General features: G+C 39.2%; 34 protein-coding genes. 15 read left to right on the plus strand and 19 right to left on the minus strand.

Translation table 11 applies throughout. The features are described 5' to 3' along the window. The 7 genes from Q8P68_01400 to Q8P68_01430 all read left to right on the plus strand — a co-directional run. The coding region (locus Q8P68_01400; GenBank protein ID MDP4007824.1) for a hypothetical protein at positions 1 to 293 on the plus strand (293 nt) is incomplete at its 5' end. Further along, complete coding sequence (locus Q8P68_01405) at positions 293 to 502, plus strand: hypothetical protein (protein ID MDP4007825.1); 210 nt, start codon at positions 293 to 295, stop codon at positions 500 to 502. The genes Q8P68_01400 and Q8P68_01405, both read left to right, overlap by 1 nt. 29 nt (positions 503 to 531) lie before the next feature. Further along, on the plus strand, positions 532 to 864 hold the full coding sequence (locus tag Q8P68_01410) for a hypothetical protein (protein MDP4007826.1): 333 nt from the start codon (positions 532 to 534) through the stop codon (positions 862 to 864). Positions 865 to 921: 57 nt separating this feature from the next. Continuing rightward, positions 922 to 2655: a DUF3352 domain-containing protein gene (locus Q8P68_01415; GenBank protein MDP4007827.1), complete on the plus strand. Its 1734-nt coding sequence runs from the start codon at positions 922 to 924 to the stop codon at positions 2653 to 2655. Positions 2656 to 2674: 19 nt separating this feature from the next. Then, positions 2675 to 4654: a DUF4012 domain-containing protein gene (locus Q8P68_01420; GenBank protein MDP4007828.1), complete on the plus strand. Its 1980-nt coding sequence runs from the start codon at positions 2675 to 2677 to the stop codon at positions 4652 to 4654. Between the two features lie 11 nt (positions 4655 to 4665). After that, on the plus strand, positions 4666 to 5469 hold the full coding sequence (locus Q8P68_01425) for a 3D domain-containing protein (protein ID MDP4007829.1): 804 nt from the start codon (positions 4666 to 4668) through the stop codon (positions 5467 to 5469). 248 nt (positions 5470 to 5717) lie between these two features. Further along, positions 5718 to 5882, plus strand: a complete 165-nt coding sequence (locus Q8P68_01430) for a helix-turn-helix domain-containing protein (protein MDP4007830.1) — start codon at positions 5718 to 5720, stop codon at positions 5880 to 5882. Positions 5883 to 6241: 359 nt separating this feature from the next. Here Q8P68_01430 and Q8P68_01435 read toward each other — a convergent pair whose 3' ends face one another. Together Q8P68_01435 and Q8P68_01440 are read right to left on the minus strand one after the other, a co-directional pair. Further along, a complete protein-coding gene (locus Q8P68_01435; protein ID MDP4007831.1) occupies positions 6242 to 7918 on the minus strand; it encodes a hypothetical protein in 1677 nt (558 codons plus the stop codon). An 11-nt stretch (positions 7919 to 7929) separates the two neighbouring features. Beyond that, positions 7930 to 9042 (minus strand): pyridoxal-phosphate dependent enzyme, encoded by a 1113-nt coding sequence (locus Q8P68_01440; GenBank protein MDP4007832.1) that lies wholly within the window; start codon positions 9040 to 9042, stop codon positions 7930 to 7932. 165 nt (positions 9043 to 9207) lie between these two features. Between Q8P68_01440 and Q8P68_01445 the strand changes: the two genes are divergently transcribed. After that, a complete protein-coding gene (locus Q8P68_01445; protein MDP4007833.1) occupies positions 9208 to 9975 on the plus strand; it encodes a helix-turn-helix domain-containing protein in 768 nt (255 codons plus the stop codon). A gap of 1 nt (position 9976) precedes the next feature. On the opposite strand, the gene Q8P68_01450 is transcribed toward Q8P68_01445, so the two are convergent. The 16 genes from Q8P68_01450 to rplJ form a co-directional block, all read right to left on the minus strand. Further along, complete coding sequence (locus Q8P68_01450; GenBank protein MDP4007834.1) at positions 9977 to 11086, minus strand: hypothetical protein; 1110 nt, start codon at positions 11084 to 11086, stop codon at positions 9977 to 9979. Between the two features lie 40 nt (positions 11087 to 11126). After that, the gene (locus Q8P68_01455; GenBank protein ID MDP4007835.1) at positions 11127 to 12926 is read right to left on the minus strand and encodes a hypothetical protein; all 1800 of its coding nucleotides are present in this window, start codon (positions 12924 to 12926) and stop codon (positions 11127 to 11129) included. A 17-nt stretch (positions 12927 to 12943) separates the two neighbouring features. After that, a complete protein-coding gene (locus Q8P68_01460) occupies positions 12944 to 13642 on the minus strand; it encodes a hypothetical protein (protein MDP4007836.1) in 699 nt (232 codons plus the stop codon). After that, entirely contained in the window at positions 13605 to 14204 is a 600-nt protein-coding gene (locus Q8P68_01465; GenBank protein MDP4007837.1) for a hypothetical protein, read from the minus strand. Before Q8P68_01465 ends, Q8P68_01460 begins: the two co-directional genes overlap by 38 nt. 3 nt (positions 14205 to 14207) lie before the next feature. Continuing rightward, complete coding sequence (locus Q8P68_01470) at positions 14208 to 30587, minus strand: S-layer homology domain-containing protein (protein MDP4007838.1); 16380 nt, start codon at positions 30585 to 30587, stop codon at positions 14208 to 14210. A gap of 192 nt (positions 30588 to 30779) precedes the next feature. Further along, a complete protein-coding gene (locus tag Q8P68_01475) occupies positions 30780 to 32030 on the minus strand; it encodes an HNH endonuclease signature motif containing protein (protein MDP4007839.1) in 1251 nt (416 codons plus the stop codon). A 619-nt stretch (positions 32031 to 32649) separates the two neighbouring features. Beyond that, positions 32650 to 33141 carry a prepilin-type N-terminal cleavage/methylation domain-containing protein gene (locus tag Q8P68_01480; protein ID MDP4007840.1) on the minus strand — a complete coding sequence of 164 codons (492 nt, stop codon included), beginning with the start codon at positions 33139 to 33141 and terminating at the stop codon, positions 32650 to 32652. A gap of 23 nt (positions 33142 to 33164) precedes the next feature. Beyond that, complete coding sequence (locus Q8P68_01485) at positions 33165 to 33728, minus strand: prepilin-type N-terminal cleavage/methylation domain-containing protein (GenBank protein ID MDP4007841.1); 564 nt, start codon at positions 33726 to 33728, stop codon at positions 33165 to 33167. An 80-nt stretch (positions 33729 to 33808) separates the two neighbouring features. Beyond that, positions 33809 to 34081: a type II toxin-antitoxin system RelE/ParE family toxin gene (locus tag Q8P68_01490; GenBank protein ID MDP4007842.1), complete on the minus strand. Its 273-nt coding sequence runs from the start codon at positions 34079 to 34081 to the stop codon at positions 33809 to 33811. A 7-nt stretch (positions 34082 to 34088) separates the two neighbouring features. Next, complete coding sequence (locus Q8P68_01495; GenBank protein MDP4007843.1) at positions 34089 to 34313, minus strand: hypothetical protein; 225 nt, start codon at positions 34311 to 34313, stop codon at positions 34089 to 34091. A 65-nt stretch (positions 34314 to 34378) separates the two neighbouring features. After that, on the minus strand, positions 34379 to 35596 hold the full coding sequence (locus tag Q8P68_01500; protein MDP4007844.1) for a type II secretion system F family protein: 1218 nt from the start codon (positions 35594 to 35596) through the stop codon (positions 34379 to 34381). A gap of 15 nt (positions 35597 to 35611) precedes the next feature. Further along, a complete protein-coding gene (locus Q8P68_01505; protein MDP4007845.1) occupies positions 35612 to 36913 on the minus strand; it encodes a GspE/PulE family protein in 1302 nt (433 codons plus the stop codon). A 66-nt stretch (positions 36914 to 36979) separates the two neighbouring features. Beyond that, positions 36980 to 37612, minus strand: a complete 633-nt coding sequence (locus Q8P68_01510; protein ID MDP4007846.1) for a hypothetical protein — start codon at positions 37610 to 37612, stop codon at positions 36980 to 36982. Then, a complete protein-coding gene (locus Q8P68_01515; protein MDP4007847.1) occupies positions 37612 to 38970 on the minus strand; it encodes a hypothetical protein in 1359 nt (452 codons plus the stop codon). The genes Q8P68_01510 and Q8P68_01515 overlap by 1 nt, the downstream gene beginning before the upstream one ends. Positions 38971 to 39102: 132 nt before the next feature. After that, entirely contained in the window at positions 39103 to 39516 is a 414-nt protein-coding gene (rplL, locus tag Q8P68_01520; GenBank protein MDP4007848.1) for a 50S ribosomal protein L7/L12, read from the minus strand. A 42-nt stretch (positions 39517 to 39558) separates the two neighbouring features. Then, positions 39559 to 40092 carry a 50S ribosomal protein L10 gene (gene rplJ / locus Q8P68_01525; GenBank protein ID MDP4007849.1) on the minus strand — a complete coding sequence of 178 codons (534 nt, stop codon included), beginning with the start codon at positions 40090 to 40092 and terminating at the stop codon, positions 39559 to 39561. A gap of 314 nt (positions 40093 to 40406) precedes the next feature. Here rplJ and miaA point away from each other — a divergent pair, with 314 nt between their 5' ends. The 6 genes from miaA to Q8P68_01555 all read left to right on the plus strand — a co-directional run bounded on the left by miaA (position 40407) and on the right by Q8P68_01555 (position 45840). After that, complete coding sequence (gene miaA, locus Q8P68_01530) at positions 40407 to 41414, plus strand: tRNA (adenosine(37)-N6)-dimethylallyltransferase MiaA (GenBank protein ID MDP4007850.1); 1008 nt, start codon at positions 40407 to 40409, stop codon at positions 41412 to 41414. Between the two features lie 11 nt (positions 41415 to 41425). Continuing rightward, on the plus strand, positions 41426 to 41797 hold the full coding sequence (locus Q8P68_01535; GenBank protein MDP4007851.1) for a MazG nucleotide pyrophosphohydrolase domain-containing protein: 372 nt from the start codon (positions 41426 to 41428) through the stop codon (positions 41795 to 41797). 97 nt (positions 41798 to 41894) lie between these two features. Then, positions 41895 to 43589 carry a single-stranded-DNA-specific exonuclease RecJ gene (gene recJ / locus Q8P68_01540; GenBank protein ID MDP4007852.1) on the plus strand — a complete coding sequence of 565 codons (1695 nt, stop codon included), beginning with the start codon at positions 41895 to 41897 and terminating at the stop codon, positions 43587 to 43589. A gap of 153 nt (positions 43590 to 43742) precedes the next feature. Next, positions 43743 to 43964: a ribbon-helix-helix domain-containing protein gene (locus Q8P68_01545; protein ID MDP4007853.1), complete on the plus strand. Its 222-nt coding sequence runs from the start codon at positions 43743 to 43745 to the stop codon at positions 43962 to 43964. Further along, complete coding sequence (locus tag Q8P68_01550) at positions 43965 to 44222, plus strand: type II toxin-antitoxin system mRNA interferase toxin, RelE/StbE family (protein ID MDP4007854.1); 258 nt, start codon at positions 43965 to 43967, stop codon at positions 44220 to 44222. Positions 44223 to 44343: 121 nt separating this feature from the next. Continuing rightward, positions 44344 to 45840 (plus strand): DHH family phosphoesterase, encoded by a 1497-nt coding sequence (locus Q8P68_01555; GenBank protein MDP4007855.1) that lies wholly within the window; start codon positions 44344 to 44346, stop codon positions 45838 to 45840. On the opposite strand, the gene Q8P68_01560 is transcribed toward Q8P68_01555, so the two are convergent. Next, positions 45837 to 46589 (minus strand): YebC/PmpR family DNA-binding transcriptional regulator, encoded by a 753-nt coding sequence (locus Q8P68_01560; protein ID MDP4007856.1) that lies wholly within the window; start codon positions 46587 to 46589, stop codon positions 45837 to 45839. The genes Q8P68_01555 and Q8P68_01560 overlap by 4 nt on opposite strands. A 384-nt stretch (positions 46590 to 46973) precedes the next feature. Here Q8P68_01560 and Q8P68_01565 point away from each other — a divergent pair. Continuing rightward, the coding region (locus Q8P68_01565) for a hypothetical protein (protein ID MDP4007857.1) at positions 46974 to 47190 on the plus strand (217 nt) is incomplete at its 3' end.

The raw sequence follows: 47190 nt of genomic DNA on the forward strand, positions 1-47190 counted from the left end.
ACAAAGGTGAAGTGCGGAATATTCCTGTAGAATCAGCTCTGGGGCAAACCGTGGGGTCGCTCGATGCAAATCGAAAATTAGAAAATGAACCATTCCAAAAATCTTGTACTAGTACGAGTCAGAGTCCCGAAAACCGCATAACAAAGTCAATTTATATGAAATTAAATGTGAAAACGATTGAAAGATTGAAAAAAAATAAAGGCGATAGAGATTGGGATGCGCTAAGCCATATGAGATCTTGCATCATATCTCGCGCTTCGCGCTCGATTCAACACACGCCCCAGACACTTTAGTGCCACTTTGCAAATCACACGAACGGCTTGCGCATGCAGGTCTAATTGAAAATGAGGAGGGCTCACCTGTGAAGCTTGGGCACGGGGTGGCCTTGGCAAAAGGCACTGCCGCAAATGTAGTAATCAACTGGGCGATAAAAGAAGAGGCAGACAAAGCTCATCCCAAATACCAAATCGACAAAAAAGTGGGGGCATTTTACGTCCACTGAACAATATTTCACCTGAACGGTGAGCTGGCATGACTCGCAAAGGCTCAGAACGTCATGCGACTGGAAGGGTTGTAGAGGAAATGTTAGTAGGTGAAATGCCAGGTCCAGCTAGAGATCCATTCGAGGTGATGATTGCTATAGCACAACGTAATACAAATTATTCTAAAGCCCAGAAGTTAGCTTTGCTGTCACTTCATGCAATTCCTGAGCTTGCCCCAGTGGAAAAGGCTGCTCGAAATATGCCAGGTATTCTTGATGCTTTGCAGAGCATGAATTTAGCAGGGCGCTTGCAACATATAAGCAGTGTAAGTGAATTGATGGATGAGCTTTTCACTGGTGGTAATTTGCTGGCTGTATACTAGTTGCAAAGAACTGAGTTCTTGAGTAGTATTCGGGTACTTAAAAATCCTATACATACTATGGCAAAATCAAAAAACAAAAAGGCGAAGCGAAGCGGAGCCTCTAAGGGTGAAAATAAAGCTCCAAATAAAGTAAAAAAACATGTGGAGCACAAAGTGCATAAAAAGCACGATGAAAAGCATGTGGCCGAGGCGAAGCCGAAGGCCAAACGAAGTTTGCTTGGAAATTTGAAGAATAAATTTGCGGCTTTGCTTTTGATATTACTTGGACTTATGTCAGTTGTTTTTATAGGAGCATTTTTTGTAAAAAAAGCGTTTGAGCCACTCGATATAGCGAACGTACTTCCTTTTGATGAGACTGTTGCAATGGCGAGCTTGGATGGATTGAGCTTGGTTAAAGATAGAAGTGCGATTGACTCTTTGGCGGATGGATCGTCATTTGGAATAAATGATTTAACATCGGTAATAGAGGAAGCGCTCGATGCGAATTTTGAAACTGACATCAAACCTTGGCTTGGATTTAAGCATGGGTATGCACTTTTGCAAATGACGGATGAGAACGGTGTGGATAAATACGAGCATGTGCTTTTCATACAATCGATAAATAAAAAAGCGACATTGGATTTTCTTGGAAAATTCCAACTCGAAAGTCTCAAGGATGGATTAACTTCTGAAAAATATAATAATTATTCTATATATAGTTTTGCAGTTGGACAGAATGTAAGTTTTCTTCTGCTTGATAAATATTTTGTATTTGCCAGAGATGCGCAAGCTTTGAAAAAAATTGTAGATGTGAGAATTGGCGAAGCGGATGCTTTGATTTCACATGATGAATTCCTTGCCGTCAGAAATAATTTGAAAAAAGATATTGGGTTTGTATATTACATTCCGGTGAAGTTGTTTGATTATTATATGGGTGAGGAGCTCAGTTCCGGGAGTGCCTTGATTCGGCCGATTTTGTCGTTATTTCAAAGTCAGGGGCATAGCATGATCTTGAATGATAAGGCGTTGATAGTTCAAACTTATATGAATTTTGATACAGCTCAGAGCGAGGAGAGATTGCCAAAATTGACCAGTCATTATGATGGAGATTTATTGCGAGTTATGCCTCCGCATTTCGAATATTTCTGGGGGTCACGTGATCTTTCGAGGGTAATTGCTGAGTTTGGAGTTGTACTAAATCAGCTGCATCCATCGAGCTTCAATGTTTTGGAAGGAGTGCTAAATGCAAAAAAAGAACAATACTTCGGATACGAAGTTGATTTGAGGGAAGATATATATAAAGTGTTTGAAAATGAATTTGCACTTGGGTTATATGCAGGTCCTGACCACATAGATTATTTGTTCGTTGCAGATGAGCAGGATCCTGATCGTATAGCAAAACTTCAGGCTTACTATATGGCGGCTATGCAGGAAAATGGTTACAGAATCCTCGAAGAAGGAGCTCCATTGAATGAGGGTAACTCAAAGAGTGATCAGATATCTGTATTCCCTTTTGATGGCAGAACGAACATGTATGCAACGATGCACAAAGATATTTTTGTTATGGGTACAAGTAGAGAACTCATCGAGGAAACTTTGACGCACATCGATGAGGGCGGACTACCTTCAAGTGATTTTACGATAAGTTCATATTTGAAGGATTTTGATGAAATAAATATAGCATCTCCTGCATTGATGGGAGAATTGCTCGGTGAAAAATGGAGCAAATACTTGAATAATTTTACGCGAATCAAGGCTGCTAAATCTATTTTCCCAAGTGGTATGGCTCTCGTACATGTGTTTGAGTTTTAGAAAATATATTTGATACACCATGAAAAAAGTTGATACGATTACAAGAATCGGCGAAGATGGGGCGGCAGGCAGTATGCCTGGCGCAAGCACTAAAAACTGGAAATCGTATTATACGATTTTTGCAATAGCTCTATGTTTTGTTTTTTTTGTAAATGCGATCAGCATAGTGCAGAAGCTTTTTAATGTGAAAAGCGACGTAACGTATGCGGTGCAGCAGGGGTATAATGAATTTTTGGCAAATATAAATGAGCGAAATGATTTTTCAAAAGCGAGGCAGTATTTTTTGGATGCAAAAGTTGAAATGGAAACCATAATCGGAGACGGTAAGTTTTTGAATGATAATACATTGCTTGATACGGTAGCGAATATGATTCAAATCGGAGTCGAGCTTACAGATGGAGCCGAGTTAACTCTCAAGGTTGAAGATATGTTGCTTAGTAATTTTAAAAATTTAAGTGGTGAGAAAAAACTTGGAGAAATCGAGGCGACATTGGATGATGCTATTGCGCATGTCGAAAACGCAGTAAATCTTTTTGAAAAAATTTCGTTAAATTCTTTAAAGGTGCAACTTTCAAAAGAAAACTATGCGCATATTTTGACACTCAAAGATCAAGTGACAAAGCTTGATCAAACCCTCAAAGAGATAAAAAACAACATTCATCCATTATTCAAATTCTTGGGAGTTCGTTACCCGAACAAGGTTCTTGTTTTGCTCCAAAATAATAATGAAATTAGGCCAACCGGAGGGTTTATTGGCTCGCTGGGATTTATCGATCTCAACGATGGTCGTATCGAAAATATTCAAGTGAGAGATGTGTATGATTTTGATGGGCAGGCATTCGATAGAATGCCAAACTCAGAGATCTCAATAGTGTCAGGTCAAGATTGGGGGATCCGTGATTCAAATACATCTCCGGATTTTGAAATCTCAGCTCGCCAAGCAAAGCGGTTTTTGGAAGAAGCCAAAGGGCCGGGGGTTGATAGTGTCGTGGCGATCGACCTTGAGTTCATGCGCAGCATTTTGAAAAAAACAGGCCCGATAGAAATAGAAGAATTTGCATTAACTCTCGATGCTGAGAATTTCGATATCATTCTTTCTTACATCATAGAATCAAAAACTTTTGGTAAAAATAGTCCGAAGGAAATTTTGAAATATTTCTTGGCTGATTTGGAGGCGCAAGTATTTGAAAAACTCGATCCACTTGAATTGGTAGCGCTAATTGCAGATGGTGTAAACGAAAGGCATGTGCAGATGTATAGCGATGATTCTGATATTCAGGAGTGGTTCAAGGAACTTGGCGCAGCAGGACATTTGAGCTCCGCCGCTCCATATAATGACTATCTCAATGTGATAGATATTTCAGTTGGAGGTAATAAATCAGATATGTTTATGTGGCAGGCTATCAAGCATGAAAGTTTCATAAAAAAAGATGGTGCGATTACAAACCAACTTACGGTCAAACGTACGCATACATGGAATAATGATGTGGAAAATTTTGTGCACGATCAATTGAGAACGGCCGGTGTGTTTGAACCTCATCCGGAGATGATGCGCATCCTTGGTAAAGATACAAACAAGGTCATGGTTCGTGCTTACATACCATATGGATCGCAGTTAAAAACAGTTATCGGAGTTCCAAAAGAAGAAATTAGAACTATGATGGATGAAGTTATCACTTATGATAATAATGGAAAAACCACTCGTAAATTAACTTACTTTTTGTTCCCAATGGATACGGTGATTGGCGGAACCAAAGAGGTTGTACTTACATATGATTTGCCATTCAAACTTAATTTTGATCCGCTCGATGATTATAGGCTTTTCTTCGATAAGCAAGCGGGGCTCAAGTCGGTAGACTTTGAGAAATACATATACTACGCTAATGGGTTGCGAAGCTACGTTACAAACCCTGAATTTACAGAAAGCGAAGATGGCGAGCTATACCGCGCAGTACTCCGCACCGACCGCATGGTCGGCGCTGCCATCGGAGAAGAGTAATTTACCAATTTATGGGTGCTGAATCTAACAATCAGGATAGAAGCGCGGAGATGAAAGCTCATTTACTTCGAATAGAAGAAGAGGTGGAGTCAGAAGGGGGGATCAAAGATACTCTATTTGAAGAAAACGAAGAGACGGAGAAGGGGATTGAAGACCTTAAACGTTTTTATGAGATAAAGGCCGTGTTTGATGAGTATATGTCACGACATGACAGTGATCCTGTGATTGAGCGTCAGATTGATGTTTTAAATGATCCCATAAAAATCAGGGAAATAATCGAATTAGGATTGATTCCACGTATAGTGACCTTTGATGTGAGCGCATATTATTCACCAATAGAAGGCCAGAGGTCTTATGGAAAGACGAGTAAGGACGAGGGAACTAACGAGACTATGTATGATGAAGACGGTAATAAAATATATAGGCAAATAAAGTTTGGTGAAGCAAAAGCCTTAAATGGAAAAGGTGAGGTCGGTAAAAGTGGGATGTCGGTTTTCCGAGGTATGGTAGCTGCTCCGGACAATGCTAACTATCCATATGGGACTAAAATATACTTACCGGGTATAGGAATGTGTGATGTGCAAGATAGAGGGGGAGCAATAGTAAAAGCAGGTGGAAGAGGTAATGAGTTCGATAGATTGGATGTTTGGATGGGGCTTGGGGACGCTGCCCGTGAAAATGCACGTGATTTTGGTCGTGATAATTTTATAGAAGCTTTGGTTTTTGGTCCTAGAGAGGATATAGAGGCTGAAATAGAGGGTGATAGTTGGCTTGATCGAGATCCTAGTGGTGGTGAAATGATTAGCTTAAATTAGCTAGACTTATCTAAACTTAGCTAAAATGAGTTAAAACTCGTAAAAGAGGGTTAAATATGAAAAAAGTCTTGCAAAGCATAATTGAGTCTGCTTAAATAGCTTTAAAGGGATTAAAGGACCTTAAACAAAAACAAACCTTAGAAAACAAAAACAAAATGGATTAAAGCTTGGGAAAACATAATGAACTATGGTAAAATTAGTTCGAGAGGGATGTTTTCCCTAGCTTTAGTCACTCAATACACCCACCCATGCAAAAGATCTACACGCCTGAACAGGTAGCATCAATGCTACAGCTTCACCCTTTGACTGTAACGAAATACATCAAAATGGGTAAGCTAAAGGCAAGTAAAATCGGCCGAATATACAGGATTGGAGAGGATGATGTGAAAATGTTTCTTGATGAAATGAGCTAGAAATAAATATAAAAATAAAGCGTACAATAATGATTGTTAACTGTTTAAAATGCGGAGTTGCGATATCGACAAAGATTGATTCATGTCCTTATTGCAGAGTGGGGACTGCGGAGTTGTCACATTCTTTAAGTGGAATGTTCAACCAAAGAAAGAAACTTAAACAAAAATATTCTGGAACAATTTTTAGTCTTAGTCTAAAGTCGTAAATATATTTCTTCTTCGGATTAGCCCAGACTAAACAAAACAAAAAATAGTGCGTCTGCGAATTATTCTGCGGATCGTACTCAAAACAAAAAAAACAGTGGCTCTATTCACACGGATAGTCCCTGTTTTTGTTTATTAATAAAACTTTTAAAGATTTAACCGTAGATAGTTTGTTTATAGCAGGCTTGGCAGTACATTTTGGCTGTGGTATTTGGGGCATGGCTGGTCCATGTTTGTGAATTGCATTTTGTGCATGGGCGCTCCCAGAGTGACCGTGGTGTCCTTTGGGCCATGCGATCCGAGTATCGTTCGTCAGGGTGAAGTTGTGGGAGCGGTAGGTTGTTGTTGCGATAGAATTCAAGCTCGCCTTTCGCGATGCGAAAGGCTCGCCCACTTCGTTTACAAATAATTGCTTTCGTGAGGATTGAGTTATCTACTTCATTTATTGTTTGAGGCAGATCTTCGGCTTGAATGCTTTTATTGAGGGCTGGCGGTGTTGGGATATAGTTAGACCATCGATATCCTTTTGCTTCTGCTTGTTCTTTGGTTATAGGGTAATACTCTATTGCCCGGCCTTGATTGTATGCAAAAGGTGAAAAGTTAATTGGGAAGAACTCACCGAATTCTCCATTTGGAAAGGATTCGCTCCGCGAATCTGTCATATGCTCAATAATTTTCGGAACCAATGCTTCGTATTCTGCGCGGGAGTATTGTTTATTGAGTATGCAGTATTCTTTGCTGACGAGGCCGGCACATCCGAATAGATTTTTAGAATTGTGTACGCAGTCACAGTAATCGATATAATTATTGTCATAGCTGAAGTGAGAGAAGCGAGCCTGAGTGCTATTGGTGATAGCATGGCATTCATATGTGAGTTCTGACCATCCAACATGATATGCATCCATTGAATCTTTCATATCAATACTGTCATATAGATAGCTAGAATCTTCTGAATGAATTGAGTCAAATGAGTAATAGACATTTTTTGATTCGAATAATAAATCGCCAATAGAATTTTCTGAATTTATGATGTATGTCACAGGGCGAATAGCGATGCCATTTTTTATATTAATATATTCTTTTCTTAATTCTTGGAGTTTCTCTATAGATAATGGAAATAGTTTCGCTATTTCTGCTTCGTATTCTTCGCGAGTATACTGCACATTTCGAATACAGTATTTGGCATTTCTTAAATTCCAACACATGAAGCTGTCTTTTACGCCTATGCAATCGTAGCAAAACCAGAGGTCGGAGCACTGACGTATGAAGTCGCAGAAAAATACTTTGTAGCTATTCCATGCATAATAGGTTTCGTAAGCTATCTCGTTGTTTTCTACGAAATACGAGCAATCTATGGAGTCGCGAGAACTCATTATCCAATCTGAGTAGTAGCAGTCTTCACTGTTGAATATGCATCCGGATAAGTAGCAATTTTTATTTTTACCAGCATGATTTGTATATTGTGAATTCTCACTTTGTTTATTCACAAGTGCGGCGCGAGGCACTTCCAGTTGAAGCTCTCTGAACTGTTCGAAAAATGGACGGCTGAAATCAAAATCTCGTCCATATTCAAGTCCATCCCATTTGTCCGACCACCATATATCTGATTCATAAACTTTAAACGGAGAGTCCGGCGGGTACATAGAGACGATATCTTTTCCAGAAAAATCGCACTTACGTTTGTACATGAATCGTTCATTTCTCCATGCCAAGCGACGTTGTTGCCGGCAATCATGACAGTGGGTAGGGGATGGCACGCCAATCTTTTTATATAATTCTAAATCTTTATCCGTTATTTGAAATTCTCGTGAACAGTTGGTGCAGGTAGTCATGGTGAATTAGGTTAATATCTATCAGCTTTATCGTAGGCAAGTGTAAGTATTGGGCCTTTGAATTGTGGCTCGTCCCTTCTTAGGTAGTATCTTGCGAGAAGTTGTGCCGCCATAGTTGAGTTACCGTATGCTGTATCTGGAGGTGGGTATGAATGTCGGAGCTTGGCAATGTCAGATTTTTTTGGTGCAAACAATAAAGTACTTACATGTTGTCCTAAGGCCTCTTTGATAAAAGGGAAATCGATCAACCCAGAGCCTCCAAGTCCTGGGTAATCATGTGGGGTGAAACTATCATTGGGTCGCATATCTTTCATGTCTTCAGTGTATCGTCTAGGTGGTTCGATCAAGTCGGCCGTGGAGACAAAGTTAGGATCTTGGGTTAGCCTGTATGCGGGACAGGCTTCAATGGGTTCAAATCCAACTACGCGTGTCCCTTGGTTTTCGCGTAGGTATTTTCCAACTGACAGTAGGGTTGCTCCATTGCCAATCCCTCCTACAAAAGATTCTATCTGAGCTGGGTATTCTCCCATGACTTCACGGGCTATATCTTCGAATGCATCGAGTGTTATTGGGTTCATGGAATGATTTACTATCCATATGCCTCTGCCAACTTGTGTGTGGCGATTCCTCATGTCACGTAGGTATCCAACCATCTTTTCTGCGCATGCCGTCATGTAGCGTTCTCTATCATCTGAAAGGTGTACTTCTGCATTTCGTTCAGCTTCATGTATTCGTGGTTGCGGTACGAAGCTTGGCATGAAGACTATGGGTTTGTATCCGAGTTTTTTTGCAAGCCATGCAAATGATACACCGGCACTTCCGGAAGACGTTTCAAGTAGTGTGTCTCCAGGTTTAATTGTGCCACCTTCTTCAAGGGCACGAAGTAGTTTGATATAACATCTGTCATAATGACTCTCCGTTGGATTGTCGGTTTCGTCTTTGACGAGTAGGTCGCCAGAAAATTCTTTATCATCATGTGAAATGATATGTAGCCGAGTCTTGCCAATGATTGCTTCGAGTCTTTCGTAAATTACGCCTCTGTCTAGCCTTTTTATATCGCTGTCAGTGACTTTTGCTTCATGTTCTTTTTCTGTAAGCCGTAATTGAAATTCTGTGCGTGCCATATTTCATAATAAATGATAGCTGACGATTTGATTATAAAATATTCTTAGAGTAAGGCAAGTCGCATTGGCTTTGGTCGCAATCATCCAATTCATTTGAGTTTAAATATTTGCTTATATAAGCCATGTTTGATATAATAAAAAGTGTCGATTATTTAAGTCAACGGTATGCAAAATTTCCCTCAATTAGAGAGAATTGGAATGACAAATAAGGAGATAAAACTATATCTCAAGTTGCTTGAATTCGGTGACGCAGGGGCAAATACACTTGCGAGAAGTACAAATGAAAATAGAACTACTACTTATAGTTTGCTCAATTCAATGATTGATAAGGGGTTCGTAAGTTACTATAAAAAGGGCTCTTTGAAACATTTCGCACCTGTTAACCCAAGCATGCTTGTAGCGAAATTTTTAGACGATGCAAATCAGCTTAAACGTATTTTACCTGAACTTCTAGCTGTGACGAACTCACTTGCACACAAACCAAAAATTACTTTTCACGAAGGCTTGGATGGAATCAAACATATATGCGGATTGATCCTTTCAAAACCTGGATCGGTGCGTTATAGCTTTATGGGAATTGATAAAGACAAGATGGATCCGGACGTATTTGAGTATTATGAAAATGATTATATAAACAAAAGAATTGAAAAAGGTATTAAATATATAGGTATAGTTGCAGGGGAAATACCTATGGGGACAGAGTATGAGAAAACGCAGGAAGGTCAGCTTCGTGAACTGAAATATATAGATAAAAATTTATTCCCACTTGATATACATATAGATATTTTCCCAGATAATAGAGTGGCACTTTTTTCACAGAATAAAGGAGAGATAATGGGGGTCGTGATTGAACATGAATCTTTTTATAACACAATGAAAACAGTCTTTAAGTTGGCATGGGCTGGTGTAGATGCGCTTGAAAAGAAAAGCTAAGTTACTCGCTACACTGAGTTTCGTTTACGAAGTCGAGGCAGTCTTTGGTTGTGTCGAGATTGATCGTTGCAGAGTCTATGGTGCTTATGAGGGTTTGGATGCGCTCTTCATAGTCAGATGAAATTGCATCTGTTGTATGTTGATACTTTGCGCGGTAGCGGGCCAGCTTGGTGGCCCGCGCTAAGTCCATTTCGTATCTGCGCTGGTCTTCTGCGATGTGAGCTGCAAGCTCTGCTTGTGATATAGAATTACTTTGGAATTCTCGAATTATCTCATCTGCAAATTTTTGTGGTGATACTTGATTTATTGAGCGAGCGAATATGCTCATGGCATTTAGTTTTAGTTCTGCCTCTGATGCGTTTTTGTTTCCGCCGTTGTCATTTAGTTTTTCTACTTCAGCATCGAGTTCTTCTTTGTCTTTTTTAAATTCTGCAACTATGCCATCTATAGTGTCGCGAAGTCCTTCGATTTTATCTCTCATCAATTCGAAATCACCCTTACATTCAAGGTATGTTTTTGCATCATATTTTTTGCTTATATCTCTCCATACCTCTTCAAATGTTTCAACTGTTTGGGTATCACTCGCCTCTTCCGTACTTTCATTTGCTGGAGCAATTTCAACAAAATATTTTTTCTGTTTTACATATTTATTGAACATTTTTGTTTTGAGGCTAGAAAGGTCCGTCGCAACTCGCTCGTTTTTCTTTGTGCTGATTAAATTTCTTAAGAAAAATAATTCAGCCTCTTTGTGATTGTATTCGAGCCTTAGATTATTTGCTGATTTGTTGTCACACATATAGTAAGAATCACGAATTTTTTCACGAAGATTTTCGAGATCATCTTTGAGTTGTCTGACAGCTGTGTACTGACATGCATTCATTTGAATGTCTTTGAAGAATGCATCAAATTCGCCGAATGAAATAAGTGAACGAAGAAACGATGCGAAATTTTCTTTACCGTTAAAACAATCAACTTGCGCAACCGGCTCATCGACAACGTCATCTGTCATCGTCTCCGAAACTTCCGCTGCATAGATCGTCCCAATACCGAGTGTCAGTACTAGCATGGTGCTGATCAGGAGGAGTCGAATTGTTGTTGTAATGTTTTTCATTTATTTGTTTTATACTTTTCGCTGGCGCATACTTCGCCAACTAATCACAAGTTTTTTTGCTGCGGAGAGCTTCACAGGAATTCGCATTAATATCATTGTTCATCTGGTCGAGTGCTGATACTAATGAGGTGGTTGTCTCTATTTGCATAGATAGATCTCCATATCCTTTTGCATATGAATCTAGGTCTTGTTGGAGTAGGGCCATTTCTTTATTGAATGCGAGTTCTTTTTCACGGGCAACATTTGCATCATCAATTTCTGCAAATATAGAGCTTGCATTACGAGTGCCGGAAAATGCAACAGTATGTCGTGTCACAGCATCAGCCCTCTCCCCTTTCCCGAATCCAAATCCTTCAGTCATCTCTCTACGGAAATCTTCAAATGGATTATTGCTTTGAAATAAAGGGTCTGACTCTTGCGGAGCCGGGATAGGTTTTTTGATTGCATATATATTTAGGCTCGGTTTGGTTTTTAGAAATCCTTTTTTACATTTGCCGGATTCGAGTAGGTTACCCGGTGCTTTGGAAGGAGTAAGGGTTTTTGAAAGTAATAAGTCCATATTTTCGAGCATGAATTTTGCATGACAGGCGATGCAATTATCTGTTTCGGCATAACCCGATTGAGAATTACCGCTACCCGCCAGCCCTGGGCCGATGCCGGCACAGTTGTTCGTAGAGCCTTCGCCGAATTCACATTCTTGGCCGTTATTTATAAATCTCACCTCTATACAGAAAATCTTCGAGTCGGTGATGCAAAGCTCCTCATTGATCCAGTCATGCCCCTCCGCTGGTGCGATTTCATCAAAACCATCTTCTGCAGTAGTGTCTGAATCATCAGTGCCATCAAAAGACCCGGTATCATCAGCTGTAGGCGGTCTTCCGCCATCACTGTCGACTGGAGGCTCACTAGTGCCGTCTCCGGTGCGTGGAGGGATTAAATCACTAAATGGATTTTTTGGAGGTAAGTCACCGAAGTAGTCATCTAGAGCATCATCTATATTTGTATCTGAATCACATTGAAGTGGGTTGAGTCCTGTCGGATTGTATAAAATTGCTGAAGATTCACTACTAGTAGTTGGGAATTCTTTTGCATCGTCTGCAAAACTTTGATCTGCCGGCGATTTGGGTGCAGACGCGGTAGAGGCGCTACTTTCTGTTGCGGCTGCCTCAGAGGAAGTATGAGCCGTATCTCCAGATTCACTCTCTGCAAGAGTTGAAGTAGGCGGTAAATTTACCGCCGCCCTAGCATTGTCATAAGTACTCGCTTCAATTTGTCCAAATAATATTAATTCCATGAATTCGAAGTCAGGCATCAACATATCAGTCGCTATTTCTGTGGCAGCACTGTCGGCTGTGAGTTCAGCTAAAAATCTATTATTATCCATTTCATCTTCTATATATTGTATCATTGTATTTGCATAAGTATCTTTTATGGAATTATTAACTAATGATAAATTTTCGCTGATTGAAGCGGTGGTACCTTTTAAATAAATATCTCTCCATTCGGCTTCTGTGAAGAAAACTTGTTCGCCTGTTTTTGCATTTGGCAAAGAAAATTCACGTGAAGCTGTTTTGATAGCTTCTTTGAGTGGCTTGTCGCTCATCTCATTTGTTACGGATAAATAAAGATTCTGACCACGCTCATTGCCCTTGCTAGACTCCCAAATTGTATCTGGTTTTATGGCGCTCCTAGAAGTGCTACTTTCTGCAAGGAGTTTATCAAAAAGTATTTCATCCACACTTTGTGTAGCTTCTAGAGCATAAGCATGACTTACCTGTACAAGACTGAGTACAAGTAGACCTATGAATATTACGCTGATTTTTGATATAAGGTTTTTCATTTATTTTTATGGTTGCGTTAAGTACAGCCGCCGCCGTCCGTAGTGACATTGTGAAATTTAGGTGGCAGAGAGTAGGTTTCGGTACGTAGTCCTGCTAGTTTTTCGTTATAGGCGGCAAGTGACAGGAGGAGCTTTTCATTTTGTTTATGCATCTGCTCCGCCCCCATGAATTCTGTATAAAAATCGATAGTCATTTCTTGAGAATCACGTGAGCGAGCAATCTCACGATCTATAAAATTAGTTTTTGCACCGAGTTTGTTATATGCTTCACCGATTTTTTCTGCCTCTATTTCATCTTTGAAAAGATTGATTTGTGGATTTGATTTTGCTCTTGTCATAGCTTCTTCATATCCCTTATGTTCATAGAGGGCACGTATTCCGAGACATATAGCAGCTATGTTTTCTCGATCGCTGCATAATTCATTTTGCTCTGCATCATCTTTACTGATTTTTACGACAACTTCACCAGTTAGAGTTTTTTTAATAGCATCATTTATCATGTCGTTTATACGTTTGTTGTATGTGACATACATTTCTTCGACTGTCTTCATAGCAAGATAGTCTTCATTGTAGTCGACCTGCTGTTCTGCTGCTGCCAAAAATGGGATAGCGATTATTCCCCCAATTATTAGTAGGGTTACGATGATTCGCCACGAATTTTTGAATTTTAACATCATTTTATTTTGAACATTTGTTAGTAAAGCAAGGTAGCCCATCTGAGAAAGACTTCATTCTTCCCAGGAACTCTGCAAAAGGAAAATGGATTCTGTCTTTAAACCGATCATTGATTATTTGCATTTTTGCGGTTAGACGAAGGGATTTTCTATCCATTGCTCCCGCTTTATAATTTTGTTTAAGATTTTCTTGCCGATCCTCAATCTCATTTTTTATAAGTGTATAACATTGCTCTAATAATTCGAATTGTCCGGCAGTTAGGGCTCCACTTTTTGCATTATATTTAAAATATTCAGTTTTTAGCATATCTCTATATGCATTAAATTTGGCTACTGCCGTCTCAAGTAGATTTGAACTTGAGTCAGGATTACTAAAATGTTTAGCCATAAATTCTTCGTACTCTGCTCCCTTTTCTGAAACGAAAAATTGAAGACCGATTTTACATTCAGTTTTTGTATAATCTATGGTGTCTCCACTACCTATGTAATGCACCGGCCCAAAGTCAGTGTCTACGGTGCGCGCGCTAGCGCGCGCCTCTTGCACATTGCCAAATACAAGCAGGATGAAGATTGAGATACTAATTGTAGATATAATTTTTTTCATATTTTATTTATTTTGAGGAATTACTCCTTGAAATTCAACAGGATCACTTGCCGTAAATACTTTGGAATTATCAACACTTGTAATTGCAGTGAAGATTATATCACCTTCTTTGAGATCAGCACTATTTTGTATTGTTGCAGGGCATGGACAAACAGTACATGCGGGTACTACTATATGAGGCCCAGGTTCTTCTGAGTTCGCAGTTTCGTCTGCATCTGTAAATCCGTCTTCGAGTGAGCCTGTTAAATCAGGTAGGTCATCAGCGCTCGCAGGGAAGTCATCTCTTGGGTTGAGTGGGTCGCTGCCACGATTTATTTCATCTCCGTCATACACTCCTCCGAAGTCAGTATCCGGATTAAATGGATCTGTACCATATTTATCTTCATCCTCATTTGATAATCCGTCTTTGTCGATATCATCATCAGGAGTGAGGGGATCCATTCCATTTAGTACTTCATCTAAATCATTGATGCCATCATTGTCAGAGTCCGCATTGTTTGCATCTGTACCAAATTTAACTTCGAGATAGTTGTAAAGACCATCTCCGTCCGTATCGATTTCGTAACAACTGTAAATATTTAAAACTCGCTCTGAAATTTCGACAAATTTTTCACGTGTAAGATCTTGTCCTGGATTTAGAGCCTCAAGATCGTTAAGTATAAACGCACTATTAACTTTTTCTTTCAAATTTATATAAGGAACTATGTCTTTTGCGATTTCAAGATATGGTGTGTACCAAGGCGTACCAGGAGTTACGTCATCAAGGCTTTTTAGAACAGTAGATCCTTCTTCGGTTATAAATCTTGAAAGTACTTCTTCTATAATTTTTGCAGTTTCTGCAAAATTAATTGTTTGATTAGGTTTGAAGGGAGCTTTGCTATGCTCATCGGTTTCAGCTAGATATCCGGTAATAAAGTTTCGAATAAATGACTCTTTTGTAATAGGGTAGTACCAAGGTATTTCTTCTGTGAATGCTATATCACTGAAGACTGATGGGGATTCGTATGCTTCCGGACGTGGCACTATACATAATATCTCAAGCATAATTTTTGTAAATTCTGCACGTGTGATTTTTGCATCAGGTCGGAATAATTGTCTGTCATTCACGGTATAACCTTGAATGATTCCCTTTGAATAGAAATCATAAATACTATCATAAAGTGGATGATCGGTTGCAATATCTGTAAATGGAGAATTAGTCATCCTCACCGGGCTCGTCCCTTGTAATACTTCTTGCATATCAGGGAGCCCGTCATTGTCCGTGTCTGCATTGTTTGGATTTGTACCTAAATTTACTTCCTGCGAATTTGTAAGACCATCATTATCAAGGTCAGAATCTCTGTCGGGAGTTAGCGGATCCATCTTATGTTGAAGTTCAAATTCATCGGTGTATCCGTCGTTATCATGGTCATTGCTAACTACTGGGCTAGCCCCTGTCTCGATGCTACGAGCGAGAGTAGGGTCCCCAATCCTATAATCCAGAGCCAGTCCATTGCCATCAAATATTGAAATATAAATATCAGCTAAAACCTCAGTTCCTCTATGCAGTTCGAGTACATAAGGGTCCGTACTTTCCACGGTTTCTTTTACCCGAAGGTCAAGACCTGAATCAAATAAATATATGTTACCATTTGTAGCGACGAGCCCGAGTCGATTATCATTTGATAAAATATCAACCCCTCCGGGATATAGCACGTCAGATGAAGATATACGTTTGAATTCTATATCGTTCGCAGCTTCTTTTGGTTGTATGTGAACTCCGACGAGTTGTTTTAAGGTTTCATAGTTGTAGTGAACTGAACCACTATCTATAACAACATCTGTGTTTACTTCAGGAATCAAGAATGTAGTGAGAATCACTTCACCATCTAGAGTTTCCAAATTGATGCGTGTAGGTAAAACTTCGCTCGCGCTGAGAGCTCTCAGTCTGTAGTTCTCATCTGTTACGAGCATTCGGCCGGAATCTTCGTCAACTGTGGCGATAGTCATTTTTAAAGCATTTATAACTTCAATCTCTTCATTGAGTTTGAAATCATCTATATAATATTCTCCATTTTCATCAGTGTAGAAAATATCTGTGCCGTCTGCAGTTTTAAGAGTATCAAATAGGCCATCACGCTCTCTAACTATACGAAGTGGCATAAATGATTCGCGAGGCTCCGTATATCCTTGTACGACTCCTTGCTTTGCCGAAACGGGGCTCAGTATTATGTCCGGAACGTAAACTTCCACTTCAACTTGTTGTGAAGCCAGGTTGCCACCGGTATCTTTTACCCATAGTTTGAGATATCGAGTTTCCAAATCTTGGAAAGGTCCAATTTGTATTACAGGGCTTGTTTTGTCATTTGCCGTGTTTCCATCAAGATTAGAATCAACAGTTTTATCGAGATCATTGTATCTATCAATATCATTGGTAGGGTCTCCATCACGATCATTATCTCTTTCCAGATCCAGGTCATAATAATATTCAGATATTCCGCCGCCTACGTCTCTTGACTGGCTACCATCTATATCTATAGTTTTGAATATTGCGACTCGTTTTTTTGCAGGGCCCACTGAGGCGGCGGGAGCAGCGCTATCGCCACATTCCTGAGGGGCAAGCAATACACCATTTGAAGCTGTACCTTTCTTTCCTTCTGCATTTATCGCACGGATCTTTGTATAGTAATTTCCATTCGGAAGGCTTATTTCAAGTCTTGGTTTATTTGGATTATCGAGCTTTTTAATTCGAAGTGATTCATTTTCATCAAGTGCAATCTTGAGATTATCTTTGTATCCAATTTCCGCACTGCCACCTTTTTTCGTGTAAACTATTGATTCCTCAGTTAGAAGCATATTTGACCTGGGCTCTTGTATAACAAGCTCAGAATCAAAATCTATCATCTCTATTCCTCCGCTGAGCAATTCTATAAAAGTATCATCACCCAGTGAGTCATCAAGTTCAAACTTAGTATTTTTGTCGAGAGTAAGTACGACCGTACCTTTGAGTTCGCTATTTAATTTTATTTTGGAATTACTTAGAGCATGTATTATTTGTCCTTTTTCTATAGGATTTTTATCTCCTCTTAAAATTGTTTTCCTGGGATATGTATATATTTCAGAACTACTTGATGCGTTGAGCAGTACGATATCCGCCTTACTTACATCAGGCATATCAAACGTAGTGTCACCTTCAAGGACGATTCGTTCACGGGTATCTAGATTGATAGTGAGTTTGGAATCCTTCTCAGTTGAAAGTTTAGTACCGGGTCTTGCAAAAATATTTTCTCCACTGAGTATGAGAGCTTCCCCGGTTATATTTAATTTGACAGTGCTATCGTCAGAATTTGGGACTTCAAATAAAGTGTTCTTCTCAAGTTTGATTTGACTCTCATGGTTGTTTTCATCTCTGAAAGTTAGAAGGGCCTTACCTCCATCAGTTGAAATTTTATCACCGCCTATTATTTTGTTCGGATCTTCAATACTACTTGTTACATCAACGTCACCACTTAAGATTTCTATATCAGCTTCCGGATTTAACTTTGGTCTATTTTCTTTTGGCGCTGTTACCTCCGCCGTTACAAGGACTCGTTCAGTCGTAGAGTCATCACGTTTAAAGAAATCATTTAATGAATGTTTCATTTCAAGCTCATAAGCTTGATCCCCATAATGTTTCAGCCACGTCGCAGTGACCCTATTGTTTGCTGTGTCCAGTAATTTAAACATATCAACGGCACTTTCTTCCGGCATAAGTTCATTGAGTTCGTATTTCTTTGGAGGTCTTATGTAGTGTTGATCGGATCTTGATTGTTTATAGTTTTCTTTGAAATATATTTCGGATCCGAGTGTGTAGATTATGTCTTCATCTCCATCTTTGTCGAAATCAGTCATTGCAATTTCGCTACCTTGCCCGCTTTCTTTTGTATAATTTGTAAGTCTATCAGCTGTACCTTTTTCTTTGTTATATATAAATATTCCTTTGTGAAGAATTTCCGCTCCACCGTTTTCACTTCCGGCATTTAGCGCCGCATTTGATGCGAGCGGCCGGTTGTATATCCAGTTATCTTTTATTGCACGAGTATCTTCAAATGTTTCTTTTAGAGTCTCTGCGGCGCTTACCATTGGATCATTTTGATCAGAGTTTGTGTCTCTTCCAAGAGATACAAACGAATCAAATCCATCAAGATTCATTGCACTTCCTTCGGCTGCGAACATATAACTTATGTTTTCTATTTTAACATCATCGCTAAATCTGGAATTGTTTTCTTTCATAGTGTCTACGTATGTAATCATTCCATGCTTCAAATTATCAAGGTCAGCGATATATTGATTATCAAGATTTTTGACATCAACCTTTGTGATGCGTAATTCGTCGAGGCTGCGATTTAACAATGGGTGTGTGCTATCGATCATTTCAGTCTGTGCTACTAGCCGAATATCATCTCCGAAGTGAGCTGTTGCGTTATTGAAATCATTCGCTTCTTTGTTCAAAGTTGAGATAGTATTTGTGAGCTCAGCTATGTATTTGCTAGCATTTGGTCCAAGATATGAAGTTGCATCAAGTGGTGGCAGAGTTGGTTCAGGGCTGCCGCTATCAATAGCGTCGCTCGCTGTATCATCCAGTACGTCAACGGCATCAACAGCATCCTCTACAGTGTCTGAAAGATCTGCAGTAGTCTCGCTTACAGTTTCGGTGAGTGAATTTACTGCATCAGTTCCAGAATCGATTAGTCCTGTGAGTTGATCAGTCAGTTCATTCGCTTTGTCAGCAACTGCTTCTATAGCATCTTTGATTGGAGTTACGTCTACGTTGAGATTTATTTTTGTAATAATTTCTATTTTATCAACGAAATCTATTTTTATATCCGGAGTCTGAATAGTGATTCCTTTGTCTATAGGTAGGAGTAGGTCAGACCCTCTGGCAGTTAATTCTTCAACTTTTGTTTTGAGGCTACTTTCGTTAGAAGGAATAAATCCATTTTTAACAAGACATACAATCTTTATGATTTTTTCGAGCCCTTTGACCGTTACCGATAGAGCCTCCGGTAACGCCGGGAAATCAGGTGGTGGTGGGATATCCGGAAGTTTAGGTAGTGGAAGCCCGGGAAGTCTTGGTAGGTCAGGGAGATTTGGTGGCGAAGGTAATACGGGAATAGTAGGGAAACCAGTCGCGTTGAAGTCCCTTAGGAAGTCTCTTAATTGATCTCCGGGAATATTTTGCGGGATATAAATTTTTGGAATATCCGGAAGTGTTATTGGTTCAGGTACAACTTTGAGTTCAGGGAAATATAAAGTTACACCGGCTTGTATCTGTGAAATATCTAAAATTATATTTGGCCATTTAGGGATATCTATGATTGGTGGAGATGGGACGAATATAAATACTTTCATCATTAGCTCCATCAAACTAAGTCTGGAAGTCGTACATTTATCACATGAATCTTGATAAGAAATTGAAAGGTTCAAGAGTCCTTGCCATGTTTTAACGGCATCTATGACATCCAAAATTGCTTTGGTCCAAGCCTTGATACGATTCTTATTTTTTATTACATATCCTCCACTAAAATTAATTATTGCATCTACATAACAGATTATTTGCGTTACATAATCTACTGCTGCAAATCGGTAATCCATTATTTTGTCCGGTAGTTTTGCATATTCCTGCATGACGAGAGTATTTTCTTCAACTGATTTTATGAGGTTCTCTAGTTTGCTGAGGAATTCTTGCCCTTCTGCAGAGGCCCAAGCTTGTATAACTTCTGGGGGCATGCCGCTCGCACCCGTAGAGGCGTAGCTGTCGCCTATGTTTTTGTAATACTCAAGTTGCGATTTCATATTTTCGGCAAAGCTTTCTGCTTCTTGCTGCATTTTTTCTATTTCTGCTTGGGTTACCGCAGGTATACGTAAAATCACTTCTTCAGTTTCTATTTTAAATAGTGGAAGGCTGTTTAAGAAATTAAGTGCATCATACAAACTCTTTATTTCAAGTTTAGTATCTTTTGGAGGTAAGAAAGTTCCGAGCATACTCTGTGGATCCGGATATATAAAATAAATATCAGGAAGATCGAGTAGGTCGGCAAGTTCTTCAGTTTGTCTGTCTATCCAGTTTGTAAAGACAGAAGGGAATCCCGGGATACGTATATTGGTATTCTGCGTCGAGGGCACGCTATAATTGCCCAGATTGTAAGAGACAACACCTCCGGAGCCACCACCGGAAGCGCCTGAGCTCTGTCCGGTAGTAGAGATCGCGAGTGTATCACTTAGGCTTTTTACAGCATTACTTGCGCCGGCCATTACAGAGTCAACTGCTCCATTGATTGCATCGCAAACTCCAAGTGCTTGTAACAGCGGTATATTAAACGCCCAGCATTGGCCGGCTGATTTTGGTCCAAGGCACAGTGCCAATACGAGCCCTCCATTTAGAGTAGGGGATAGATAAATTCTTCCAGCTTGAGAGGTCTCACAAATACTTGCTGCACAGACTGTAGATGGATTTGTAGCGCCCCATCCAAATACCGGAAGACCATTGTCAAATCCGATGGGGATTCCAAATAGATTAAAATTTCCCGGAGTTAAAAATGATATATTTACAGGTGTTGCGAGACACCCACCGCCACATTGTAGTTTCGAGATTGCATCTTCAACTACCGCGGCAGCACCATCTAAGACTTCTCCAATTATAGTATCGCTCAAATCCACACTAAAGCTGAGTATGCTGATATCGCCGGATACGGTATCCCAACTATTAGGTAGTCCATCACCATCTAAGTCCTCCGTGGTATATGTATCATATGCCGCAGCGACGTCCTCCCGTGTCTTTTCCGCATCATCATCAAATGGTTCACTGACATCAATCCCACTTTCAGGCTCCGGTTGCAAAGCTGCTCGATCGATCTCTGTTGGTATGTATGTATGTTTTGCATATTGTATGCCTTCAACAGTCCGTAGATTTGAATAGAAATATGTCATTCTGCCGGATGAGTTTCCTTCCGGAGTAGCTGCTATATCAAGGTATTGATCTTCTTTGTACCCATCAGTGAAATTATTGCCAAGAGTTATATTTACTTTCGGAGTAAAATCCAAAGTCGCTTCATATGAAATAGTGATCTCTCCATTCGCAGGGACTTCAAAATTTCTAACAATAAACGGACGAGTTAAATCATTTGTAAATTCCGTATCAAATCCGGCGCAACTTTCACAGCTTATACTCTCTTTATCAAGAGTCATTGAATCAGGTAATTCATCACTTAGTATGACTTTAGAAATGATCATCCCGCTTGCATTTTTAATTGTTAACTCATATTTGATTTTGTCACCGGGTGTTAAAATATCTCCATTCATGTCGATGGCTTTTTTTGTACTGGTGAAGAAATCATCATCGTATGCGATATTTATAAATTCTTGTTCAGTCTTTACACGAGGAGTTGCTGTCTGCACATCTTTACCGGAGTTTTGTATGCTATTTAATTTATTGAAGTATGTAGTGTCCGCCCCTGCAGCAAAGCCTCTATCGTCAATTACAGAGAGAGTTCTGAACTTATTATCATCTGAACTGATATTTGGATTGTTTGTTATCATCGAAGGATAGCTTATGAGAAGCTCATTCTTTAAATTCATCTCAGGGTCGATTTTCACACCGAGATTACCTACGAATTCACCGTCCTTATCAATCTTTCCTTCACGATTATAGAAGGTATATATGCTGCCACTTGCATCACTTACGACTATGTCAGGGTCTCCATCGGACTCCATATCACCAACTTTTAACATGTTAACTTTGTAGTCTAAATTCAATCCTAGATTTTCACGTCTGAAAGTACCTTCATCATTCCAGTAAATATCGACACAAGTTTTCTCATCGGCTTTACATGATTCTTTGGCGGCTATAACTATGTCATCATATCCATTGCCATCGAAATCGCCGATATCTTGACTCAAGATCCCATTTTGAATATCGAGTAGAGTACCTTTGTCTTCAAATCTATTTAGAGAATGTTTGTTTTGTATTAGATCAATCTTCCCATCTTCGTATGAAACAAGTAGGTCATCGAGACCATCGTTGTTGTAATCATATGGCGTTAAGTCTTTGATAAGCTTGTCACCATTTAGAATTTTCTTACCGATAGTTCTATCAAATCCGGAGTCAGCAACATTATTCGGTTTCAATGAGATAGTAGGGTCACCAAGTAGGATTCCGATTTCTGAAGTTTTATCCATCATGGCTTCTCCCGCCATTTCACCTGCGGCAAAGAGTAGAATATGTTTATTGTCATTTTCAAACCCAACTCCTTCTTTTTCTTTTGCATTATCAAGAGTTAAGTATGTGCTACCCGGACTTTGGTCTGAAGGTAATTCTTCTGACGTATCAGCAAGCGCATAACTTATATGGTTTTTACTTGAGTTACCGTTGAAGATTTTTTCAAGTTCATAGTCGGTAGTTCCAAGATGCGGGACTATGTAGATTCCATTTGAAAGTGTATTTGCCGTGATGAAATCAAAATCCTCATCAAGCACTTGTATGTCACGATTGAAGTTAAAATTAAGAATTATTTCTGCAATCACATTTCCGGCTTTCCATATTTCTACTCTTATATACTCTGCTCGTTGATCGAGTTTTAGGTCAAAACTTTGGTCTATTACATTTATGTTTCCGGTAGGTGTAATAGAAACAACTTCAGCACCTTTTTCAGTTAGGCTTAGATTTCCTTTAAATCTTTGAACTTCAAATTTAGGATCAACTGTAAGCTTATTCAAAAATAATCCTTCTTGAGATTTAGTTGGTTTTTGAATATTGAGGTACATTTTTCTCGTCGCCGAATTGTTTGCAAAAACCTCTATTAGTGAACGATCTGTAACAATATCTTTAACGGTAAATCGAGTAGGGTAGTTTTTGTCATTCGCAGGTATCACCTCTGTGTATAGATATGTGCTGTTCACATTGCTGATTAGTCCATTGCCTTGTATTTGCACACGCTTAACAAAGCTTTCAGGTTTTTCAAGTAAGCTCACGACTGACTGGGTCTTACCACTCACAGCCATCCATGAGGCAAAATTATTTGGTTCCGTTAAGTCTCCTGCATTTGTACCGAGGAGTGATGCAAATAGTACATTTGGATTTGAATCTCTTATGTCTTCAAAATCCACACGCTTTTTTGCATAGAGCGTAATAGTTGTTGGAGTCAAATTACCGGTTAAATCTTTTACAAGAATGTTTATAGGTCCACTGAGAGTTTTTGGAAATACTTTCATAGTTCTTTGGCCATGCTGAGTTGCAACAGGGTTTGTGTTTTCAAGTTCAGCGAACTCATCGGTTGCATCTGTAATTCTAAATACTAGTAATTCCCCGGCATTGTCGGAAACGAAATTACCATACCTATCATATACTTTTGCCGTTAACGTGATGTATTCGCCCTCTTTGGTATATACGGTGTCATTGTCCGCTTCTACTTGTATGAAGGCGGGGCTGAGAGGCTCTATATTCATCCTGAGAACTCCCGGGTTAGTCCCGGGCGACTGTGCGTTTACAAATTCAGTTCCGGAGAGCACATTGGTTCTAAATACTGCTGTGCCTGAACCTTCAACCATTTCAACTTCAGAAGAGCTACGAATAACTCCGAGGCTCTCATCACTCAAACTTATATTTACGATTTCATTAAATCCGGTGAGTTTTAATCCATCTTGGTTGACTGCAGTTATTCGAATCTCAGTATCGCTCACTCCATCAGCGCGAAGATTTTGGTTTGTATGAGTAAGTATGAGATTAATTTCTTTTTCTGATTTGAGAGATATTTCTCCACTCGCCACTGACGCGGTAGCGTCACTGCTATCTAAAACATTGGCTCGAACAATTACATCGCCCGGATCTTCCATTGAGAATATCGGGAGTATTCGAGTGCCTTCTGCAAAGTAAAGTTGTAAGCCATCCCTCTTATCATCTTCATCCGGTATATCAAGAGTAGCCGGCCCTTCTACTTCTATTTGGACTTCATAAAGATCATAGTTGGCAATGTTATCGTATTTATCTTTTAGATCAATTTTTACATCGACTTTTGAACGTACTCCGGCTTGCAAGACTTGTGAGCGCGCGGACATATTTATAGTGAGTGGATCGAGTGGATGTATGAGCACTGATTTTTTATCGGAAGCTATATTGCCGCTTACAGTCCGTGCGGTTACATTGTAATTTCCGGAAGTTATCTTCGATCGCAAGGTCGTCTTTGCGACTCCCTTGCTCACTCTTATGATTTGTTTTTCTATTTCTGCAAAAGCCCCGTCCTCAACTATAAATTCAATTATACTTGTATTATCATCAAAATTAATTCGCCCATCAGAATCCAAGACTTGAGCTTCCATTATTAAATTTTCGATGTCTTCACTCACAGGTAGTTTATCGACCGGACGTATAACATCCGATTCAAATATTTCATTCGCCTTTTTTTCTATGAAGACAACTTCTTTTTCAATATACAAGCCTTGAACCTCAACATCAGACTTGCGACCGTCTCCACCTAAATCACCCGCATCAGGGACAATTGGGTCAGTACCAAGCAAAACCTCTTCGCCATCGTCAACGCCATCCCCATCCGAATCAGCGTTTTCAGGATCTGTACCGGCGACCAATTCATCTTCATTTGTTAATCCATCCCCATCGTTGTCGTTTGCAAAATCATATTTTTTAACCTCATCAGAAGTTTCAAATTCTTTGAATTCACCTTCGTCACTTCTATCAAGTGGATCCATGTTTCGGACAACCTCATTACCGTCAGTGACACCACCTAGATCGGTGTCAGGGTCATTTGGATCAGTACCATATTGATAGAGCTCAGTGTTGTCAGGTAGCCCGTCAAAATCAGCATCAGAGTCTCGGCAATCACGAACTTGGAATAGATTTTGTACCATCATGGCAAATTCAGCGCGCGTTATAGGTGCGCTCAGCCACTGCATAAATGTTCCATTTTCAGTAACTTCCGAATCAAACCAATCTCTAAATTTATTTTCACTAAAATGATCTACTTCAGTAAACCGACCTTTCGGATATAGTTTGTGCTTTTGAGCTTCACGTACATAATCATAAAACCATGGTCTGTCATTTGCTGTATAAGTGCTAGCTTTGAAGACAGAAGAATCTACGAGTGAGCTTGCTGTCTCGATAAGTACTTTTGTCGCTTCACTGCGACTTATATTATTTTGCGGAATAAAAAATCCTTTGTATGGATTTCCCATGTATCCAGATACGATTCCATCGACTTTACCTTTAGCGACACAGTAAGCGAGCTCAGGGGATATATTTGTATCAGGGAATGGGTCAGTATTGTACGCGCCATCAATCTCCTTCTGAATGCTTTCTGAGAAAGCAGTACAGTCTATACATGCGGCACCGAGATTTATTTTTACAAATTGTTCACGCGTCAGTCTGTTGTCAGGCTTAAAAGTGCCGTCAGGAAATCCACGTAAAATCCCACGAAGATAAAGATTGATTATGGCAGAAAAAGCTTCGTTATCATTTGAAACATCTGAGAATAATCTTGTCGCAATTTTGAGAGGATCAAATCCGGAAGAAACTTCTTGGTAATCTGAGAACTTATCTCCATCAGAATCAGCGACCTCTATATTTGTGCCGATGGTGAATTCTTCCATGTTTGTGAGCCCATCCATATCAGCATCAATAGCTACACTAGTCGGAGCCTGTCCGTATACAGTTGGGACAAGATATTCAAATACTTTTCCTAGCATTTGTGTGAATAAAACATTGCCATCGTTTTTAAGTGCAGTCGTACTATCTTCCAATATGATATCTATGCTCTTCAAATCAATATCCATTTCCAATTCAAAAATCGTATCAATATTTTTAATTATAAGATTATTTATAAGATCATTTTTGAGGCTTACTTCATATCCGCCATTTAAATATAGATTTCCATTATTTTTTACGAGTGCGATTTTTTTATGTTCATTATCAAAAACCTCATAATCTCCATCTTTTTCTTCAACCGAAAATCCTTCAGCAATATTTTTGAATTTCACACTTCTCGCATTTATTGCAACTTTACCTATAGTTTCATTTTCACCTTTGCGCGCAATCGCTATGTATGAAGAGTCGGTTCCTCCGGCTGGAATATATTTTATTTCATAAGCCGGATCTGCAATTTTCAATTCTCCGGTATCCGCATGTAGTCTCGCAACGATATTGTTATCATCTTTCTTTATTAAAATATTTTTCAAATTCTCTTCGTCATAAGTAATCTTGCGGGATGCTTTTTCTTTTATATATGTTACGACCTTCAGCCTATCTGCAGTGCTCTCTGCCCTTACAGATGAAGTGTCCCTCAAGTCCTCACGATTCACGGTAGTTGCATTCGCACTAAAAGACCCGGGCTCTGTCGAAGTTAAGATTTCAAATTCAGCTTCACCATTTATCAGTGGAGCCGGGTTTTGCGACAAAAGAGTAAATATAGATTCCGAATCATTTAAGTTTAATTCGACCTCCGTGAAGTTGTCAAAAGTATTCGTTATGTATCCAACCGAAGTTAATTTCTCTCCATTTACAGTGATTAAAAATTTTTCTTTTCCATCAGCACGCGCAAGAGTTTTATCTATTTCAATAACGACGCGATCGGTCTGTTCAGAGCCATCCGGAATTCCATCAGAGTTGTTGTCCGGTAAAAATGGCGATACATCCTCATTGTCAGGGATCCCATCGAAATCATAATCCGGGCGGCTTGGTGGTGTTCGGTCTTCCTCTTCAGGGTCTATCACATTTCCACAGACTGACCCTGACTCACCAAAACTTACTTCTTCAGAAAGTCCATCTATCCATTCAACCATAGCTTCAAGCCATTCAAATAATGGCAAAGCATCAACACTCATATTTATAGCATTTTCACTATCATAACTTTCATTTGCCATGGACATCGCACTGTCTTGTGAGCTTTGCATTGCAAGTGCCGAGACATGACTTGCTTCGTTAAATTCCGTATCCTCTTCGATATCAGGTACGTCTCCATTGAAAGCAAAGTTATAACCATGAGCATCGCCATCTCCTATGAAGTACATAATTTCATATCCATTTTCCGGCCTATCAATAAATGGATCATCATCAGGATTCATAAAAGTAGTCATCATGTATTTATGCTTCTCATCTATATTCAAGTTATTCCACTCAATTGCGTCCTCCATCATTTCACGATTAAGTCTTGTATCTATAGTGTTTGTCAAAACGTCATTGTATGAAGCGGCCCCGGGAAGAGCTGCGATCTCGGCATCCTTTGCAACCAGTCCTTCTCTGAAATCATCAACAGATGCAAATCTAAATAAATTAGGGTAGTTAACTTTATGATAAGCAAGATCTTGCCCTCTAAATGTAGTATAACGTGGAGAATCTATAGGTAAGTCGAGAGTAAACTGGGCCTCAACTTGTTGCATGATTGTATCGTTTGTAGGTTCTTTGTGCATTACAACACTCGGAATCGTATGAGCTAGATTTATATTTGGAGTAAGTACAGGATCCCCTCCGGGGCCATCAGAATCAGCTACGTATTGACGAGTCATATTGAATATCGCTTCTTCAACTCTAGGTAATGGATTCTGTAAAGTTACATGAGCATCTCCATTTGCAAATAAATCTTCAGAAAGGATTTGATTTACTGAGGTGTCATATCCCATAGCCTCAAGTAGATCACCAAGTGAGTATTCAATGTTATTTGAAGGGTCGATTAGGAGTGGTAATTCTTCATATGGAGTGTAAGGACTAGGGCGTGAACCGAGGGAAAGTAACCAGTCTTTGTAGTAATTTAGAGCTCTGTCAAATTCCTCTTCATTATCAACCATGTCCCCAACTCCACTAAAGCTTAGTGGTGGATGTGCGGGGGTTGTTGTATTATAAACCCCATCTTGTTGAAGCTTCCATGTAACGTCGGCAATATTTTCCGCCCAATATAAATAAGAATTCGGTTGATTTGAAGGTGGGATTGGAGCGAGTGGATTGCCATGGAAACCAAATGATTCTTTGAAATCATAACAAGCTCTGTAATCAACAGGCACATCTTGATAAATTTGCTTTGTCCCTTTTTTGCTTCGTATTGGCCCCTGCGAATTATCAGGAAAACACCAATCCGGATGTTCTATATTATTTCCAAAACATCCTCCGTAATCATCACCATCCTTTAAATCATCAGGGTACATTTCTTCATCATCATCCGTGTCACGATTGTAGCTACCTCCGGTCAAAGGATCGTATAGGCGATTTGTTTCAACTATTTTGCTACCTTCACATTGGCCGTCCCCGGTTACGTCACAATCTGCCGCCGTCCCAAGGTTAAGTGAACATTCAACCGCATCTTCAATTCTTTGTGCCGGCTTTCCCCATATATACGGAGTCAGCGTCATATTCTGTTTTTTAATCCCATGATTTGTAAAACCATACAGTACAGGATTTGGTATAGGGTGGATTGGCACGGTAGCCGAGTCGTGATCCTCGTCATATAATAAATTTATGGATACATCAACTCTACCAATTAGCGGTACGTCTTCTTGGATGTTATTTACGATTGTATCGATCTTGCCCTCAAGATATTCATTTTGAGCTCTGAGATAATTTTTCACAAACTCATCTTTTTTTGATACGAGCGTGATCAAAGTATCTGTATCATTTCGGGCAAGCCCATCGTCTTCGACTCTTCGGCTATCATAACGCCCGGTATTTTCAGTCCAGTTGTTTACGTTACCAAGATGCTTATCAAATCCTTCATAATATTTTTGTAGATATCTATCTATAAGAAGTTTGGATTGAACATCAGGTAGTAAAGCAAAATAACTCATGTCCTCTGCCGGAGCTTCCGCATCCCCAGAATCTTCATCGAACAGGCCGTCACCATCATTATCATTGTCGGCTGTACCATCTTCATCACAGAAGCCGTCCTCATCATCATCCCATTCAGGATGGAAATAATCAGGGTCACCGCTATGCCCGGGGTCATAACAATCCGACTCACTTGTGTATGGCGGCTCATCCACGCAAAAATCCCGCGAATACGGAGGTATTATTCCAGCTAAGAACATAGCAGCGGTAAGAGGTGGGAATGGAACATATGCTTTTTTGTATGCTTCCGTGAAATTTGAAACCATATCAGGGTGATCATCGATAAAATCTTGCCCAATAGTCCCAACGAGGTCATGCTCCATCTGATTTTCTATATAATTACGGAGCCCATCTTTGTCAGAATCTTTACAATCCCTATCGTCATCTTTACCACATTCACCGGGACAACCATCGCCATCCATATCACCAGGGCCATCTTCATCGGTCTTTCTATCACCCCGTGCATAATCTGCATTATTGTCATACCTTGTATCTTCATTGAGTTGCCCATCAAGATCATTGTCGATTAAATTTTCAGGATCACCATCATCCTCATCGATCAATCCATCTCCATCATCATCGAGCCCATTGATAGGGTCTTCATCAATCAGCCCATCACCGTCATCGTCTTCCGCATTACCTCCACTTAGCTCTCCATTGATTTCAACAAAAAGTTCTTCAGCGAGTTCTTTGGTATATCTGTGGTACGCAGTATCCTCCAAATGCTCTATATATCTTTGATAGTTTCCAAACCCTAGTCGGTTGATAACTTTTTCTTGAGTAGGGGTCGCTTCAAACAACATATTTTGATCGAATTCATCAAACCCGGAAATCCCCTTATTGAATAAATGATTCTTATCCAAGAATGAAGCGACCAATTCATACGCTTCATTGTTAGAGCAGATAGCGGATGAGTCCGACCCATCTCCACAGTCCGCTCCTTCCAAATTATATGGCACTGGCGAAGTTATCACTCCATGCCAAATCTCAGGTGCTGTATTGCGAGCCAGCTGATTCGCCTCAAAATCTTCACTCTCCGGATTATAGATATACGCCTTCTCTTCAAAATCCGTATAAGGATACATAGACAAGAATCTATTCCCATTTTTATTTACAACAGGGATAGGTAAATCCCCAATCAAAACAACTCCAACCAGTTTCGCAGTCTCTTTTCCGGAAACTTCGCCTTCAAAATACAGCCTCTCAAGGACTTTTGAGATATTAGATGGGTCTTCGTTCATTTCAACTTCAATAATCGCTGTTTTTGTATATGGCAATTTCGCCTGAACATCTTCAGCATATCTTTCAATCCTTTTGCCTATCATTCCATCGCTAAGCACAGGGTACTCATCGCGAAGACCTTGTCTTTGCCTGAGATCTTCATTCATACCCTTTTCAACCAAAATCGCAACTAGAGAATACTCTTCCTGCGATTCAGCTCCATAGGCAGGATTGACCCGCACCATCTGAGTGAATACAAGTACAGTTATAAGTGACAATGAAACCCACTTATCGAAAAGCTTTTTTAATGGATGAGAACTCCACATATTTTTCTTTATTTTTGTTTTATTGAGGCAGTTTATTTGAGTTTTCCACCTAGCGAAAATTATACCTTAAACACCCCATAATCCTCAATCATAAACCCTCGCATATAAGCCAATATTCATATTTTTACTTGACTCTACGTGCGAGTATCGCTTAATAACACAAATCGTATCATCTAAACCTTATGATTAGCCTCAATCTTTACGAAATTTCGTATACAAAAACTCGTTTTCACCTTCAAAATTCAACCACCATTCTTCAGGCTTGATCAATTCATCCGCAATCAAACCATTATGCGCATATTCATGATGTATTTTGCAAACTGGAATTATCGAATCATGCGTGCCGCCATTTTTAAATCGTACACGATGATGGAAATTTTCATAGGGCCTATTACAGCCGGGGTACTCACATTTCCCATTGCTTTTAGCCAAAATCTCTTTTTGAGTGCTTACTGGAACATAGCGATCAAAAAAACTTTTATCAATAATTTTGATTCTTGATCTTATGAAATTAATAATATGGTTACTACGCGACACTCCGCCCATCTCGTCTATTTTTTCTGCGCAGAAATTTTTGACAACACTAGTCTTTTGTCGTATTTCACCCTTCTCACCACTTTTCTTAACAACTCGAACCCCATCTTTATCCAACCTAACACTATCATCAACTCCATTACCATCTATCTTACGCCCCCTGGCGCCAACTCCCAGACTATTCAACTCTGCAAGCATTAGCCTCAAAGCTTGTTTCCCACTCAAATTAACGCCACTTTCTTTCTCATATTTTTTCTTCAATTGTAAAAACAAAAACTGCATCTCAGGATCTAGTGAAATAGTCATGGCTTCTTGCGTAGCCCTGCATTTTCCGAAATAAGACGTTCCAGACCAATTAGTCTCAACTTCATCCACAGTATCATTATTTACCCTCGCTTCAGCGAATAGATCGTCTTCTACCAAAACCAAGGTCGATTGATCCATTTTAACTTTAGTTCGTAATTCTTTAGATAGTTCTTGCAAAGCAGGCATACTCATCTCCTTAACTCTTTTTGCAAACATTTCATCCGTTTCCGCAGTTGCAATCTTCGCAACCAGAGCCACTTTGTGCACACCCGCTGTGCGAATCGCTTCATACAAGAATGGTTTCCCATTGAGATTTTGATGCAATTTCAAAGTTTTTTCGACAACGCTGTGCGACAAGCCAGCATACCTCCCGGCGTATTCATATATGGTTCCACATTTATGTTCCTTATATATAGATTCATTGTAAATTTGCGGTAATATAGCCAAAAGCTCATAAGTTAGGCGATTCCTCTCACGCCCCAAAGCTGCAAATTTCATATGCAAACTTTTATGACTCTGTTTAGCATCAACTTCATTGCTTACATTTGTACAAGTATGCTCAACTTTACTTCTTACTGATTTTTCAATTTCAAATTTGCTCATATCAGGTAATCATTAAGTTAATTCTATGAATAAGATGTAATCAATAAATCTTATCAATTTCAAAAATATCATAGCATACACTCACCATTTTGAATCAAGTAAAAACACTTAAAAACCCTCTCCAAAACGCCAAAATCTCAAATTCCCAGATGACAATTTTAAAAAATGTTTTACAGTGAGTACTGACTCACTTGCCGTTGGGTTGTACGGCTCAGATCTCACAAGAAACATTCAAGGCTTTGCGCCGTACCAACTAAGAAATTAATACCAAAAACTCTCCATGGCGAAGAAAGGAACTCTATATAATCACGCAACTCAGCTTTCTCGAGCTTCTTAGCCCTCCAGTCCACTAAACTGTAATCACGCAACATTTCATAATGGCTGTCCAATTTTTCTGCGCCGAAATTTTTGACACTATATCTTTTATATTGCACAACGAACAAGCTAGACGAATGAGTAGATAAGATGAATAAATCTACCGTTAAACAACGGCGATAAAGTTATATAAAAAGCGCTCGACGTCCATGGTACAAAGACCACTGACATGTCGAGCACTTTTAAATTTTTGCTATGTTACATTTTTGTCATCACGACATATGAGTCGACGTGAACTAAATGGCTATTTCCAATAACCGTACACGTTGTCTTCACCGGTTTCAGTAGTTGCACCAACAAAAGATGGTGTAGCTATGAATACGCCGTCAGTCATGTATCCATCAGTGAATTTATCAGTTTCTGTATCAGCGACTACTATAAATCCATCAGAATATTTACGGTAAGCGTATGAACCTGTTATTGGACCTGGAGTCCCACTGACAACATTGCCAGTTTGTGGATCTTGAGGGATAGTCCCTTTATCAAAATATGTATCAATTCCAAGTGCATTAGGAGCGAGCGCTTGCCATGACCCATCTCCAGGATAAGTTTCATTATCCTGATTGTACATTTCTATAGCATTAGCTATATCTGCAACGTCAGAAACACGTTGCGCATCACGAGCTCTAGCCGGTCCGGACGTGATCTTAGGCAAGAACACAACCGCCAAAATCCCAATAATAGTAATGACGATCAGAAGCTCGATAAGCGAGAATCCCTTCAAGATTTTTTTCATTTTATTTTAATTAAGAGTAAAAATTAGTTTCTATTTTTGTATAGTATGTAAAAATTAGTATCCGCACTAGTAGTTGTTGGACCTGTCAACGAATTAGCTGAACATAAAGTACTTTCAGTGCTATGGTCGAAGTAATTTGTAGTTGTTTTTGCATTCTCAGGGTTTGCAACTATTACGTAACCTTGATTAGACTGGCATGACTTGTAGTAATATCTGCCAAGAGTTGTGGTTGTGCCATAGGTACGGCCACTTGGGTCTAAAGGAATTGTATTATTATCAAAATATGTTTTGAGGGAAAGTCCTGGCTCAGAGGCGTCATGTATAGCACCAGTTACTAGAGGGAAACTCCCAGTATCCTGGTAGTAAAGCTCAAGTGCTAGTGCTATGTCAGACATATCTGCGATTCTCTGTGTATCTCTAGCCCGAGAAGGGCCAGAAGTTATAGAAGGTAAGAATGCTACGGCCAAAATGCCGATGATCGTTATTACGATTAGGAGTTCGATAAGCGAGAATGCCCTGCGACGCGTGAACGAAGTGAACTTGCGTTGCAAAATAGGGTGCGAAGCATCTTTGTTAGTGATTTTCATGGTCCAGATTGTTAAATTTTATTTTTATTTTTGAAATCAAAGGGCAGTATAGCTCATTTGCTTTATATACGTCAAATAAATCAGTCTTCGTAGATCGCATGCGTCCCGACGCTGGCGAAAAGTATATCACCATTGTCGCACGGTTTGAAAATTATTCTATATTGCATATCGACGGAAATACTCCAAGCGCCAAAAAGTTTACCTTTTAATTTATGTACTCTAAGCGACGGGTGGAACGAATTATTTTTAAAAAGCGTTTCCGCTTTAACAGCCTTTTTTTGGATATGTACAGGTAAATTTAAAAATTCTTTTTCGAATCCTTCATCGTAATAAATATTTCTTACCTTCATCATTTTCCAGTCACATTAAATCCGCGAGACTTTTTAGAATTTTAGTCTTTCCTTCTTTATAATTTTTTTCAGCCTCCTTTATTCTTTCAAGCAGCTCATCCTCTGAAATCATCTTTTGTTCCAGGTCAATGGTATAGAGTACGTATGAACTTATGGAAAGCCCCATTTTCTTGGCGCGTCTTTCTATCTCTTTTTTCTTATCGGGAGGTAGGGATACATTTAATATTGCTCGCATAAGTGTATAATTAAAAACTGTATTACAATTGTATTACAATCCTACTAATTTAGTCAATATTTACTTTACAGTGTGTCAGCCAAATCTGTAAGTGACATGATAGGCTGCATGATAGCCATGACGAGAAGTCCGACAGAAACACCGAGGATGATCAAGATAAGTGGCTCCATTAACTTAGAAATCCCTTGAGTCATTATTTCGATTTCATTGTCATAGTAGTCGGCGATTTTATCCATTACATTTGAGAGCTCGGCGTTTTGTTCACCGATTGCGACCATACTTACGATGAGAGATGGGAAAAGTTTTTCGTTCCCACTCAAGTTCTCGCCGAGCGGTATACCTTTTGCAACATCGTCTGCAGCGATCAATATACGTTTTCTGTAAACTTCATTACCAACCGCCTCCGCATCGATTTGCAAAGCTTTTACTATCGAGACTCCACTTGAAATAAGTGCACTGAGAGTACGTGCGAATTTGGCTATAGCCATCATTCGAAATAACTTTCCGAAAATAGGTAAATTTATTAAGAAAATATCAAAGTACCATTGGCCTAGAGGCGTTTTTTTGAGTACTTTTAGGCCGAATATGGCAGCGGCCAGTCCAATAAGTAAAAACATCCAATAGCTTTGCATAAACCCGGAAAACGCAATAAGTCCTCTAGTTATAGGTGGGAGCGTTAGTCCCGCATCCGTAAATACAGTTCCAATACGTGGGATTACCAAAATCATCATAAGACTCATAACTATTCCAAGAATACTCATAACTACTATAGGGTAGATCATCGCACCTTTCATTCTTGAGTTTAATTTTGTATTTTTTTCTGTCTCGTGATTTATCTTTTCAAAAATTTCATTCAATTTACCGGAAGCTTCTCCAGCATGAACCATACCTGTCTGAGAGGCATTGAAAACATTTGGAAAATCCTCCATAGCAGCTGAGAGCTTTTTACCTTTCTCTATACGTTTTGCGAGCCCGAGCGTGATTTTGCGTAGTCTTACATTTTTTATTTCATTTGCAATTGTGCGTAATGCTTTGGTTATAGGTACTCCGGCATTTAACGTCACAGAAAGAAGTTGGAAGAAAGTCATCTTCTCCTTCATCTTTATAGTGGTCATTGATTTCATCCAATCATCGAGTCGTCGATATGAATCTATAAAAAAATTACCGGTAAGTTCTATATAAAGGTCTTCATCAAATTTTTGAGTAGAGTTTTTGTCACCGGACCCTCCGATTTCAAATAAAATCTCTTCTCCTACCGGATTGTTTAGTACTTCTTGTGACATTGTTTGGATTAGTTATTATCCGGACGTATCTGGAGTGGTATTGTTGGTTGGTTCTATGTCTACCTGCACATGTCGCGCTACTCGGTACACTTCTTCGAGTGAAGTAAGTCCTTGTAGAGCTTTGATAACCCCACTTTGTTCTAGGGTAAGCATACCTTCTTTCATTGCGGTTTTTTGCATGTCGAGTGTATTTGCTCCTGCGATAACCATTCGCTTAAGATCATTTGTCATAGTCATCAATTCATATATTCCGGCTCGTCCTTTGTAACCTATATTTCCACATTGTTCACATCCGCGAGGCCCATAAAAAACTCTTTCCGGTGGTACGTCTCCTACTGAATGAACATTTATAGTTTGGAGCGCTTCATTTACCATCGAGAGTGTAGTTGGATCGATTTCGATTTGTTGCTTACAATTCTGACAAAGTTTACGTACAAGTCTTTGAGAGATAATTGTGTTAATAGTTGCTGTAAGTAAGAACGGTGGAACACCCATATTTAATATACGAGTTAAAGTTTCAACCGCACTATTTGTATGGATAGTAGATAATACAAGATGTCCTGTAAGTGAGGCCTCAATCGCAATATTTACAGTTTCTTTATCACGGATTTCCCCAACCATTATGATGTCAGGATCCTGACGTAAAGCGGTACGAAGTCCACTTGCAAACGTATAATCAATCTCAGAATGAGTTTGACTTTGGTTTAGTCCATCCATTTGGATTTCCACCGGATCTTCGATTGTTAGGATATTTACTTCCGGTTTATTTAATATGTTTAAACAAGAATAAAGTGTAGTTGTTTTACCGGAACCGGTAGGCCCTGTTGTTAGTATGATTCCATTTGGTAGTTCTAGTGCTTTGCGGAGCAAAGCAAAGCTCGAGCCTTCGAGTCCTAGTTCTTCAAGACTTGGAATATTTCTAGATTCAGATTGAATACGCATTACGATCTTTTCACCGTTTATAGTAGGTAAAGTTGAAATACGTAGATCCATTTCTTGATTATCTTCCGTAGTGACGTGAGCTCGCCCATCTTGTGGAATACGTTGCTCATCAATTTTTAAATTCGACATAATTTTGATACGTGAAACGACAGCCGGATGAATATTATGTGGATATTCAACAACTCTACGTAGAACTCCGTCCACACGATATCTCATACGAATTGTATTTTTTGAAGGTTCTATATGTATATCTGAAGATCTCATCTCGATTGCATACGCAATAGCACTCATCACTAGTTGCGGAATATTACCCGCAATAATCGAATTCTGCAGTTGCTGTATTCTGGATGTTGTATCTACTTGAACTGTATCCATATATTTATTTGGTTGCGCTTCGCGCGCTTTATTTGGCAAAGCAAGTTTCACGCTTTGCCATGTATGTTAATTTCCTTCTTCCGGTGCGTTTTGATTTTGATAGTAGATGTTTAACGAAACTCTATAATCATATAGTCGATTGTTTCGATCATCTTCACGGAACGTTACATCTATAGATTTAATATCCATTACTCGGATGTTACTTTGAATCGCTCCGGAGTTTTCAACGTAGCGTAAGAAATTCATAAAATTCGTTTTCGAACTTGTAATACTCATGCTAACCGGGATTACGTAGTAACCATCATTTGGAGATGGGTTTCCATAAACCATACTTTTTAAAAATATTTCATTTGAAAGGAAATTATTTCTGAAGAAGTAGTCGTCAACAAATCTTGTGAAATTTGTTTTTTCAGCATCAAGTGGAAATACTTTTTGTAATTCAAATAAATGCTCATTACGTCTATCGGTAAATAATTCTGTTTTGCTTGCGAAGTCTACGCTCGCATCACTTAATTTTTTTGTAAGAGTTTCTTCAACTTGTTCAAAACCCAGTACGCTTGCTTTTACATCAGAAAGCTCCGAATAATATCCGAATGAAAAGTACCCGGTAACAATAAGTAAAATAATACTTAAAATTAGAAAGAATTTATCATTCTTTTCATAAAGTTGTTTGAGTTTTGGATTTATTTGACTTGTCATTATTGCTCTAGGGTTAAATCGATACTTAGTATTCCTTTATATGAAGTTTCTTGTTCTTTTGATTTCGTAAAGCTATCCATCTTTATATCTTGGAACATTGAAGATTTCTCAAATGCATCAAGTAAATCAGCACTAAGTGAGAAATTCTTACCATCATCAGAAACAGTTTCACCTATAACTGTAATTGAATTTTTCGCCTGATCGAGTGTGAATGATGAATAGAATATTTCTCCGACTCCATCTTGCATCAATCTACTTCCGAATAATGGGTCTATTGATTGTGTGATTTTTTCTATCTCTTCGATAATATTTGACCACTTCAAACGTTTCTGCCGAAGAGCACTAAGGGTACCAAAGTTACTGGTATTACTTTCACTTAATAAGGATAACATTTCTGCAAATTCTATATCGGTCATCGTTGGTATTTTATATTTACCAAACGCTGAATTAATAGTTTCATTATCAGCAAGTTTTGATACTGTTCTTAAAAAATCCGTTTCTTCAGGGTTTTTGCTATCTGTTATGCTCAAACGAATTTCATCTTTCAAAGCTTTTTTGAATGCTTGTTCAAGACCCCCACCTTCAGTTGGGTTAGCAGGGAGTTTATCCGGAACTATCTTGTATGAAAGAAGATCGTTTGCGAGGATAAGATCCTCTCTCATCTTTGCACGTAACGTCGGGAACTCTTTTTCCAGTTGAACTTTATCTTTTTGAGATACCAAAGAAGATGAATATAAAGAAGTCTTGTACAAATAAGAATCTGTAGTATAGACAAAGTCATCAAGTGCGTACTTCGCAAGTATATAGTTTTGTTTATTGATTTTTGATTGAAGCGTGAGCACTCTTTCATATGCATAAACATTCTTTTGTACCGGATTTTCTCCCAGTAGATTGAAAGTTGGATGTAGCTGAGTGTAGAAATATGAAAAAGTCAGTAGTATGATTAGAACTGTGAGTTTGAGTAGGTTCGCTCCAAGTACCGGTTTTTTATAAATCAAAAGTTCAGCATCATTATTTTTTGGTTTCAGAATTGAGTTAGTCTTTGTAGATGCATTTAAACTATTCATAAGTTGATCATCTGTTTTTTTCTTTGTAGGAAAAAGATCCGTAAAAACATTTGATGCGGGTTTTACCGGTTCAATTTTTTTGTTTTCTGCAGGTTTTGCGGCGATCTCAGTTGTTGATGCCGGCGCGCTATCAACCGGCTTGATAGTCAAACCGGCTCCCGTAGAAGCAAGTGGTTGACCAGGAGCAGTTCCATTAGATTTATTTTCAATGTTTTTTGCCCCGGTATTTTCCGGAGAGGCTTGTTTTTTTCCTTTGTGCGAATCTGTATATTTCTTGAGAAATTCAAACATATGGTAGCTTTTTAATTCTAAATCTATTTATTCTACCAAAAAACCACATTTTTTTCAATACATATAGGGGATAACAAAAAAGAACCCCGCTTGACAGCGGGGCCCTTTAGTTGTTTTTTCGCTTAAACGAAACTATGCAAGTTCAACAGTTGCACCTGCAGCTTCAAGGTCAGCTTTCATTTTTTCAGCCTCAGCAGTTGGTACATTCTCTTTTACTGCTTTTGGAGCACCATCTACGATGTCTTTAGCTTCTTTTAGACCAAGTCCGGTTATTTCTTTAACGACTTTGATCACAGCGATCTTAGAAGCTCCTCCGTCTTTAAGTACGACGTTGAAAGCAGATTTAGCTACTTCATCGTCTCCACCAGCGCTAGCGCCGCCAGCAGGGGCAGCCATTGCAACTGGAGCAGCAGCACTAATACCATACTCTTCTTCCATAAACTTAACTACATTGTTAAGTTGCACGATGTTTAACTTTTCAACAGCATCGATAACTGCTTGTTCTTCTTTTGAAAGCTTTACTGCTTCCTTAGTTCCTTCTGACATAGTTTTGAATGTTAGAAATATAAATTAGTAATAAATGTTTTATTATTCAGCAGCTTCAGCAGGTTTGCTCTTAGAATATTCAGAAAGTCCACGAGCAAATGATGAAAGTGGTGCATTAAGCATAGATGCAAAGCTTGCGAGTGGAGAATTAAGCATACCAACGAATTTCGCAAGTAGTTGTTCTTTTCCAGGGATGTCAGCCAATTCATTCGCACCTTTCGTTCCTAAAAATTGTCCTTCTAGAAATAGAGCGATAAGCTCCATTTTCTTCTTTTTTGGATCTTGTGCCTTTACAAGTTTAGCAGCAGTTACTTCATCTTGAGAGAATGCGAGTCCAACGCTACCTTCCATAAGATCCTTAGTTACATCATATCCGGCTTCTTTTGCAGCAATACAGATAAGTGTTTTCTTAGCGATCTTGAATGATACGTTATTATCTCTAAGCTTTCTTCTAAAACCTTGTGCTTCTTCAACGCTTAATCCTTTAGTCTTCGCTACAGCAACCGATTTAGCACCTTTGAAGTCTGCTATTAGCCCTTGCAGGATCTCATCCTTTTTGTCTTTTGTTATTGGCATTTTTTGTAATTAAATTTTATAAATTTTATTATGCTTAGGCGGTTGCTTCGCTCCGTGCGTGGGACAAAAAAAACTACGACACTGTATCGTAGCGAGAGTTGACATTGCCTTTTTAAGTGAGCACTAGGTGGGAAAGCTGTGCTACCACCTTAAGGCGTTGATATGTCTATCTCGGCGGGTCTTATCACTTTTGCCGGTCCCATTTGGCCAAAAGTTGCCTGCTGTCTACGATTACGGGAGGATTCTACGTAAGCGACCCTATATTGTCAAGAGATTTACAATACCTTGCCATTTTTAATCAATTTTGCTCATATATGCGCATGATAATCGAAGAAATCAAAAAATTGATCCGGTCTCACCTTGATGCAATCCCAGAGGGGAGTGTTCCGCTCATCTGCATCATTGGGCCGACTGCTGTTGGCAAGACAGCCTTGAGTATTGGGCTTGCGCAAGCCTTCAACGCTGAAATCATTTCTGCAGATTCGCGCCAGGTTTACAAGGGGATGGATATTGGTACTGACAAGATTACGCCGGAAGAAATGGACGGAGTACCTCACCACATGCTTGATCAAGTCGAGCCGGATGAGGCGTTTTCGGTATTTGATTTTAAACGCATAGCTGATGAATTGATTCCACAGATTTACGAACGTGGTCATATTCCATTTATAGTAGGTGGTACTATGCTTTATACGGATGCAGTTGTGAATAATTTTGATTTTGATGGTGTAAAACCAAACGAAGAGTTGCGCACAGAACTACAAAAATTCCTCGATGAAAATGGCAAAGAGGCTCTGCACAAAAGACTTGAAGAGCTCGACACGGAAGTCGCAAAAAAGATTCATGCAAATAATACTCACTATGTTATGAGGGCGATTGAGAAAATGATGAATTCTAATGACAAGCAAAATGGCCTGGCAAACGAGAAAACCCAAGGTTCAAAATCTTGTACTAGTACGAGTCAGAAATATGAAAGGTCAAACAATTATCATATCCTCAAAATCGGGCTGATGCGTCCTCGTGAAGAAATTTATGAGCGAATCAATTCACGAGTTGAGAAGCAGTTGGAAGATGGAAAACTCGAGGCTGAAGCAAAACATTTTATAGACAAATATGGTAAAGATGAGCGCTCTATCACAGGTCTTGGCTACCGACAGTTTGTAGAATATTTAAATGGTGAACACACACTTGATGACGTCAAAATTCGTCTCCAAAAAGAAACTCGCAATTTCGCAAAACGTCAGATAGGCTGGTGGAAAAAAGACGACAGCATTCACTGGTTCGATGTAAGCAGGAACCCTCTAATCAACAATATTAATTCTTAATTGCACGACTGATGACAAATTTTAACACACTCGTAGAACTGGCAAAAAAACTTCGTGCCGAAGGTGGTTGTCCATGGGACCGGAAGCAGACTATTGAGTCTTTGGCGAAATGTATAAAGGAAGAATCGGATGAGGTGCAGGAGGCGATTGATAAAAAAGATCATCCGAATTTGAAGGAAGAATTGGGGGACTTGTTGTTTTCTATGGTTATGATGATAAATATTGCGGCAGAAGAAGAGCATTTTGACTATACTGATGTTTTCAAAGCTATCGAAGAAAAAATTATCTCTCGTCACACATGGGTTTTTGGTGATGATAAAGTCGCGACAGCGGAGGATGCACTCGCACTTTGGAAGAAGAATAAGGAGAAGGAAAGTAAATAGTCACTATTGTTTTCGATAAAGATTGTATGGTATTTTGAATATGTCCCGAAAGTCGGGATGTATAAAACAATTTTTAAATTTAATTTAATAAGATCACATGTCCGTAACCGGAAAACTATGGAACTTACTCTCAGAAGACAGATCGGCGCCATTACTTAAAAGACTTCTTGAAGTCAGAGGTATCGTAAACGAAGAAGATATTGAAGCATTCTTACATGATACGAAAACATTGCATGATCCATTTGGCCTAAAAGATATGGAAAAAGCAGTTTCTCGTGTAAAAGATGCTATCAATACCGGTCAAAAGATCATTATATTCGGAGACTACGATGTTGATGGCATTTCAGGGACGTCTGTGTTGGTGCATACATTGGAGCGCATTGGCGCAAATGTGTCATATCGTTTACCACATAGGGTAAACAATGGATATGGCCTGACGGAAGAGTTTATAGAAGAGTTTCAAAAAATAGGCGTAAGTCTTGTAATCACTGTAGATTGTGGAATATCCTGCAAACCTCAGATAGATCTTGCAAAAGAATATGGAATAGATGTGATTATTACTGATCATCATTTGATTCCGGAGGCATTTCCAACATCAGCATATGCTATTTTGCATCCACTTCAGAAGGATTGTGATTATATATTCCCATATTTATCAGGTTCCGGAATGGCTTTTAAATTTGCATGCGCACTTTTGAAAGGTTATCTACCTGAGGCTGAATATGAGAAGGAGGTTGACCAATTATGTGATTTGGCATGTCTCGGGACAGTTGCTGATCTTGTACCTTTGAAGGGAGAAAATAGAGTTATAGTAAAAAGAGGGCTCCGTGGTATTCACATGGGACGTTGGCCGGGGATAGCAGCTATCAAGGAGGTAGCAAATATCACTACTGATGCCGGAGAATGGGATGCGGATGTTATAGGCTACGGCCTCGGGCCCCGCATAAATGCGGCCGGCCGTATATCGGAAGCTTATTTTGCACTTCAGACACTGCTCGGTAAAAAAGAATTTGCTATGAAATTAGAGACTTTGAACAACGAAAGAAAGGAGATGACTTACAAGGCACTCGAAGAGCTTGAAGAGATTATAGCCGGCAAGGACAAGGGTGCAAAAATTATTATAGAAAATTCAAAGGATTGGCATACCGGTATCATAGGTCTACTTGCCGGTAAAATGGCGGAAAAACACAAGAAACCAGTGATAATCATGGAAGATCGCGGACATGAATTAGTCGGCTCTTCTCGTTCTCCGGAATTTTTCTCGATGGTAGATGCTCTATCTGATGTGAGTGATTTACTTGTGAGTTTCGGAGGACATACTCAAGCTGCCGGATTTACTATAAAAAAAGAAAATCTTGCTGATTTCAAAAAACGTATGAGAAAGCTCGCAGAAGATGGGTTGAACGTAACTCAATTGAAGAACACTCTTGATATAGATACTTTGGTTGATATGTCTGAATTGGATTGGAGTTCATATGACATGATAAAATCAATGGCTCCTTTTGGAGTAGGTAATAAGAAGCCAAAATTCCTTCTGAAGGACATTGAGGTTCGGAATATTTATTGTATAGGCGCTGACAAAAGACATCTTCGATTTGACGCGTTTCAAGAAGGACCTCTATCTAGTGGCGGTACAGAGTCGCGTGGACTTCAAGTTATTGGATTCAATATGGGAGAATACGAAAAAGATTTATATGATGGTAGAAAAATCAGCCTTGTTGCACATCTGGATAAAAACACTTGGAATGGAGATACATTCCTGCAACTCAGGCTTGTAGATTTTGAAATTTAAAATTAAAAAAAATCACCCTTAGATTTTAATAATTTTTTAACTTTGCCCTGTATAGTAGGGTCGTTTTCATTATATTAATTTGACTGAGAACTATCCTAAATGCTATACTGTAATACAGGTTATTACAAAGTATTACAGCTAAAAAGCTTTAAAATGAGACAAATTCTTAACATTTCAATGCCTCTCAATATGATAAAAATCATAAAAAAAGAGGTTAAGGAAGGGGGCTATGCTTCTGTAAGTGAATTTCTTCGCTATCTTATACGAGAGTGGCAACAAGAGAAGTTGCTTAGAGAATTGAATCAGCAAACCAAGGATTTCGAAGCAGGCAAAGGGATTGTTCTTAAGTCATTCAAAGACTTAGATAATCTGTAAATGCAACTCACATATCATCCAAAATTTGTTAAGCAGTATAAAAAACTGCCTGAAAATATAAAGAAGCTACTTCAGAAGAAAGGTGGTATTTTTATGCATGATCCTTTTGACGAGAGTCTCAAAACTCACAAGCTTAAGGGGGAACTCATGAATTATTATTCATTTCGGGTTAATTATGAGTACAGAGTCATGTTTAAGTTTATGGACAACGATGTGATCCTATTTTATCAAGTAGGTACTCATGAAGTTTATGACTAATTCCATTTGCAACGTGGGTGTGTTTCATGTAAACTTGTCCCTTCATAAAAACTGTAAATTACTCACTTAGGGGTTTACAGAAGCGCCATTATCTAGTATAATTACTCAATCATATATTCAAATGTCAGTGGATCAAAAAACATTACAAGACGCGGTTGATATCTTAAATAAGAGTCACAAAATTCTTATTACTCCTTCGAGTCCTGCGGACGGAGATTCTCTAGGAGCTGCACTTTCGCTTTACTTGGTATTGCGTAAGCTCGGTAAGGAGCCGACCGTTGTAATGTCTGATGACGTTCCTGAGACGTATGAATTTTTGCCAAAGACAGACGACATTCATCGTGAACTTTTTGGTGTTAAGGACTTTGTTATAACGCTTGATTGCAAGGATGCAGAGGTTGATACAATCAAATATTTGGTAGAGGAAAATGTTGTAAATATTATTGTTACTCCAAAATCAGGACGATTTAAAAAAGAGTCAGTTGCCTTTAAAAATGGTTCTGAGAATTTTGATTTGATAGTTACCGTTGATGCCGGTGATATTCATCAGATGCGTGAACTTTATGATGAAAACAAAGAGATGTTTGAATCATTACCACTTCTTAATATCGATCATCACGCTTCGAATTCAAAATTTGGAACTGTGAATTTTGTTGATTTGGATAGCTCATCTACAACTCAGGCCCTTATCAAAATCATAGATGCCCTCAACACTACCGGAGCAGAGATCATAGATAAGGATATAGCGACTTTGTTACTTACAGGACTTATAACTGATACTGGTTCTTTTCAGCATGCAAATACCACACCTCAAGCCTTTGAGGTGGCTTCCCGTCTACTTGATCTAGGGGCGGAGCAACAGGAGATTATCAAAAAAGTTTATAAGACAAAGAGCCTATCTACTTTGAAATTATGGGGTAGGGTACTTTCAAAAATTCAATTTGAAGAAGAGTACAGACTTGTTTGGTCAACGATTACAACTGAAGATTTACTTGAAACTAATTCAACCACAGAAGAGGCGAATGGAATTATCGATGAATTGATGAGCAATGCACCTGGAGCGGAATTGATATTACTTTTGAAACAAAAGGCTGATGATTTGTTATCGGGCTCTGTTAGAACAAATTCAGATAGCGTTGATGGCAGTGCTTTTGCAGCGAAATTTGGCGGCGGCGGACACGTGCGCGCAGCTGGGTTCCGCATAAAAGGTAAAAACATGATTGATGCAGAGGCAGAGGTAATAGCCGCCGCAAAAGAATTCCAAGCTGCTAGGCTTGGTTTGAATGCTGCGACTGCACCAAAAATGGAAGAAGTAATGATGGAAGCGGAAAAACTTGAACAACCGGTTAAATCTGAAGAGGTCGTTGATAAATTAACTCGTGACTTTGTTGGTAAAAAAGACGATACAGAGGCTGTGCAAGTTGCTCAGATGGTAAGTCAGCATATTCAACCTCCTCAACAAGAAGTGATTGCACCGCAACCGGCTATGTATCCACCCCCCCCTCCAATGCCGATTACCCCACCTATGCAGCAAATGCCGCCACCATCACCAACGCAAGGGCCGCCACCATCACCAACGCAAGAGCTGCCAACTCCGCCGATTCCGCCGATAGTTTAAAGCTGCTCCATTATTTCATCAGATATATCAAAATTACCTGATATATCGGTAACATCCTCATCTTCATCTAGTGCGTCCATGAGGTTTATTATTTTGCGTGCAGTGTCTAAATCCTCAATTTTTTTATCATCTTTTGCAACGAAGCTTACCTCGGCTTTTTCTATTTCAAAACCACTTGATCGTAGGGATGCGCATACTTCATGTAGGTCTTTCATATCTGTATATATTCCAAAAGTTCCATCACCGTTGTCCTCATAATTATTAGCGCCAGATTCTATTATCGCCATTTCAGCTTCCTCTCCGGCAAGTCCTTTTGCACTTATTACACCCTTTTTTTCGAACATCCATGCGGCGGAGCCAGCGGCTCCCATAGTGCCACCTTTTTTTTCAACGGCAGTTCGAATATTTGGGAAAGTACGATTTTTGTTGTCAGTTAAAGTCGTAATCATCAAAGCTGTCCCACCAGGGCCTATGGCTTCATAAGTCACTTCGTATAATTGTGTGTCATCTTTATCTTCGCCTGTACCTTTGCGTATAGCACGTTCAATGTTCGTATTTGGAGTGTTATCTTTTTTTGCGTTATCAACAGCAAGTCTGAGGGATGGGTTTTTATCCGGATCACCGATGCCCATGCCTTCTCTTACAGCAACAGTTATCAATTTCGCATGTTTTGTGAAAATTTTACCGCGAGTAGCATCATTCGCCGCCTTTTTGTGTTTGATCGAAGCCCATTTACTGTGTCCTGACATAACGCTTAGAATTAGATTATAAATATACTGAGAAATCTTCAGCTTTACTATAGTGTGTGAACTGTACAAATATATACCACAGCATTTACTTATCAATCAACCTTAGAAACGGGGAGCTTCACCATTTTTTGCGCATGCCCCGCCATTTCCCACCTACTAACTCCGTTATCCCCTCGCACCTCTTGACCTCCACTTCGCCACCATTCCGCCTACTTTTTTGAACCGCATCGGTGAGCGCGTGCGTACCACGAAACATTTCCATTCTCGCGCAACTCGAAATGGTGATTTTTGGCTTATTACTCATGTTTTTTGCCTATTTTTGTCTGGCAATTTTGACGGATTTTTGTTAGTATTTTCTTCTAATAATCCTTAAATATAAAAGATATGTACGATAAAAAATCAAACGGACTCGTGGGGAAAAATACCTTGCAGAAATCCGCTGGACTTGTGGAAAATACCCTGCAGAAATCCGCAGGGGTCAAGGCGAAAAACGATCTTTTGGCAGCAAAAAACCTTCATAAAAAATTTATTTCCCTTGGCAATCAACGAAATAAAATTACTCACGAACTTATCCTTCTGATTCCCGAGATCTATAAAAAAG

It is taken from the genome of Candidatus Peregrinibacteria bacterium, assembly GCA_030700255.1.
In the GTDB taxonomy this organism is placed as follows: domain Bacteria; phylum Patescibacteriota; class Gracilibacteria; order UBA1369; family JABINC01; genus JABINC01.

Bases quoted from the DNA above. Each gene is read 5' to 3' on its own strand.
- Q8P68_01535 (MDP4007851.1), top strand. From the start codon at position 41,426: ATGACAAATTTTAACACACTCGTAGAACTGGCAAAAAAACTTCGTGCC.
- Q8P68_01410 (MDP4007826.1), top strand. From the start codon at position 532: ATGACTCGCAAAGGCTCAGAACGTCATGCGACTGGAAGGGTTGTAGAG.
- rplL (MDP4007848.1), bottom strand. From the start codon at position 39,516: ATGTCAGAAGGAACTAAGGAAGCAGTAAAGCTTTCAAAAGAAGAACAA.
- Q8P68_01555 (MDP4007855.1), top strand. From the start codon at position 44,344: ATGTCAGTGGATCAAAAAACATTACAAGACGCGGTTGATATCTTAAAT.
- Q8P68_01510 (MDP4007846.1), bottom strand. From the start codon at position 37,612: ATGACAAGTCAAATAAATCCAAAACTCAAACAACTTTATGAAAAGAAT.
- Q8P68_01445 (MDP4007833.1), top strand. From the start codon at position 9,208: ATGCAAAATTTCCCTCAATTAGAGAGAATTGGAATGACAAATAAGGAG.
- Q8P68_01420 (MDP4007828.1), top strand. From the start codon at position 2,675: ATGAAAAAAGTTGATACGATTACAAGAATCGGCGAAGATGGGGCGGCA.
- Q8P68_01545 (MDP4007853.1), top strand. From the start codon at position 43,743: ATGAGACAAATTCTTAACATTTCAATGCCTCTCAATATGATAAAAATC.
- Q8P68_01465 (MDP4007837.1), bottom strand. From the start codon at position 14,204: ATGAAAAAAATTATATCTACAATTAGTATCTCAATCTTCATCCTGCTT.
- Q8P68_01475 (MDP4007839.1), bottom strand. From the start codon at position 32,030: ATGAGCAAATTTGAAATTGAAAAATCAGTAAGAAGTAAAGTTGAGCAT.
- recJ (MDP4007852.1), top strand. From the start codon at position 41,895: ATGTCCGTAACCGGAAAACTATGGAACTTACTCTCAGAAGACAGATCG.
- Q8P68_01560 (MDP4007856.1), bottom strand. From the start codon at position 46,589: ATGTCAGGACACAGTAAATGGGCTTCGATCAAACACAAAAAGGCGGCG.
- Q8P68_01430 (MDP4007830.1), top strand. From the start codon at position 5,718: ATGCAAAAGATCTACACGCCTGAACAGGTAGCATCAATGCTACAGCTT.
- Q8P68_01450 (MDP4007834.1), bottom strand. From the start codon at position 11,086: ATGAAAAACATTACAACAACAATTCGACTCCTCCTGATCAGCACCATG.
- Q8P68_01505 (MDP4007845.1), bottom strand. From the start codon at position 36,913: ATGGATACAGTTCAAGTAGATACAACATCCAGAATACAGCAACTGCAG.
- Q8P68_01490 (MDP4007842.1), bottom strand. From the start codon at position 34,081: ATGATGAAGGTAAGAAATATTTATTACGATGAAGGATTCGAAAAAGAA.
- Q8P68_01415 (MDP4007827.1), top strand. From the start codon at position 922: ATGGCAAAATCAAAAAACAAAAAGGCGAAGCGAAGCGGAGCCTCTAAG.
- Q8P68_01425 (MDP4007829.1), top strand. From the start codon at position 4,666: ATGGGTGCTGAATCTAACAATCAGGATAGAAGCGCGGAGATGAAAGCT.
- Q8P68_01495 (MDP4007843.1), bottom strand. From the start codon at position 34,313: ATGCGAGCAATATTAAATGTATCCCTACCTCCCGATAAGAAAAAAGAG.
- Q8P68_01515 (MDP4007847.1), bottom strand. From the start codon at position 38,970: ATGTTTGAATTTCTCAAGAAATATACAGATTCGCACAAAGGAAAAAAA.
- Q8P68_01485 (MDP4007841.1), bottom strand. From the start codon at position 33,728: ATGAAAATCACTAACAAAGATGCTTCGCACCCTATTTTGCAACGCAAG.
- miaA (MDP4007850.1), top strand. From the start codon at position 40,407: ATGCGCATGATAATCGAAGAAATCAAAAAATTGATCCGGTCTCACCTT.
- Q8P68_01440 (MDP4007832.1), bottom strand. From the start codon at position 9,042: ATGGCACGCACAGAATTTCAATTACGGCTTACAGAAAAAGAACATGAA.
- Q8P68_01500 (MDP4007844.1), bottom strand. From the start codon at position 35,596: ATGTCACAAGAAGTACTAAACAATCCGGTAGGAGAAGAGATTTTATTT.
- Q8P68_01435 (MDP4007831.1), bottom strand. From the start codon at position 7,918: ATGACTACCTGCACCAACTGTTCACGAGAATTTCAAATAACGGATAAA.
- Q8P68_01455 (MDP4007835.1), bottom strand. From the start codon at position 12,926: ATGAAAAACCTTATATCAAAAATCAGCGTAATATTCATAGGTCTACTT.
- Q8P68_01470 (MDP4007838.1), bottom strand. From the start codon at position 30,587: ATGTGGAGTTCTCATCCATTAAAAAAGCTTTTCGATAAGTGGGTTTCA.
- Q8P68_01480 (MDP4007840.1), bottom strand. From the start codon at position 33,141: ATGAAAAAAATCTTGAAGGGATTCTCGCTTATCGAGCTTCTGATCGTC.
- Q8P68_01550 (MDP4007854.1), top strand. From the start codon at position 43,965: ATGCAACTCACATATCATCCAAAATTTGTTAAGCAGTATAAAAAACTG.
- rplJ (MDP4007849.1), bottom strand. From the start codon at position 40,092: ATGCCAATAACAAAAGACAAAAAGGATGAGATCCTGCAAGGGCTAATA.
- Q8P68_01460 (MDP4007836.1), bottom strand. From the start codon at position 13,642: ATGGGCTACCTTGCTTTACTAACAAATGTTCAAAATAAAATGATGTTA.